This window comes from Pseudorhodoplanes sp., assembly GCF_059499825.1.
Genome location: NZ_JCABZI010000021.1, coordinates 112,770 through 169,058, shown reverse-complemented (window position 1 = coordinate 169,058; position 56,289 = coordinate 112,770). Strand labels below are relative to the sequence as shown.

The window sequence follows — 56,289 nt, the reverse complement described above, 5'->3', positions numbered from 1 at the left end:
TCATCAGGGAGTTGATCGATGATGTCACGCTTTGTGTGTTCCGTTCTCACGGCCGCCTGCGCCCTCGCGACCGTTGTGCTTCCGGCCGCCGCCGACAATTTTCCATCGCGCCCGGTGACCATCATCGCGCCGTGGCCTCCCGGCGCCGGCGTCGACACCATGGCGCGCATCCTGCAGCCAAAATTCTCCGAGGCGCTCGGTCAGCCGGTGGTGATCGAAAACCGGCCGGGCAGCGCTGGCAACAACGGTGCGGCCGCCGCCCTGCGCGCGGCGCCCGACGGCTACACGCTGCTGCTCAGCGTCAATGCCACGGTGGTGATGAACCCGTTCACCTACAAGAATTTCCCATTCGACCCGGCCAAGGACATGGTCGGCATCAGCCGGATGACCGAGACCTATATGGCGCTGGTGGTTCCGGCGTCGTCTCCGATCAAGTCGATCAGCGACCTCATTGCCGAAGCGAAGAAGCAGCCCGGCAAACTCAGCTACGGCAGCGCCGGGCATGGATCGGGGCATCACATCGCGGGCGAAACGCTGAACCGGAAGGCCGGCATCGAAGTCATGCACGTTCCGTTCGTGGGCACCGCGCCTGCGGTGACCAACGTGGTCGGCGGGCATATTACGATGACCTATGCGACGCTGCCGACGGTCGTCTCCTTTGTCGAGAATGGCCAGTTGCGGATCATCGGCATGGCCGAGGACAATCGCGTCAAGTCTCATCCGGAGGTGCAGACCATCGCCGAAGTGGTCCCGGGCGTGACCACCGCGACCTGGTACGGGCTGTTCGCACCGGCCGGAACGCCGCAGCCGGTGATCGACCGGCTCTACAAGGCGGTGCGGTTTGCGCTCGACGATCCGGATACGCAGAAGAAGCTGGAAAAGTCCGGCTTTTCGCTGGTCGGCTCGACGCCAGCCGAACTCGACGCGCGGGTGAAGCGGGATCTCGTCTATTGGCGCGATACCATTCGCGACGCCGGCATCGAACCGAAATAGCGTTTCGCCGAGTTAAAAGCCGGAACGCGAGGCGGTCAGATCATCATCTGGCCGCCATTCACATGGATCACCTGGCCCGAGACAAAGCCGCCGCCCTCACCGGCGAGGAACAGGCAAGCCTCGGCGATGTCGTCGGGCGTGCCAAGACGGCGCACCGGAATTTCCGCCGCCAACTTTTCCACATCGACATGCTTGTATTGCGACCAGTCGCGCGCGGTCTCGATCATGCCCGGCGCCACGGTGTTGGCGGTGATGCCATCCGGCCCGAATTCGCGGGCGATCGCCTTGCTCAGTCCGTGCACGCCGAATTTCGCCGAAACGCTGTGCGCGCGATGTGTGACATGCGCGAAGAATCCCGAGAAGCCGGAGATGTTGATGATCCGGCCGAATTTGCGCTCGCGCATCATCGGGATGACATGGCGCGCGAGATAAAACGCCGCCGACAGGTTGGTGCGGATCACATCGTCCCAATCCTGCGGGGTGATGTCGAGGAAGGCGGCATAGGGCCGCTTGCCGACATTGGAGACGGCGATGTCGACATGGCCGTAGGTGTCGCGGGCGAGCGCGACCATGCGCGCGATGTCCTCGTCTCGCGAGACGTCGGCGAGACAGGCGATGGCCTCACCGCCGCCGCGCCTGATCTCGTCCACCACCGCGTCGAGCGCGGCCTGGTCGCGATGGCCGTTGACCACGAGACGCGCGCCGGCTTGCGCGAAAGCGAGCGCGATGGCGCGCCCGATATTGCGGCCCGAACCGGTAACGATGGCAACACGGCCGGCGAGGGGCGGAGTTTTATCGGTCACGGCGCATGTCCAGGTTCAATGATGATGCGTGAAATCTCTAGCAGCCCCGGCTGACCCGTTGAAGCATTTCGGACTCCAATCCACGTTGGAAGTAGCTCGGTCGGCTGCAATCTAATAGTTAGCCAGACCGGAAAGTATTTCTTGACTGGCGCCAACTGCCGATTTAATACTTTCCGTAATGGCTAAGTATTCAACCGATCTCGACATGGCTTTTTCGGCGCTCGCCGATCCGATCAGGCGGGCGATCGTCAGTCGCTTGTGTGAGGGACCGAAATCCGTGAGCGAGCTTTCCGAGCCGTTTCGGATCGCCCTGCCTTCGTTGCTCAAGCATGTGCGCGTGCTCGAGCATAGCGGGCTCGTCAGTTCGGAGAAAATCGGACGCGTCCGAACCTGCCGGATCGAGGCTCACGCGCTGCAGGCGACGGAAGCGTGGATCCACCAGCATGTCGCTGCGTGGGAGAAGCGGCTCGATCGCCTGGAGGCGCATGTCGAACGCATGAAGAGAAAGAGATAGGACGATGAAAGAGTCATTCGAAAAGTCCGCTTCCCCCTGGCAGGACTGGCCTCTCGATCGGGAAATCGTCCTGAGCCGGGTCATCGACGCGCCGCGGAACCTCGTTTACGACGCGTGGACCGACCCGGATCAGATACAGGCATGGTTCGGGCCCGAAGGCATGGCGATCGAAACGAAGGAGATCGATCTTCGTCCCGGCGGTGTCTGGCGTTTCGACATGGTCGCCCCCGATGGCACGCGCTACACCAACCGTATGGTCTTCCTCCGCATGGAAGCTCCGGCCCGCATCGAGGTCGAGCATGGGTCGGATCAGGATAACGATCCCGGCCGCTTCAGGATGCTCGTCACCTTCGATGAACAGAGCGATGGCAAGACCGTTCTCACGCTCCGTCAGATGCATCCGTCCAGCGAACAGCGCAAACGGACGATCGGGTTCGGGGCGGTCGAATATGGCGGGCAAACGCTGTCGAAGCTCGCCGCGCATGTCGCGAAGATCCGGCGCCACTAGGCGCGAGCCCGCCGGACGTATCGCCTGGCCCGGATTGACCGCTTCCAGATTCGGGATGCCGGCTGCGCGACGCTACTGATGATATTGCGGCAGCCGATTAAGAATGTCGGCAATCGGGTCGGCCGTCCATGCCTGGGTGACATAGTCGCGGTGCGAATCCTCGGAATGTCCGGGGATGAATACGACGCTGCCTGGCGCAATATTGCCGTTGAGCGATCTCTGGATCGCGATGCCCTTGTCTGCGAGATCGCGCTGCAATTCGAGATTGCGTGCGCGGGTCGAGCCGAGATAGCCGCTGATAAAGAAGCCGTTCCGGTTCGACAGGATCCATTTTTCGAACTGTTCCAGTTCTCCGTAAAGCGAATCCATCAGCACGATGCCGCGCAGCCGGTCCTTGAAATGGCCGAGCCGCAGCGCCCATGCGGTCGGCACATAGCCGCCGCTATAGCTGACGAGAATGATCGGCATCTTGAAAAAGGTGCGCACGGTCTTCGGCTGGCCCAGCATCAGCGCGAATTGCTCGGCCGCCTCGCTCAGGAATTCATCAATGAAGCCGGGCTCCCAGAACGCGCCGGGCGAGGAATCCGCGGCATCGACGGCGAATTGCGGGGCGACCACCACCGCGTTCGCATCCGAGCGGGTGATCTGGGCGGCGACCTGCTGACGGTCGCGGACATCGCGGTCGATCCTGGCGCCATGGCCGTGGAAGAACACCACGATCACGGCAGGCTTGCGGATGTCGAAGCCCTTCGGGATATGCAGCAGCACTCGCGGATCGGTATAGGTGTCGTTCTCCCAATAAACCTGCCCGCGCGCGCCGCGCCGCCCGAACCGGCCCTCGTAGAAGACATTGAAGAACGGCTTACCGGTGACAGGATTTTTGCCGTCATAGGGGAACGGGGCGGATTCGAATTCCATCACCCGGGTGCTGCCCGGAAAAGCGCCAAGTCTGGGCCGGGGCAAGCGCATGACCGGGCGCGGGCGAGGCAGCGGGATGACTAGATTTTCGGCACTGGCCTGCGCGGTCGCGATGATGCCGTGATCGGACGGCAGGATGCATGCGATCGCTGCGATCGCGATCACTAATCCTGTCAATGCGTTCAGGCCCATGCCGCTCGGGCACTTGGCTTTCGCGCATGGCTCCAAGGTTGCCATCGGGCTAGCGTCCGAGATGAGACTCTTTAAACTTTCAGGGCGTATCCGCTACGCTGGACGAATCGAAACAAACCGGGCACCGGCTAATATCGAATCACGACCGGAACATGGTCATGGGCGTCAATGATACCCCTGCCGCCAAGCCCGTGGGTTAACGCTTCTCCGGTCCGCATGTCGTTCCCGACCACAGGCATTCAATCACAATGGTCCACTTCCCGCGCTTTCTGACCCCGGCTCTCGCGGTCGTCCTCGTTGCGGCCGTGACTCCTGCCGCTCAGGCCCAGTTCTTCATCTTCGGCGATCAGCCGCAGCGCAAACCGCCGGTGCGCCAGGGACCAGCGCGCGAAGCGCCCGCGCGTGAAGCCCCGGCACCGCTGCCGGCGCAGGCCTTCGTGCCCGCCTCCTATGCCGAAAAGGCGAGTTTCAACGATACCGCCCGCTTCCTCGCCGGTCTCCCGCCGGTCGAAAGCGGAGCGCTGGATCAGGTCACGCGCGACCCATCGTGGCAAAACCACGCCGCCTCGTTCAACAAGTCCTGGGGCCAGCTTGAGTCGCAGCGGCTGTCGAAGATCCGCGCCTGGTCCGCGTCCCATATCAAGGACCGCGCTGGCATGCCGCTGTACTACATGTTCAGCGGCCCGGATTTTCTTTACGCCAATGCGTTCTACCCGGATGCCTCGACTTACATCCTGAGCGGCCTCGAGCCGGTCGGGCGCATCCCGGTGATCAACGACTATACCCGCCGTGCGCTCGGTAACCTGCGCTCGTCGATGGCGTCGTCGATCTCGCTCAGCTTCTTCATCACCAAGAACATGAAGCATCAGCTGCGCGAAACCGCCTTGTCGGGGACGCTGCCGATCCTGATGGTCTATATCGCGCGCGCCGGGAAGACGATCGACGACATCAACCTGGTGACGCTCAGCCCCGAGGGCACCGTCGCGCCGGTCGAAAGCGGTGCGCCGCAGCGCGGCGTGCAAGGCGTCCGGATTACGTTTCACAGCCCCGGAAAGCCGAAACAGACGCTGTATTACTTCTCGACCGATGTCTCGGATGGCGGCGTGAAGAATTCCGGCTTTCTGAAATTCGTCGACAGCTTCGGCAGGGGTGACGCGCTGTTCAAGGCGGCATCCTATCTGCCGCATAGCGGCGGCTTTTCGCAGGTGCGCGACTTCATCGTCGGCAAGGCCGATTACATCGTGCAGGACGATTCCGGAATCCCTGTCGTTTATCTGAAGCAGGATCAATGGGCCTTGCATCCCTTCGGCCGCTATCTCGGGCCGATCGCAATCTTCCCCGGTCGCCATCAGAACCAATTGGCTGAAATCTATCGGCGCGGTCCTTACAAGCCGATCGACTGGGGCATGGGCTATCGCTGGCGCACCAACGAATCCAACGTTCTGCTCGCGGTTCGCAAGGATATCGGCACCCAGGAGAAATTGCGTCCGGCGATTTCTGAAAGTCCGGTGCAGAAGCCGCAACCGGTCGAAGCTGCGACGCCGGCCGCTCCGGCGGAAGCGACTGCGCCTGCGACGACGGCGACCACGCCGGCAGCACCTGCTGCAAGGGCGGCAGAGCCCGTGAAGGCCGAGGCTTCGGCCCTGCCGGCGGGGACTTCGCCGACCCCTGCGACAGAGGTGCAGGCGAAGCCATCCATGCCGACGGACGCCGCGCAGCAACCGACGTCGTCGCAATAGACGAAACGACTAGACCCTGCGGCTTGGATCTCCGACGTCGGTCACATGATCGATCGGCGCAGGACGTCTCGCAAACTCCGACAATGCATCGACCGTGATGCGCGCCGGTGCGTTGACGACTGAGCGCGTCACGCACCGGCTATTGTCCAGGGTCGCGTTCGTCTGTGCGGGCCCCGGCTGGCGCCGCTGAGTAACCGCACGATGCTTGCGTCATTCTGCATCCAGTCTTTTTCCCGCAAGGTTCGGATGACTCGGCGTCGTGATCACCAACCACGCTGTCTGCTTGGTTTTCTTTGTGCGCTGCAGTGAAAAATTGTTGCGCTGCGTCGACGATATTTTCGTCCGGCAGTGCTCCAATATTTGTCGTTACGTCGACGTTATTATGAATAATTCTCTTTTCAAATTTGGTTTGATGTGCCTACCCTGTGCTTCTACGGGAGCTCGGCTGGCAGAAGCGAAGATGTCGCATGGATGCCGACCGAACTTGTGGCAACGCTATCGAAGCTGGCACAGACTGGCGCGATCTAATCGATGGGAGAGGAACGCCTATGAAAATTTCGAAAGCGCGTATTGCTGTTGGAGCACTTGCCGCGTTGACTGCCGGTAGCTTCGCGCTGCCGGCGAATGCAGCATGGGAGCCAACGCGCCCCGTGGAATTCATCATCCCGGCCGGTACCGGCGGCGGCGCCGATCAGATGGCGCGCGCGATCCAGGGGATCGTGACCAAGCATAATCTGATGAAGCAGCCGATGGTCGTGATCAACAAGGCTGGCGGCGCCGGTGGCGAAGGCTTCCTGGACGTGAAGTCGTCGGCGGGCAACCCGCACAAGATCATCATCACGCTGTCGAACCTGTTCACGACGCCGCTTGCGACCGGTATCCCGTTCAGCTGGAAGGATCTCACGCCGGTTGCGATGCTGGCGCTCGACGAGTTCGTGCTCTGGGTGAACGCCGACAAGCCCTACAAGAACGTCAAGGATTATGTCGACGCGTTGAAGAAGGCGCCTGCCGGCTCGATGAAAATGGGCGGTACCGGCTCCAAGCAGGAAGACCAGATCATCACGGTTGCGCTGGAGAAGGCGACCGGGACCAAGATGACCTACATTCCGTTCAAGGGCGGCGGCGAGGTCGCGGTCCAGCTGGTCGGCAATCACGTCGATTCGACCGTAAACAACCCGATCGAGGCGGTCGCCCAATGGCGCGGTGGCAAGCTGCGTCCGCTCTGCGTGTTCGACGGCAAGCCGCTCGAATACACGGAAAAGGTCACTGCGGACATGTCCTGGTCCGATATCCCGACCTGCAAGTCGCAGGGTATCGACATGGAATATCTGATGCTGCGCGGCATCTTCATGTCGCCCAAGGCCACCAAGGAGCAGGTCGACTTCTACGTCGAGCTGTTCAAGAAGGTCCGCGAGACCCCGGAATGGAAGTCCCTGATGAACAGCGGTGCGTTCAACACCACGTTCATGACCGGTGACGAATACGCCAAGTGGGTCGCGAAGGAAGAAGATCGCCACAAGGCGCTGATGAAAGACGCCGGCTTCCTCGCCGGAAACTGATCGAGACCAGGGCCGGCGTCCGATGGGACCGCCGGCCCCTTTTTTTCTCCCGCCCGAGGTTATTATGAATACACAAGAGTCACACGGTTCCGGTCCGTCGCACAAATCCGTCGAGGTCGGCGTGGCGCTGCTGGTCATCGCCTTCGGCGCCCTTGCGATCTTCGGCAGCATCAGCGCCGGGATCGGTTGGGGCGCAGAAGGGCCGAGAGCCGGGTTCTTCCCGTTCTATATCGGGATTGCGATCGTGATCTCGGGCGCGGTGAACCTGTGGAGCGCGGTTCGGCCGGATGCGCCGGGTGGGATCTTCGCCGAATGGAGCCAGCTTCGGCAGGTTCTGAGCGTCGTGATCCCGGCGACGATCTACGCCTTCGCCGTCGGATATATCGGCATCTACGTCTCCTCCGCCATCTTCATCGCGTGGTTCATGCGCTGGCTCGGCAAATATGGCTGGACCACCGTCGCATCGGTCGCGATCGGCATGCCGCTGATCGTCTATTTCGTTTTCGAGAAGTGGTTCCTGGTCGCGCTACCGAAGGGCCCGGTTGAGCAATGGCTCAATCTGTAACCATGCGCATGTCGTCTTAACGGGGTTGGTTCGGGGCAACGACGATGGAAGAACTCACAAATCTGTTTCACGGCTTCGCGGTGACGCTCCAGCCGTTCAACATCATGGTGATGGTGATCGGCATCGTGCTCGGCATCCTCATCGGGGTGTTGCCGGGACTGGGCGGCGCCAACGGCGTCGCCATCCTGTTGCCGCTGACCTTCAGCATGTCGCCGACTTCGGCCATCATCATGCTGACGTGTATCTACTGGGGCGCGCTGTTTGGCGGCGCCATCACCTCGATTCTATTCAACATACCGGGCGAACCATGGTCGGTCGCGACCACGTTCGACGGCCATCCGATGGCGCAGCAGGGTCAGGCCGGCGAGGCTTTGACCGCAGCCTTCACTTCGTCATTCGTCGGCGCCTTGTTCGCGGTCATCATGATCACGCTGGTCGCGCCGCTGGTCGCGAGTTTCGCCTTGCAATTCGGGCCGGCGGAGAAGTTCGCCGTTTATTTCCTCGCCTTTTGCAGCTTCGTCGGCCTGAGCAAGGAGCCGCCGTTCAAGACCATCGCCTCGATGATGATCGGCTTCGCGCTGGCCTCGGTCGGCCTCGATGCCATCACCGGGCAGCTGCGCCTCACCTTCGGCTTCACCGAACTCCTGAGTGGCTTCGACTTCCTGATCGCGGTGATCGGCCTGTTCGGTATCGGCGAAATCCTGCTGACCATGGAAGAGGGGCTGAACTTCCGCGGCGGCAAGGCGAAGATCGACATGAAGGTGGTGCTGCGCACCTGGGCCCAGCTGCCCAAATACTGGATGACCTCGCTGCGCTCCTGCATCATCGGCTGCTGGATGGGCATCACGCCCGCCGGAGCGACGCCGGCATCGTTCATGAGCTACGGCATCGCCAAACGCGTCTCCAAGAACGGACGCAATTTCGGCAAGGGTGAAATGGAAGGCGTGGTCGCGCCGGAAACCGCGGCGCATGCCGCCGGCACCGCGGCGCTGCTGCCGATGCTATCGCTCGGCGTGCCGGGTTCGCCCACTGCGGCGGTGCTGCTCGGTGGCTTGTTGATCTGGGGTCTGCAGCCCGGGCCGATGCTGTTCGTCGAACAGAAGGAATTCGTCTGGGGCCTGATCGCCTCGATGTATCTCGGCAACCTCGTCGGCCTCATCATCGTGCTGACCTGCGTGCCGGTGCTGGCGGCGATCCTGCGGATTCCGTTCAGCATCATCGCGCCGATCATCCTGGTGCTGTGTGCGATCGGTGCCTACACGGTGAACAACAATACCTTCGACGTCGTGATGATGATGGTGTTCGGCGTGCTCGGTTACGTCTTGAAGAAGTGCAATTACCCGTTGGCTCCGCTGGTGCTGGCGCTGGTACTCGGGAAGATGGCGGAGGAATCCTTCCGGCAGTCGCTGCTGGCGTCGCAGGGCGGCCTCGGGGTCTTCTTCTCCAACGGCCTGGTCTCGTCCATCATGATCCTCGGCCTCATCGCCTTGTTCTGGTCGGCGATCCAGGAGGGCTATACGCGGCTGCTGCGGCCCAAGGCGGCCTGACGGTCGATGACCCGCGTCCGGAGAGCCGGGTGCAGGACAGGCGAACCCATTGAACCGGGCTCTGGAATATTGTATTCCAGAGCCCGGAACACGGTGCAGGGATGAACTCGGACACGACAAAGACTGTGGGAACTTTGGCCAGCCGCCCGCGCGGGGCGGAGGGCGAGGCCCATCGGCTTGCGATCGAGCCGATCGACACCTCGTTCAGCTTCAAGAACAAGGCCTATGTCGCCCTCAAGAACGTGATCGTGGCGATGGACATCTATCGCAGCCGCAGCGACATCCGGCTCGACGAGCGCCAGCTGGCCCAGGATTTCGGCATCAGCCGCACCCCGGTCCGGGAAGCCATGGCCCAGCTTGAGCGCGAGGGCTTCGTGCGCTCGGTGCCGCGTCGCGGCGTCTACGTCGTGCGCAAGACCAAGAAGGAAGTGATCGAGCTGATCACCGCCTGGGCGGCGCTCGAAGGGATGGCGGCGCGCCTGATCACCCAGAACGCCAGCGCCGATGTGACCTCGCTGCGCGACATGTTCGCGACCTTCGTCGACGGCGAGCTGCGCGCCCATCTCGACGAATATTCCGAAGTGAATATCGAGTTTCATCAATCGATCATCCGCATGAGCGGAAACTCGGTGCTGATTGATCTCGCCGAAAATCTGTTCACCCATATGCGGATGATCCGCCGCAAGACCATCGTCGAACGCGATCGCGTCGACCGGTCGATCCGCGATCACATGAACATTATCGAGGCGCTGGAAGCGCGCGACACCGCGCGCGCTGAAGCTCTCGTGCGCGATCACGCGCTCGGCCTTGCCGAGCATGTCGCGCAATATGCCGATTATCTGGATTGAGTTTTCGAGGGGAGTTCAGTCATGGCCGAAGCCGCGGTCGCCAAGAAGCCGGAAGCCGAGCGGGAATTGACCGACGGATTCAATCTCATCATCGATGCGCTGAAGCTGAATGGTCTCGACACCATCTATGGGGTGCCGGGGATTCCGATCACCGACTTCGGCCGCATGGCGCAGGCCGAGGGCATCCGCGTCCTGTCGTTCCGGCATGAGCAGAATGCCGGCTATGCCGCCTCGATCGCCGGCTTCCTCACCAAGAAGCCGGGCGTCTGCCTCACGGTGTCGGCGCCGGGCTTCCTCAACGGCCTGACCGCGCTTGCGCATGCCACCACAAACTGTTTCCCGATGATCCTGATTTCCGGCTCGTCCGAGCGGGAGATCGTCGACCTGCAGCAGGGCGACTATGAGGAGATGGATCAGCTCGCGATCGCCAAGCCGCTCTGCAAGGCCGCCTACCGCATCCTGCATGCGCAGGACATCGGCATCGGACTGGCGCGTGCGATCCGCTCGGCGGTGTCGGGACGTCCGGGTGGCGTCTATCTCGATCTGCCGGCCAAGCTGTTCGGTCAGGTGATGGACGCCGAGGCCGGCCGCAAGTCGCTGGTCAAGGTGATCGATGCGGCGCCAGCGCAAATCCCCGGACCGGACGCGGTCAAGCGCGCTCTGGATGTGCTGAAATCCGCGAAGAAGCCGTTGATCATTCTCGGCAAGGGCGCGGCCTATGCCCAGGCCGACGACGCGATCCGTCAGTTCGTTGAAAAGAGCGGCGCACCGTTCCTGCCGATGAGCATGGGCAAGGGCCTGCTCCCGGACACGCATCCGCAATGCGCCGGTGCGGCGCGTTCGACCGTGCTGAAGGATTCCGACGTCGTCATGCTGATCGGCGCGCGACTGAACTGGCTGCTCTCGCACGGCAAGGGCAAAGCCTGGGGCGACGCGCCGAAGAAATTCATCCAGATCGACATCGAGCCGAAGGAGATGGATTCCAACGTCGAGATCGTGGCCCCGGTGGTCGGCGATATCGGCTCCTGCGTCTCCGCGATGCTCGACGGCATGGGCGCCAACTGGCCGGCGCCGCCGGCTGACTGGACCAACGCCGTCAGCAAGAAGCGCGAGGAAAACATCGCCAAGATGGCGCCGCGGCTGATGAACAACAACTCGCCGATGGATTACCACGGCGCGCTCGGCGTGCTGCGCAATATCATCAAGGAGCGGCCGGACGCGATCCTGGTCAACGAGGGCGCCAACACGCTCGACCTCGCCCGCGGCATCATCGACATGTATCAGCCGCGCAAGCGTATCGATGTCGGCACCTGGGGCATCATGGGCATCGGCATGGGCTATTCGATCGCCGCTGCGGTCGAGACTGGCAAGCCGGTGCTGGCGATCGAGGGTGACAGCGCGTTCGGCTTCTCTGGCATGGAGATCGAAACCATCTGCCGCTACAACCTGCCGGTCTGCGTGGTCGTGTTCAACAATGACGGTATCTATCGCGGCACCGACGTCAATCCCGCGGGGGACGATCCGGCGACGACCGTGTTCGTCAAGGGCGCCCGCTACGACAGGATGATCGAGGCGTTCGGCGGCGTCGGTGTCAACGCGACGTCACCCGACGAACTCAAGCGCGCCGTCAATGAGGCGATGGATTCCGGCAGGCCGACGCTGATCAACGCGGTGATCGATCCGGCAGCGGGCAGCGAATCCGGCCGTATCGGCAATCTCAATCCGCAGAGCGCGCTGAAGAAGAAGTGACGCGGCTGACCAATTTGAATGTGAAGGCAATGTGATCCGCTCGTCCCCGCGAAGACGGGGGCGCAGAGCAACCGAAGCGATGCTCCTGGATGTCCGCCTGCGCGGGCATGGGCGGGAAATGGAGAAAATGATGGCAAAGAAAGCGAAGTCGAAAGCCCGTAAACCGGCCAAGCCCGCCAAAGCGAGTGCCAAGTCGAGTGCCAAGTCCCGTGCGAAGCCCGCGGCGAAGAAGGGCGCGGCAAAGCGATCGACCAAGGCCTCCTCGTCGAAAGGCAAGATCCTGCGCACCGTTGCCGGTGGCCTCGCCACCGCTGCGCTGGCGGCAGGCGCGGCAGCTGCCGTGAAGGGCGCACGCGGCAAGGCTGCCAACGGCAAGGCGAAATCGGCCATGCCGGCCCCCTCGAAGAAGCCTTTCGGCGAGGCCGGCAAGGCCCTCGACGGTGTGCGCATTCTCGACTTCACGCACGTGCAGTCGGGCCCGACCTGCACCCAGTTGCTCGCTTGGTTCGGCGCCGACGTGATCAAGGTCGAACGCCCCGGCGTCGGCGACATCACCCGCGGCCAGCTGGTCGACGTGAAGGGCGCGGACTCGCTCTACTTCACCATGCTCAACCACAACAAGCGCTCGATCACGATCGATTCGAAGCATCCGCAGGGCAAGCGCGTGCTCAACGAATTGATCAAGAAGTGCGACGTGCTGGTCGAGAATTTTGCGCCCGGCGCACTCGATCGCATGGGGCTGACCTGGGAGCACATCCACAAGCTCAACCCGCGCATGATCGTCGCATCGGTGAAGGGGTTCGGCCCCGGACCGTATGAAGACTGCAAGGTCTACGAGAATGTCGCGCAATGCACCGGCGGTGCGGCCTCGACCACCGGTTTCCGCGATGGTCTGCCGCTGGTCACCGGCGCGCAGATCGGCGATTCCGGCACGGGCCTGCATCTGGCGCTCGGCATCGTCGCCGCGCTCTATCAGCGCAATCGCACCGGCCGCGGCCAGCGCGTGCTCGCCGCCATGCAGGACGGCGTGCTCAATCTCTGCCGCGTCAAGCTGCGCGACCAGCAGCGGCTCGCGCATGGTCCGCTCACTGAATACAGCCAGTATGGCGAGGGCGTGCCGTTCGGTGATGCGACGCCGCGCGCAGGCAACGATTCCGGCGGCGGTCAGCCCGGCCGCATTCTCAAGTGCAAGGGCTGGGAGCAGGATCCGAACGCCTACATCTATTTCATCACCCAGGCTCCGGTCTGGGGTGCGATCTGCGACGTGATCGGCGAGCCGACCTGGAAGACCGATCCGGAATACGCCTCGCCCAAGGCGCGTCTGCCGAAGCTCAACCAGATCTTCGAGCGCATCGAAGCCTGGACCATGGGCAAGACCAAGTTCGAGGCCATGGAAATCCTGAATGAGTTCGATATCCCGTGCGGCCCGATCCTGTCGATGAAGGAGATCGCGGAGGACGAGTCGCTGCGCAAGACCGGTACGGTGGTCGAGGTCGATCATCCGGTGCGCGGCAAGTATCTGACCGTCGGCAATCCGATCAAGATGTCGGACTCGATCTCGGACGTGAAGCGCTCGCCGCTGCTTGGCGAACACACCGACGAAGTCCTGACCAAGGTGCTGGGCTTCGACAAGAAGACCGTGGCCGAGATCAAGAATTCGGGCGCGCTGTCGGCGCCGGAAAAGGAAGGCAAGGCGGCGGCGTAATTCTTTTCTTCACCTCCCCCCTTGAGGGGGAGGTCGCTCGTCGGAGCACAGCGACGGCGAGCGGGTGGGGGGTACTGCAAATACATTGCTTGCTGTTGACCCCCCTCCCTAACCCTCCCCCGCAAGGGGGGAGGGGACGCACTGAGTTCGGGGAGGGATTGAGAGAATGCGTATCGTGGTTCACGGCCAGCAGGCCTTCGGCAAGGCCGTGCTGGAAGCACTGCTCAAGCGCGGCGAGAATGTCGTTGCGGTTTACGTCGCGCCGGAAAAGCCGGGTGCGAAAGCCGATCCGCTGAAGGAAGCCGCGCTTGCCGCGAAGCTCCCGGTCTATCAGCCGTCCTCCTATAAGGACGAGAATGTCTGGGAGGAGTTCAAGGCGCTGAAGCCCGACCTGCAGGTGATGGCGTTCGTGACGCTGTTCGTGCCGGAAGAATTCCTCAACATCCCGACCCATGGTTCGATCCAGTATCACCCGTCGCTGCTGCCGCTCTATCGCGGTGCGTCGGCGATCAACTGGCCGATCATCAAGGGCGAGAAAGAGACCGGCCTGTCGATCTTCTGGCCCGACAACGGCCTCGATACCGGTGACATCCTGGTCCAGAAGACCACGCCGATTTCCGACAAGGACACGCTGGGCACCGTCTATTTCGACCGGCTGTTCCCGATGGGCGTCGACGCGATGCTCGAGTCGGTCGATCTGGTGAAGGCCGGCAAGGCGCCGCGCATCAAGCAGGATCACGACAAGGCGACGTATGAAGGTATCTGCGGCCCCGGCAATGCGCATGTCGATTTCGGCAAGCCGTGGGAGCAGATCGACCGGTTGATCCGTGGCTGCAATCCGGCTCCGGGTGCGTGGGCCACGATCAACGGCGCCAAGCTGAAGATCTTCGACGCCACGCCGTTGCCCGCCCGCGATCCCAAGGGCATTGCCGGCAAGGTCGGCGAAGTCGTCGTTGTCGATGCCGACAGCGTCACGGTGGCCTGCGCCGACGGCCGCATCAAGCTCACCCGCGTGCAGGCCGATGGGCCAAAAGTGGGCGCAGGAGAATGGGCCGCATCCGCAAAAATCGAAAAGGGTGCACGCTTTTCGTGATTTCTTTTTCTCTCACACAGTGTCATTGCGATACGCAGCGCAATACCCGCGTTACGCGCCGTCGTGACCATTTCCTGGATCGATAAACATGCCCGCCTCACAGCATCAGAAGCCGCTCTCCGATATCGAAATCGCCCAGGCTGCGAAGCCGAAGCGCATCGCCGACATTGCCAAGGACAAGCTTGGCATCGCCATCGAAAATCTCGAGCCTTACGGCCACTACAAGGCCAAGGTGTCGATGGAATACATCAAGACGCTGAAGGACAGGAAAGACGGCAAGCTCATTCTCGTCACGGCGATCTCGCCGACGCCTGCGGGCGAAGGCAAGACCACGACCACGGTCGGGCTCACCGACGCGCTGAACTTCATCGGCAAGAAGGCGATGTGCGCGCTGCGCGAGCCGTCGCTCGGTCCGTGCTTCGGCGTGAAGGGCGGCGCCGCCGGCGGTGGTTATGCGCAGGTGATCCCGATGGAGGACATCAATCTCCATTTCACCGGCGACTTCCACGCCATTACCTCGGCGCATAACCTGCTGTCGGCGCTGATCGACAACCACATCTATTGGGGCAATCCGACCGGCATGGATTCCCGCCGCGTCGCCTGGCGCCGCGTCGTCGACATGAACGATCGCGCGCTGCGCGAAATCGTCTGCTCGCTCGGCGGCGTCGCCAACGGCTATCCGCGCGAAGCCGGCTTCGACATCACCGTGGCCTCCGAGGTGATGGCGATCTTCTGCCTCGCCAAGGATCTGGAGGACCTCAAGACCCGGCTCGGCAACATCATCGTCGGCTATACCCGCGACCGCAAGCCGATCCGCGCCAGCGAGATGAAGGCGCATGGTGCGATGACCGCGCTCCTGAAGGACGCGATCGCGCCGAACATGGTGCAGACGCTCGAAGGCACGCCCGCCTTCATCCATGGCGGCCCGTTCGCCAACATCGCCCATGGCTGCAACTCGGTGTCGGCGACGACCACCGCGCTGAAGCTTGCCGATTACGTCGTCACCGAAGCCGGCTTCGGCGCCGATCTCGGTGCCGAGAAGTTCCTCGACATCAAGTGCCGCAAGACCGGCCTGAAGCCCGACTGCGTCGTCATCGTCGCCACCATTCGCGCGCTGAAGATGCATGGCGGCGTCAAGAAGGAAGACCTCAAGAAGGAGGATCTGAAGGCGCTCGAAGCCGGCATGTCCAACCTTCAGCGTCATATCGAGAACATCAAGAAGTTCGGCCTGCCGGCGGTGGTCTCGATCAACCGCTTCTCGGCCGACACCGAAGCCGAAATCAAGCTGGTGAAGGAAAAGTGCGCGGCGCTCGGCGTCGAGGCGCTGATGGCCGATCACTGGGCGATGGGCGGCGAGGGCGCGGCCGATGTCGCCAAGGCGGTGGTCAAGGTCATCGACGAGGGCAAGGCCAACCTGAAGCTGCTCTATCCGGATGACATGCCGCTGTTCGAGAAGATCCGCACCATCGCCAAGGAAATCTACCGCGCCGATGACGCCACTGCCGACAAGTCGGTGAAGGATCAACTCAAGGCGTGGGAAGAGATGGGCTTCGGCCATCTGCCGGTCTGCATCGCCAAGACCCAGTATTCGTTCTCGACCAACCCGGATGCCAAGGGCGCGCCGACCGGCTTCAATATCCCGGTGCGCGAAGTGCGGCTGTCGGCGGGCGCGGAGTTCATCGTCGCGGTCTGCGGTGAGATAATGACCATGCCGGGCCTGCCCAAGGTGCCGTCGGCGGACACGATCGACGTCAATTCGGACGGCAAGATCGTCGGGCTGTTCTAGTCGTCAGAGATAATCTTCCGAAAACTCGAAACCCCTTCCGGCTCACGCCGGAAGGGGTTTTTCTTTTTTGACAGGGCACAATCTCTGATCCGTCACCCTGAGGTGCCCGCGCAAAGCGCGGGCCTCGAAGGGCGACGGCCCGAGCGATGGCCGTGCATCCTTCGAGGCTCGCACGCAGCCAAGTTTACGCTGGCAGCGTAAACTTGGCCGCGATGCTCGCACCTCAGGATGACGGTTCGATCTGTTGCGATCGATGAGCGAACTTACTTCGCCGGATTCGGCCCGACGCGCTCGCCGTGCTTCACCCGCTCCGGTGCCTTGTGCACCAGCGTGTAGGCGTAGTCGACGCCCATGCCGTAGGCGCCCGAATGTTCCTGCACCAGCGCGATGGTCGCGTCGTAGGTCTTCTTGCGCGCCCAGTCGCGCTGCCATTCCAGCAGCACCTGCTGCCAGGTGACCGGGATGACGCCGGCCTGCACCATGCGGTCCATCGCATATTTGTGCGCATCGGCCGAGGTGCCGCCGGAGGCATCGGCAACCATGTAGATCTCGTAGTCGCTGTCATTCATCGCCGAGAGCGCGAACATCAGGTTGCACACTTCGGTCCACAGACCCGACACCACGATCTTCTTGCGGCCGGTTGCAGCCAGCGCATCGCGCACATTCTGGTCGTCCCAGGAGTTCATCGATGTGCGCTCGAGAATCTTGTGCTCCGGATAGACCGCAAGCAATTCCGGATAGGTGTGGCCGGAGAAGCTTTCGGTTTCGACGGTGGTGATGGTGGTCGGGACGTTGAACACCTTGGCGGCCTTGGCCAGCGCGACGACGTTGTTCTTCAGCGTCTGCCGGTCGATCGACTGCACGCCGAAGGCCATCTGCGGCTGCTGGTCGATGAACAGGAGCTGGCTGTTCTCGGGCGTCAGAAGGTCAAGGAAGTTGGGTGTCGACTTGGTCATGGGGTCTCTCCGTTTGCGTCTGCTGGAGCCGCCATCGGCTCTTCGATTTGATGCAGAGACCTTATTCGGATGACATGATCGCAACAATCTGGTAAAATAAAAACATATTGGTTCCAAAAAGGACGCAATATGGACCGGCTGGACGCGATGCGAGCCTTCGTGCGGGTGGTGAACAGCGGCAGCTATGCCGAGGCGGCCCGCCAGCTGGGGCTGACCCGATCGGCGATCTCGAAGGCGGTGACCGAACTGGAGCACCATCTTGGTGCGCGGCTGCTCGATCGCACCACACGGCGCGTGACGCCGACCGAAGCGGGCCGCGCCTATCACCAACGCGTCGCCGGCATCCTGGCCGATGTCGACGAGACCGAATCCGCCATCTCACGCCTGCATGACGAGCCAAAGGGCCTGCTGCGGGTCAATGCGCCGATGTCGTTCGGCACGCTTTACCTCGCGCAGGCGATTGCCGATTTCATGCTGGCTTATCCCGATCTGCGGATCGAGGCGATCATGAACGACCGCTTCATCGATCCGCTGGAAGAGGGCGTCGATGTCACGGTGCGGATCGGCGTGCTGCAGGACTCAAGCCTGATCGCGCGCAAGCTCGCACCGGCGCGGCGCGTGCTGGTGGCATCGTCCGCTTATCTGAAAAGCCACGGAATTCCGGCGACGCCCGCCGATCTCGCGGATCATCGCGCGCTCAATTTCGGCCACGCCTCGGGACAGCAGCGCTGGCAATTGCAGGACGGGGACGAGGTGGTGAGCGTGCCGATCGACGCGGCGCTGTGCTCGAATAATGGCGATGTCCTGCGCGCTGCGGCGGTCAACGGCAACGGCATCACGTTATTGCCGACATTCATGGTCGGCCCGGATATCGCGGCCGGCCGGCTGTCGATCGTGTTGCCGGATCATCCGCCGGTCGGGCTCGGCATCTACGCGCTGTATGCGCCGAACCGTTACCTGGCCGCCAAGACCCGGGTGTTCGTCGATTTCCTGTCCGCGCGCTTCGGAGACCGGCCGGACTGGGACCGGTTTTGAGGGTGCCTCGCTGGCCGTCGGGGAGGGCTAAGGGGCATGCGACCCAGTCATGGCCAGACCCCTCACGCGGCTCGCATTTCGTGATACTCAAGGCGCGCCACGCGCGCCCATGACGCGCGATGACGGGAGATACAAATGCTCAAATTCTATTACAGCGGCGCGCCCAATCCGGTGAAGGTCGCGCTGTTCCTTGAAGAAGCCGGTATTCCCTACGAGGCGATCCCGGTCGATACCCGCAAGGGCGACCAGCACCAGCCGGACTTCCTGAAGATCAATCCGAATGCCAAGGTGCCGGTGATCGTCGATGGCGATGTCACGGTGTTCGACTCCAACGCCATTCTGCTTTATCTCGCCGACAAGACCGGCAAGTTCCTGCCGCCGGCATCCGACAAGAACCGCGGCGAATTGCTGTCCTGGCTGATGTTCGTCGCCTCGGGCGTGGGCCCGTTCTCCGGCCAGTCGGTGCATTTCCGCCATTATGCGCCGAAGGACGGTTCCGATTACGCGGTGAACCGCTATGTCTACGAAGCCCAGCGGCATTACGGCGTGGTCGATGCCCGCCTTGCCACCCGCAAATACATGGTCGCCGACACTTACACGATCGTCGACATGGCATTGTGGGGATGGGCGCGGATGGCTCCGTTCGTCGCGGGTGACGATACCTGGACGAAATTCCCGAACCTGAAGCGGCTGGTCGACGAGATCGGCGCGCGTCCGGCGGCGAAGATTGCCAATGACCTGAAGAATCGCCACGCCTTCAAGACCGATTTCGACGATGAGGCGCGCAAGGTCATGTTCCGCCACACCGAAGTGAAGGTGGCGTAGCGTTCTTCCCTCTCCCCACTTTAGTGGGGAGAGGGTGCCTCGCGAGCGCCGCAGATAAGTCTACGCAATCTGCGCAAGCTTGTTGCGCCGAGCGAGGCGGGTGAGGGGCATCTATCGAGATTGCAACAGCCCCTCACCCGGCTCGGTCCTGCGGACCTCGCCACCCTCTCCCCGTTTCACGGGAAGAGAGAAGAGCCGCGCGCGGGGAGAAGGAAGAGCCTAAGCCTCCGCCATCTCCTTCGCGACGCGCTTGCCCTCGGTTACCAGCGCCGCGGTGAGCGGCGTCATCGGCTCGCGTGCCGGCACCACCAGCCCGATCGTATGCATCGCCTCCGGTTCGACGATCGGGATCGCGCGGATGGTATCGGTGAGGCCAAGCGTCTCGGCGAGCTTCGCGGGCATCACCGTCGCCCAGCGGCCGGTGCGCACATGGGCGAACAGCACGACCACCGAATTTGATTCCAGCGTCGGCTGCGGGTTGCCGCCTGCCGAGCGCAGCAGCTGATCGATGATGCGCCGGTTCTGCATGTCGGGCGTGAGCAGGCAGAGCGGCACGCGTGCGACCTCGGCCCACGTCACGCGGTCGCGATCGCCCAGCGGCGCGTCGGGCGCGGTGAGAAGCTGGTAGCGCTCCTGATAGAGCGGCACCGTGTTCACGCGGCCGAGTGGCTCGTTGTCGAGATAGGTGATGCCGGCATCGATCTCGAGATTTTCCAATTGCGTCAGGATCTGGATCGATGTCTGCGACAGGATGGTGAAACGGACATCGGGATGCCGCGCCCGGAACGGCGTGGTGATCGCGGCCACCATGGCGAGCGCGGTCGGGATCGCTGCGATCTTCAGCCGTCCGGTCAGGCCCTTCTTGAGCGCGGTGATTTCCTGCCGCATCGCGCGGCTGTCGCTGACGATGCGGCGCGCCCAGTCGAGCGTGCGCTGGCCTTCCGGCGTAAAGCCGATGAAGCGCGAGCCGCGCCGCACCAGCATCACCCCGAGTTGTTCTTCGAGCTGCTTGATGCCGGCCGACAGGGTCGGCTGCGTCACGCCGCAGGAATCCGCCGCGCGCCCGAAATGCTCTTCCCGCGACAGCGCCATCAGGTATTCGAGCTTGTCCAGCATGCTGCGAAAACTAGCGTGTTTTCAGCCGCTTGGAAACAACGATAGAAAAATCCTATCGTTGCATCGGTAGTTGGGGATTGTTCTAATCAGGCGCCTTGGCGATGCTGCGTCATGAATCCGACAGACACGCTAACTCGTTCCAAGCCCTTGAGTTTTGACGGTTCCGGAGGTCGCGGCCGCAGAGCCCGCAAGACCCCCAAGGGCCGGCAGATCGACACCACGGCGCTCGAGGAAATCCAGGGCCTGCTCACCGACCGGCCGCGCCGCCGCGACCTGCTGATCGAGCACCTGCATCTCATCCAGGACAAGTACGGCCACCTGTCCGCCGCGCATCTCGCCGCACTGGCGTTCGAGATGAAGATGGCGCTGGCGGAAGTGTACGAGGTCGCGACCTTCTACGCGCATTTCGATGTCGTGAAGGAAGGCGAAACGCCGCCGCCGGCCCTGACGGTTCGCGTGTGTGACTCCCTGTCCTGCGCCATGGCGGGATCGGAAAGGTTGCTGAGCGACCTGCAGGCAAAATACGGAAGCGACGTACGCGTCATCCGCGCGCCCTGCATGGGGGCGTGCGAGCGCGCACCGGTCGCCGCGGTCGGTCACGTGCAGACCTTCAATGCCAGTGTCGACAGCGTCGAGGCCGCGGTGAAGCATGGTGCGCACGCGCATGCGGCGACGCCGGATGCCGATTTCGATGCCTATTGCAAGGCGGGTGGCTATACGCTGCTCAAGGACTGCCTCGACGGCAAGCGCACGCGCGACGAGATCATCAAGATCGTCAGCGATGCCGGCCTGCGCGGCCTTGGCGGCGCGGGATTTCCCACCGGCCGCAAATGGTCGCTGGTCCGTGCCGAACCGGCGCCGCGCCTGATGGCGGTGAATGGCGACGAGGGCGAGCCCGGCACTTTCAAGGATCGTCATTATCTGTCGCACGATCCCCATCGCTTCATCGAAGGCATGCTGCTCGGCGCCTGGGTGGTCGAAGCGCCGGATGTCTATTTCTATTTGCGCGACGAATATCCGGAAGTCCGCCTGCTGATCCTGCAGGAGATGGAGAAGGTCGAAGCGGCGGGCCTGGTGCGGCACACGCGCTTCCACATGCGCCGTGGCGCCGGCGCTTATATCTGCGGCGAAGAAAGCGCGATGATCGAATCGATCGAGGGCAAGCGCGGGCTGCCGCGCCATCGTCCGCCTTACGTCGCGCAGGTCGGCCTGTTCGGCCGGCCGACTCTCGAACAGAATGTCGAGACGCTCTACTGGGTTCGCGACATTGTCGAGAAGGGCGTCGACTGGTTTACGTCCTTCGGCCGCCAGGAGCGCAAGGGTTTCCGATCGTTCTCGGTGTCAGGCCGCGTCAAGAATCCGGGCGTGAAGGTCGCGCCCGCCGGCATCACCATGCGCGAACTGATCGACGAGTATTGCGGCGGCATGCAGGATGGCCACACGTTCAAGGGCTATCTGCCCGGTGGTGCATCCGGCGGCGTTCTGCCCGCGAGCATGGCCGATATCCCGCTCGATTTCGGAACTCTTGAGAAATTCGGCTCGTTCGTCGGCTCGCATGCAGTAGTGATCCTGTCGGATCAGGACGACATGAAAGCGGTCGCGCTCAACCTGATGAAATTTTTCGAGGACGAGAGTTGCGGCCAATGCACGCCCTGCCGCGTTGGGACCGAGAAAGCGGTGAGGCTGATGGAGCAGGGGCCCTGGAACGAGACCCTGCTGAACGATCTGTCGACCGCGATGCGTGATGCGTCGATCTGCGGGCTCGGGCAGGCAGCGCCGAACCCGCTGCAGAGCGTGATGAAACATTTTCCAGAGGATCTGAAAAAGCCTCTGAAGGGTTGGTGAGATCATGAGCGATAGCAAGCAGCCCCTGGGTTACGGTCACGACAAGAAGGGCGCCGCGGTCGGCGAAGCCAAGAACGAGGGGCGGCCCGCCGTAAGCCACAAGGGTCCGATCGACGCTGTCGATGGCCAGGGTCACGGCGCCAAAGCGATTACCTTCCTGCTGGACGGCAGGGAAGTGCGCGCGTCCGAAGGCGAGACCATCTGGCAGGTGGCTAAGCGCGAAGGCGTCGAGATCCCGCATCTTTGCTACTCGCCGGAGCCCGGCTATCGCGCCGACGGCAATTGCCGCGCCTGCATGGTCGAGATCGAGGGCGAGCGCGTGCTGGCGGCGAGCTGCATCCGCACGCCGACCGAGGGCATGAAGGTCAACGCCTCGAACCATCGCGCCGAGACCGCGCGCAAGATGATCTTCGATCTGCTGGTCTCCAATCAGCCGCAGCGCGAAACCTCGCCTGATCCCATCTCGAAGTTCTGGTCCTGGGCCGACAAGATGGGTATCGAGACCGGCCGTTTCCCCGAGCGCGAGACGATGCCCGCGCCGGACCGCAGCCATGTGGCGATGGCGGTCAATCTCGACGCCTGCATTCAGTGCAATCTCTGCGTTCGCGCCTGCCGCGAAGTGCAGGTCAACGACGTGATCGGCATGGCCGGCCGCGGCCATCACGAGAAGATCGTGTTCGACTTCGACGACCCCATGGGCGCCTCGACCTGCGTGGCCTGCGGCGAATGCGTGCAGGCCTGTCCGACCGGCGCGCTGATGCCGTCGTCCGTCGTCAATGCGGACAACGTGCGCACCGAATATGCCGATCGCCAGGTGGATTCGGTTTGTCCTTATTGCGGCGTCGGCTGCCAGCTCACCTACAACATCAAGGACGACAAGCTCCTTTACGTCACCGGCAAGGAGGGGCCTGCAAACGAAAACCGCCTTTGCGTGAAAGGCCGCTTCGGCTTCGACTACGTCCACAATCCGCAGCGGATCCTCAAGCCGATGATCCGCAAGGAGGGCGTGCCGAAAATTCCGCATGAATTCATCGACCCGGCCAATCCGTGGACGCATTTCCGCGAAGCCACCTGGGAGGAAGCACTCGACAAGGCCGCGCAGGGCTTCCTGAAGATTCGCGAGCAGCAGGGGCCGAAGGGTCTCGCCGGCTTCGGCTCGGCGAAGTGTTCCAACGAGGAAGCCTATCTGTTCCAGAAGCTTATTCGCACCGGCTTCGGCACCAACAATGTCGACCATTGCACGCGCCTTTGCCACGCGTCGTCGGTCGCGGCACTGCTGGAAGGCGTCGGCTCCGCCGCGGTGTCGGCGACCTTCAACGAGGTGAAGAATTCCGACGTCATCGTGGTGATCGGCGCCAATCCGACCGAAAACCATCCCGTTGCCGCGACCTATTTCAAGCAGGCGGCCAAGCGCGGCGCCAAGCTGGTGGTGATGGATCCGCGCGGGCAGGCGCTGAAGCGTCACGCCTGGCGCATGATGCAGTTCAAGAACGGCGCCGACGTCGCCATGCTCAACGCAATGCTGAACGTCATCGTCACCGAAAATCTGTACGACAAGCAATATGTGCAGACCTACACCGAAGGCTTCGAGGCCTTCGCCGAGCACGTCAAGGACTTCACGCCGGAGGAAATGGCGCCGATCTGCGGCATCGATGCCGACACCTTGCGTGAAGTCGCACGAACTTACGCGCGCGCCGAGAGCGCCATCATCTTCTGGGGCATGGGCGTCTCGCAGCACACGCACGGAACCGACAATGCGCGCTGCCTGATCGCGCTGTCGCTGATCACCGGCCAGATCGGCCGTCCCGGCACCGGGCTGCATCCGCTGCGCGGCCAGAACAACGTGCAGGGCGCCTCCGATGCAGGCCTGATCCCGATGTTCTTCCCCGATTACAGGTCGGTGGAGAATCCCGAGATTCGCGCCGATGCCGAAAAGAAATGGGGCGTGCAACTCGATCCCAAGCGCGGGCTGACCGTGGTCGAGATCATGAACGCGATCCATGCCGACACCATCAAGGGCATGTACATCATGGGTGAAAACCCCGCGATGTCGGACCCGGACCTCAATCACGCCCGCGAGGCGCTGGCGCATCTCGAGCATCTGGTGGTGCAGGACATCTTCCTCACCGAGACCGCGGTCTATGCCGATGTGGTTCTGCCATCGTCAGCCTGGCCGGAAAAGGATGGCACTGTCACCAACACCAATCGTCAGGTGCAGATGGGCCGCAAGGCGCTGCCGCTGCCGGGCGACGCGCGCGAGGACTGGTGGATCACCATCGAGCTTGCAAAGCGCATGGGCCTGAACTGGACCTATACGCATCCGCGCGACGTCTATCCGGAGATGGCGTCGATGATGCCGGCGCTGAACAATATTTCGTGGGAGCGGGTCGAGCGCGAGGATGCGGTCACCTATCCGTCCGACGCGCCGGACAAGCCGGGTCGCGACGTGGTGTTCGACAAGGGCTTCCCGCGTCCGGGCGGTTTCGGCAAGCTGGTGGCGGCGAAACTCACTCCACCCGACGAGACGCCGGACCACGATTACCCGTTCATCCTCACCACGGGACGCCAGCTCGAACACTGGCATACCGGCTCGATGACGCGGCGCGCGACCGTGCTCGATGCGCTCGAGCCGACCGCGATTGCACAGCTCTCGCGCGGCACCATCGCCAAGCTTGGCATCCGTCCGGGCGACATGGTGCGCGTCTCGACACGGCGCGGCACCGTCGATCTGCAATCGCGCCAGGACGACGCGGTGCCGGATGGCGTGGTCTTCATCCCCTTCGCCTATGTCGAGGCGGCGGCGAACCTCCTCACCAATCCGGCGCTCGATCCGTTCGGGAAAATTCCCGAATTCAAGTATTGCGCGGCCAAGGTCGAGGCGATCCCGATGCGCGAGGCGGCGGAATAGCCGCCCGCGTTACACAATGCGGCGGCCAGAAGGCCGCCTGGTGGCGGAACAGGTTTGAACCGCTCCAGCCTTGCCGTCGGAATGTAAAGTTTCCGGTGCGGCGCTTGTGTTCGCCCAGCCTTGCGGCTAGCTGTCTGTCCTCCTCAAGGACGCAGCATGCAGCCCGCATCGACCGGCCACATCCGCTTCTTTCAGCGAAGCGGGCCGCACCGCTTGGCCGACATCGCAAACGCAGCGGGCGGCGCCGTGGCGTCGGGCCATGAGCGCGTGTTCGAGGGCATCGCGCCGTTGCAGACCGCCGGGCCCGGACAGATCAGCTTCCTGGATAACCGGCGCTATGCATCGCTTCTGGACGTCACGCGCGCCGGTGCGGTGATCGTGCATCCGGACATGCAATCGCGGGTGCCGGACGGCGCCGTGGCGATCGTGACCTCCGAGCCGTATACGGGCTGGGCCCGGGTCGCAAAGATGTTTCACCCCGCGCCCGTGGCGTCTCCCGGCATTCATCCATCGGCGGTGATCGACGACACCGCTGTCATCGATCCGTCGGCGGATATCGGCCCGCTCTGCGTGATCGAGGCCGGCGCCGAAATCGGCCCCGGATGTCGCATCGGAGCGGCCGCGGTGATCGGCGCCGGTGTGGTGCTCGGCCGCGACTGCCGGATCGGCTCGCATGCCAGCGTCAGCCACGCCCTGCTCGGCGAGCGGGTTTATGTCTATCCGGGTGCGCGGATCGGCCAGGAGGGGTTCGGCTTCGCCGTTACCGCGCGCGGGTTCGAGACCGTGCCGCAACTCGGGCGCGTGCTGCTGCACGACGATGTCGAAGTCGGCGCCAATTCCACGGTGGATCGCGGTTCGGCCGGGGATACCGTGATCGGTACCGGCTCGCGGCTCGATAACCTCGTGCAGATCGGGCACAACGTTGTGCTCGGGCGCTGCTGTATCATCGTCGCGCAGGTCGGCATTTCCGGTTCGACCATGCTCGGCGATTTCGTCCAGGTCGGCGGACAGGCGGCGATGGCTGGTCACCTGCAGATCGGTTCCGGCGCCCAGATCGGTGCCCAGGCTGGCGTCATCTCCGATGTCGAGCCGGGCGCGAAGATGCTGGGCAGCCCGGCACAGCCGAGCCGCGATTTCTTCCGTCAGATTGCAGTCCTGAAGAAGCTGCTGCCGAAGCGAAACGCCGGCTGAGATTGAGATCGTCTCCGCTTCGCGAGATAAGTCGAAGCGCCAGCGCGCGGCGGTTCCGGATCGACGCGCCGCGCGTCATGCTATCCTTCATCCGTTGCCGCAATGTCCGTGAGCCTCATGCCATGACCGATCCATCCGGCAGGTCCGCGAGCCTTCCACCTTCGTCCGGCTCCCAAGCCGACCAGATCGGTCTGGTTGCGGCGGTGTCGATCGGCATCGGCGGCATGGTCGGCGCCGGGATCTTCTCGATCCTCGGCGTCGTCGCGCAGGCCACCGGCAACATGATGTGGCTCGCCTTCATGATCGGTGGCGTGGTCGCGCTGCTCGCGACCTATTCCTATGCAAAGCTCGGTGCGGTGTTTCCGTCCGCCGGCGGGGCGGTCCATTTCCTGGTGAAGGGATATGGCGACGGCGTCTTGTCCGGCGGGCTCAATCTGTTCATGTGGGCGGGCTACATCATCTCGCTCGCACTCTACGCCACGGCATTCGGCAGCTATGCCGCGACGTTCATCACCACGCAGCCCGAGCCGCTGCTGGTGAAGTTCCTCGCGGTGGGATCGGTGCTCGCGCTGACGCTGCTCAATGCGTTCGGCGCGCGCATCATGGGACGCAGCGAGACGCTGATCGTTGCGATCAAGGTGTCTATCCTTGTCTTGTTCGCAGCCGCCGGCTTGTTCTTCATCGAGCCGGCGCGCTTCTCTCCGTCGCTGTCGCCCGAAGCCGCGTTCGTCCTGGTCGGCGCCGGCATCCTGTTCATCGGCTATGAAGGATTCGGCCTGATCGCCAATGCCGCGTCCGACATGAAAAATCCGCGGGTGATGCTGCCGCGCGCGCTCTATACCGCCGTGATCTTCGTGATCGTGTTGTATCTCGTGGTCTCGGTCACGGTGACCGGCAATCTGTCGAGCGCGCAGATCGAGCGGGCGAAGGACTATGCGCTCGCCGAGGCCGCACGGCCGTTCCTCGGCGAAGCCGGATTCCGGCTGATCGCGATCGCTGCGTTGTTCTCGACGGCGTCGGCGATCAACGCCACGCTCTTCGGCTCCGCCAATGTCTGCTACATGATCGCTCGCGATGGCGAATTGCCGGACGGCCTGTCGCGCACCGAATGGCGGCAGGCGACCGGCGGCCTTTTCCTGACCGCCGCGCTGGTCATTTTGATCACGCTCTTTTTCGATCTGTCCGGCATCGCGATGATGGGCAGCGCCGCGTTCCTGCTCATCTATGGTGCGGTGAATGGCGGCCATCTGCGCGTTCTGAAAGACACCGGCGCCAACGCCATCCTGGTCTGGCTTTCGCTGCTGACCTGCCTCGCGATGTTCGCGATCCTGTCGGTCTATACGTGGCGGGAGCAACCCGCGGCGATCACGGCGCTGGTCGCCATCGCCGCCGCATCCTTCGCGGCGGAATGGCTCTATCGCCGCTGGACCGGCCGCAGGATCAGGACGCAGACGCTGCCCTAGCCGGCCCGATGGAAAGGGCGGCCGCCCGGCATGATCCAGATCAAGGACATCGCCGTGATGAGCGAGTAGCGTTTGTTATGGAGATTGCCATGCCCGAGGCCGACCGGAATTTTGAGCGCGCGCGATCCGCATTTCGCAATGCCGCTGCGGCCAAGTCGATTGCCGCGATGCGTCTGCAGGTGGAAATGGGTCTCGCTTTCCTGGAGCGGGCGGACGCCTTGTCCGCGGTCGTGGAGCTGACGCCGTCGGCGCGCCCGCGCTCCACCCCCGAAACGAAAAGTCGATAATGAAGCGCGATAGCGAGCGGCTCCTCGACCTCGCGCGCAAATGTTTCGAAGATGCGGCCGAGTGCGGCGACCCGGCCCAGATGAAAGTCCATGCCGAGATGGGCCGGCGTTACCTCGAACAGGCCGAAGCCGCGGCAAGGCAGGACGCCACCAGGACCAACGGTGACCAAGGTTAGGCCTGACAGGCGCTGGATCGCGGCATTTGGCAGGATGCAGGCGCCCGCCCGGCGGACTGAGCCGGCGCTATGCCTGGTCCTTGAAATAGGGCTCGACATTGCCCTTCAGCTTGATCGTCAGTGGCTTGCCGAACCGATCCTTGGCGTTGCCGGCCGCGACCCTGATCCAGCCCTCGCTGATGCAATATTCCTCGACATTGGTCTTTTCCTTGCCGTCGAAACGGATGCCGATATCGCGCGACAGCAATTCCTCGTTGTAGTGAGGATTGTCGGGATCGACGCTCAGGCGGTCGGGGAAGGTGTCGGTCATTGCAGCTCGTCTTGTGGCTTGGTCAGGCCGCCGTCCTAAGCGGTTGCGGCGGCCAAGGCAATCGGGATGCGGCCTAATCCAGCGTAAAGGCCTCGTGCACCGCGCTCTGGATCGAGCCGCCCATCACCGGCCCGCCGCCAGCCACATGGATATATCCGCCGATCGCGACGGCGCCGAGGCCGTGCCGCGGCGTCGGCATCGGGGCATAGGATTCCCAGATGTCCTTCTCGATGTCGTAGCCTTCGTTCTGGCCATAGACGCGGTTGGTGCCTTCTCCGCCCATCACGAAAATCCTGCCGTCGAGAAATACGGCGCCGTGCCCGGACCGCGCGGTCGGCAACGGCGCGCGGGGTTCCCATTTGTCGGCCTTCGGATCGTAGACGTGATGCAGGTTCGAGTTGGTGTGGAACGAATCCACCCGGCCGCCGATCACGTGGATCTTGCCGTTCACCGCCAGCGTCCCGGTATGGTCGCGGCCGGTCGGCATCGGCGCACGCGCCGCCCATTGATCAATGCGCGGATCGTAGACCAGATGCCAGTCGACGGATTTCTTGGTCGGAAACGTATCGCCGACGGCGCCGCCGATCGCATGCAGGTTGCCGTTGATCGCCGCGCAGCCGATCGCCGCAAACGGTTTCGGCAACGGCGCGATGCCGCGCCAGTTTTCGCCATCGAGCACGAAGCAGAGATTGTCCGGCTTGCGGTTCTGCTCGATGAATCCGCCGATGGCGTAGAGCTTGCCGTTCACCACCGCGACCCCGACATGATTGGCGCCGCGCGGCAGGAACGGCGCGTCGAGCCATTTGTCCGACGCCTGGTCATAGACATGGTGATAGGGGCGGTCGACGCGCTGCTCGCCATAGCCGCCCAGGACATGCATGCGGTCGTTGAGCGTGGTGGCCCAGGCCATCTCGCTGCGCGGCAGCGGCAGTGGCGCCTTCGTCACCCAGCGCCCCTGTTTGGCGGCGAGCGGCGCAGGCGAGTCGAAGACATGCTGCAGCTTCATGGTGTCGAGCGGCGGTGTCTTGATCTTCGGATCGGTGAGATGCGAATAGACCGGATCGTGCCCGGCATGGTGTTGCGCAAAAGCCGGCGCGGCCACGCTCGCGCCAAGGCCCGCCAGTATCGTCCGCCGTGAAAACATCCCCATTCCCCGTACGCTGTACCTGCCGGCCCTGTTCCACCGGCTATCTTGGCTTGGCGGCGGCACTATGACATGAAGCCACAGGACATGAAGAGAAGGGCGTGACGAGCGCCGGCCTGGGACCTCCCGATGACCCTTGGAACCTACGAAAAAGCTGCGTTTACGGGCGCGTTTGGCGCGGTCCGGCACGACTGGACCCGGAGCGAGATCCGCGACCTGTTTGCCCTTCCGTTCCCCGACCTGATGTTCCAGGCGCAGTCGGCGCACCGGGCCAATTTCGATCCGGCCGAGGTGCAGGTCTCGACGCTGCTGTCGATCAAGACCGGCGGCTGCCCGGAGGATTGCGCCTATTGCCCGCAGAGCGCGAAATACGACACCGGCGTGAAGGCCGAAAAGCTGATGAGCCTCGACAAGGTTCTGGCCGAGGCGCAGGCCGCCAAGGATGCCGGCGCCAGCCGTTTCTGCATGGGCGCCGCCTGGCGCGAACCCAAGGACCGCGATCTCGACAAGGTCTGCGCGATGATCGAGGGCGTGCGCGCGATGGGCCTGGAAACTTGCGTCACGCTGGGCATGCTGACCGGTGCGCAGGCGACGCGGCTGAAGGCCTCCGGCCTCGACTATTACAACCACAATCTCGATACCTCGCCGGAATTCTACGGCGAGATCATCACCACGCGCACCTGGCAGGAACGGCTCGATACGCTGGAGCATGTGCGTGACGCCGGCATCCATGTCTGCTGCGGCGGCATCGTCGGCATGGGGGAGGGCGCGGAGGATCGCGTCGGCATGATCCATGCGCTGGCGACGCTGCCGGTTCATCCCGAAAGCGTGCCGATCAACATGCTGGTTCAGGTCGAGGGCACGCCGCTGGCTAATCACGCAGCAGACGAAAAAAGCGCGGCGATCGACGCGCTCGACTTCGTGCGCACCATTGCGGTCGCGCGCATCACCATGCCGCGCTCGATGGTGCGCCTCTCGGCCGGCCGCGAGGACATGACCGACGAGACGCAGGCGCTGTGCTTTCTCGCTGGCGCCAATTCGATCTTCTATGGCCCGAAGCTGTTGACCACGGCGAACCCCGCCGCCGACCGCGACCGGCAATTGATGGATCGTCTCGGCCTGCGGGCCATGCTGGTGTGACTCTTCTCTTTTCCTCCCCCTGAATGGGGGAGGTCGATTGCCTTCGCTTGCGAAGGCAATCGGGTGGGGGTCCATGGCTCTGACTGGAATGGACCCCCACCCCAACCCTCCCCCTTTCAGGGGGAGGGAGTGCAGTGGGTCCGCGGCTACAGTGCTGCGAAGAGCCCAAGACGGGAAGGTTTTTTGCCATGCTCGACAAGCGTGACTGGCTCCGCACCGGCCTCGACCACATCTGGCTGCCCTATGCCCAGATGAAAACCGCGCCTGCGCCGCTGCCGGTGGTGCGCACGGAAGGCACCCGCATTCATCTCGCCGATGGCCGCGAACTGGTCGACGGCATCGCCTCGTGGTGGACCGCCTGTCATGGCTATAACCACCCGCATATCCGGCAGGCGGTGCAGCGCCAGCTCGACGTCATGCCGCATGTGATGTTCGGCGGGCTGGTGCATGAGCAGCCGCTGACGCTGGCGCGCCGGCTCACGGAAATCCTGCCGGGCGACCTGACCCGCGTGTTCTTCACCGATTCCGGTTCGGTCTCGGTCGAGGTCGCGATGAAGATGGCGATCCAGTACTGGCTTAATCTCGGCGAGACCAGGCGCGACACCTTCATCTGTTTTCGCGGCGGCTATCACGGCGATACGCTCGGCACCATGGCGATCTCGGATTTCGAGACCGGCATCCATCAGAAGTTCGGCACCATCCTGAAAGCGCATCTCTGCGCACCTTTGCCGGAAACCCCCGAGACCGATGCGGCGCTGGTTGCGCTGATCGGACAGCATGCCGACCGGATTGCCGGGATCATTGTCGAGCCGCTGGTGCAGGGCGCAGGCGGCATGCGCTTTCACGATCCGTCGGTGCTGTGGCGGCTGCGCGAGATTGCGGATTCCTACGGCGCGCTGCTGATCTTCGACGAGATTTTCACCGGCTTCGGTCGCACCGGCACGATGTTCGCGTGCGAGGCGGCGGGCGTCGTGCCGGATATCGTGACGCTGTCCAAGGCGCTGACCGGCGGCACGTTGCCGCTCGCGGCGACCGTGGCGCGGCGGCGTGTCTTCGACAGCTTCTGGTCGGACGACCCGATGGCCGCGCTGATGCACGGGCCGACCTATATGGCCAATGCACTCGCCTGCGCCGGGGCCAATGCCTCGCTCGATCTGTTCGAGGATGGCGAGCGGCTGCGTCAGGTGGCGCGGATCGGGCAGTGGCTTGCTTCAGGGCTCGCGCCATGCCGCGATCTGCCGGGCGTCGTCGACGTGCGCACCCGCGGCGCCATCGGCGTGGTCGAACTCGAGCGCATCGACGATCTGAATGCGCTGCGCAGCGCGTTCGTTGCGAAGGGCGCGTTCATCCGGCCGATCGGCAATGCGATCTATCTCGCGCCGGCGCTGACCATCGGCGAGGAAGATGTGGCGTTGCTCACGCGGGTGATCGGCGAGGTGCTGCGGGAGCGCGCGACAAGCTGAGCTCTCGTGTCCCGGATGCGGCGCAGCATGCAGCGAAGCGGAATGGTGCGCCGCTGATCCGGGACCCAATACTTCGTTGCATCGCGCATAGGTCCCGGTTCTGCAGCGCAACGTTACACGCTGCGCTGCGCCCGGGACACGCAAGCCGCTACACCAGCCCGCAGCTTTTCGCGATCTGCGCGAAGGCCGGATGATCGGCACCCGGCTCGAGCCGCGGCAGCGCGATGACTTCGACCGACGGCAGGAAGCGCGCGATCGTCGCCACCGTCTCGTAAAGCGGCACATGGCTGCCCGCGCTCTCGCTCACCACGATGGTTTGCAGGTCGCAATCTTCCTGGTCCAGCACCTCGGCCGCGGTCAGCGTGTGGCTGATGCTGCCGAGATAGCTGCCGGCGACCAGGATGACCGGCAGTTCGAGCTCTGCAATCCAGTCGAGCACGGTGTTGTCCTGATCGATCGGCACCATGACTCCACCGACGCCTTCGATCAGGAGCGAGCCATCGGTTTCCTTGATCGCGGTGTCGCAGAACGAGACCAGCTGATCGAAGTCGATCTCCTTGCCTTCGTGGCGCGCGGCCATGTCCGGGGAGAATGCGGCAGCGAAGCGCCAGGGCGAGATGTCCTCGATCTCCTCGTCGGTGAGTGGCAGGCCGAGCGCGCGCAGCAGCACGCCGGAATCGCTCTCGCCCGCTCGTGCCGGATCGAATCCGCTGATGATCGGCTTCACGGCGTCGATTGGTTCGCCCTGCGCGCGCAGATAGCGGATCAGACCCGCGGCGAGGAAGGTCTTGCCGACATCGGTGCCGCTTGCGGTGATGAAGATGGATGCCATGTCTGATGTCCCGGTTGCGGAGGCCAGTGTCGCCGCGGTGGCGCGCTTTCACAAGCGCCGGAACCACGGGGATACGGCTCAAAGTCAGTCTGTGCGGCTTTGGATGTGACGTCCTAGCACGGTCTGCGCACGAATGGTGGCAGGATCGTCAAAATCGCGGCCGGCATTCAACTTAAAATGCGGTTGCGGATGAGACCGGCCAGCCGTTCGATCGCCTCGTCGGGCTGTGCCGCATTGAAGGTCACGCGCAGCCTTGCGGTTCCCTCCGGCACGGTCGGCGGACGGATGGCGATGACCAGGAACCCTTCGTCTTCCAGCAGCGCCGACGCGCGAAGCGCAGCATCGGCATCGCCGATCGTCACCGGCACGATCGCGCTGTCCGCGGCCGGCAGATTGGCGGCGCGGGTGAAGGCCCGCGCCTTTTGTAATGGGAGCGCCGCAAGACCGGGATCGCTCTCGATGATATCGAGGGCCGCAATCGCCGCACCCAATGCGGCCGGCGGCAGCCCGGTCGAATAAACGAGCGTGCGCGCGCGGTTGTGCATCAGGTCGATCACCGCGCGCGAGCCGCAGAGATAGCCGCCATAGCTGCCGATCGCCTTCGACAGCGTGCCCATCTGCAACGGGATCTCGGCAGGAGGATTGGTGGCATAGGCCGAGCCGCGGCCCTGTCCGAGCACGCCGATGCCATGGGCGTCGTCGCTCATCAGCCAGGCGACGGTGCGGCTTGCGATGTCGGACAATTCCGGCAGCGGCGCGAGATCGCCGTCCATCGAGAACACGCCTTCGGTCATGATCAGCGCGTGACGAAAGCGCGCGCGTTCGGCATCGAGCAGCGCGCGCAGATGCGCGGTGTCGTTGTGACGGAACGCCATGATCGCGGCGCCGCTCAGTCGCGCGCCGGTATGCATGGAGGAGTGCGCGAGCTCGTCGATCAGGATGAGATCGCCGGGTCCGACCAATGCCGGGACGATCCCGGCATTGGCGAGATAGCCCGAGCCGAACACGCAGGCGGCCTCCGCGCCCTTCAGCTTTGCGAGCCGCGATTCCAGTTCGGCATAGAGCGGATGACTGCCGGTGACGAGCCGTGAGGCGCCGGCTCCCGCGCCGTAGGTTTCCGCCGCCGCGGCCGCGGCACGCTTCACTGCCGGATGCTGGCTGAGATTGAGGTAGTCGTTGCTGCAGAAGGACAGAAGCGCGCGGCCGTTGCGCACGACATGTACGCCGTCGCCCGATTCCGTTTCCACGATGCTGCGGCGCAGGTTGTCACGCTCGCGCTCGGCGAGCTTGTCGCGGGCGAACAGGTCGAGGGATCGCATGGCGGCGGGACCATGGCCGGGACCTCGGTTGGACGCAACCGCAAAGTCGGCGATAAGGGCGAGGACGGGAAGGCAGAAGAATCCCGACCATTGCAGAAGGTCTGGCCGACGATGGGCTACGTATTGGTGTTTCTGGGGGGCGGGATCGGTGCGATGCTCCGCCACGGGATCAATATGGTGACGCCGCGGCTGTTGGGGAGCGGGTTTCCCTGGTCCACTTTTCTCATCAATATCAGCGGCTCCTTTGTCATGGGTCTGGTGGCCGGCTGGTTCGCCTTCAGGGGTGACGCGCCCCAGCATTTGCGGCTGTTTTTCACCACCGGCATCCTCGGCGGATACACCACCTTCTCGGCCTTTTCGCTCGATACGGCACTGCTTTACGAACGCGGTGATGTCGGGCTGGCGGCGGCCTATGTCGCCGGCTCGGTGGCTCTGTCCATCGCCGGATTGTTTGCCGGACTGTGGATCGTCCGCTCGCTGATGTGATGAAAGCCGGAGCAGAATTGCCGCTGTTTTCGGCAGCAACGAGCAATCCCAACGCTGCTTCGTCACGTGATGCATCCGCCTTCGCGATGTGAATCAATGGCTTAGCCGGCCGCAAACGCCGCAAATCTTTTGCATACAATAGCGGGAACTTGGCCCCGAACTTGCGTAGCTCCTCCTGCCGGGCTTCGTGGAGCGATGCTGTGCCAGTCAGGATCGAGGCCGAACCTTATCCGCTTCAGATCGACATCAGCCGGTCTGCACTCGTCATCATCGACATGCAGCGCGACTTCCTGGAGCCGGGCGGCTTCGGCGCCGCACTCGGCAATGACGTCTCGCTGCTGAAGGCGGCGGTCGAACCGATCGGCAATGTGCTCAAGGCCGCGCGCGAAACCGGCATGCTGGTCATCCATACCCGCGAAGGCCACCGGCCCGACTTGGCCGACGCACCGCCGCTGAAGGTCGAGCGCGGCGACCCGAACACCCGCATCGGCGCACCCGGCCCGATGGGGCGCATTCTGGTCCGCGGCGAGCCCGGCCACGACATCATCCCCGAGCTTTATCCGGTCGCCGGCGAGCCCGTGATCGACAAGCCGGGCAAGGGCGCCTTCTACCAGACCGATCTCGAACTGATGCTGAAGAACCGCGGCATTGAAACGCTGCTGGTGTGCGGCGTTACCACGGAGGTCTGCGTCAACACCACGATCCGCGAAGCGAATGATCGCGGCTTCCGCTGCATCGCGCTGTCGGATGGCTGCGCCTCCTATTTCCCGGACTTCCACTTGGCCGGCCTCGCCATGATCAAGGCGCAGGGCGGCATCTTCGGATGGGTGTCGGATTCCGAGAAAGCGATTGCCGCGATCGCAGCGCATGGCGCGCGCGCAGCGAAAATTTCGTTTGGGATTATTGAAGGGGGAGTGCGATGACCGGTCTTGCCGATACCAGTGCTGAAAAATTCCGCCCCGCCTTGTGGACGCCGGGCGACTGGAACGCCTTTTTCGGCTTCGGCACCAACATCCTGGTCAACATGCTGGTGCTGACCGGGCTGCTGCGCTTCGTGCTGAAAATGCCGGACTCGATCGTGTTCGGCCGCATCCTGCCCGCAATGGGCCTGATGATGTTCCTGTCGACGATGTACTACGCGTGGCTCGCCTACAAGCTCGCGCTCAAGACCGGCCGCTCCGATGTCTGCGCGCTCCCGTCCGGCATCAGCGTGCCGCATATGTTCGTGGTCACTTTCGTGATCATGCTGCCGATCTCGCTCAAGACCAACGATCCGATCAAGGGCTGGGAAGCGGGCCTGGTCTGGGTGTTCTTCCAGAGCTTCATCCTGATGATCGGCGCTTTCATCGCGCCCTATATCCGCAAGATCACGCCGCGCGCTGCTCTGCTCGGTACGCTGGCCGGTGTGTCGATCACCTTCATCGCCATGCGCCCGGCGCTGGAAATGTTCCTGACGCCGCAGATCGGGCTTATCTGCTTCGCCATCATTCTCGTGGCCTGGTTCGGCGGCGTGAGATACCCCAAGGGCATTCCCGCCGGGCTGATCGCGATCGCGGCCGGCATGCTGATCGCATGGGGCTCGACGCTGTTCGGCTACAATCTCGGCGGCATGAGCCTGGACAAGGTGACCGGCGCCTTCAGCCATTTCGGCTTCTCGGTGCCGATCCCGGCGATCGGCCATGTCTTCTCGGGCTTTGAATTCCTCGGCATCATCCTCGTGACCGCGATCCCGTTTGGCATCTACGATCTGGTCGAGGCCATGGACAACGTGGAGAGCGCGGAAGCGGCCGGCGACCATTACCCGACCACGCAGGTGCTGACGGCGGACGGTGCGGTCAGCCTCATCGGTTGCCTGATGGGTAACCCCTTCATCAACGCGGTCTATATCGGTCATCCCGGCTGGAAGGCGATGGGCGGCGGGATCGGCTATTCGGCCGCGACCGGGCTCATGGTGATCGTGCTGTCCTGGTTCGGCATCATCTCGCTGATGCTGGCTTTGATCCCGCTGGTCGCGATCTCGCCGATCCTGCTCTACATCGGCATGCTGATCGGCGCGCAGGCCTTCCAGACCACGCCGACGCATCATGCGCCCGCCATCGCGCTGGCGCTGACGCCGCATCTCGCGGCCTGGGCCAAGACCCTGATCGACGGGGCGCTGGGTGCTGCCGGCACCACTGCCGCCGCGGTCGGCTTCGACAAGATGGCGATGCAGGGCGTGGTCTATCACGGCCTCGAAGTGATGGGCGGCGGCGCGATCCTGTCGGGGCTGGTGCTTGGCGCCATAGGCGTGTTCATCGTCGACCGGGAATTCGTGAAGGCCTCGGCCTTTGCGCTGGCTGGTGCCGTGCTGACCTTCTTCGGCTTCATGCATGGCGAAGCGGTGGGATTCGCGGTCACGCCCTCGGTGGCGCTCGCCTATGCCATGGTGGCGGCCTTCCTGTACGGGATGAGCCGCCAAAATCTGGGCCTCACGGTGCCGGCACCGGCGCCCAAGCCGGTCGCCACACCGGCTGAGTAAATGCGAAATGCAGCCCGGCCATCCCGGGTTGCGACTTGAACGAAACGCGCTTCACGGGCATGTCTTGCGCCATGCCCGACGCATTCGAAACCGCAGACCTCCTCAGCCGGGCACCGGTCATCCCGGTGCTGACCATCGACGATCACGATATCGCCGTGCCGCTGGCGCGTGCGCTATGCGACGGTGGGCTTCCGGTCATCGAGGTCACATTGCGGACCCGGGCCGCTCTGGGCGCGATTGCAGCCATCGCGGTCGAGGTGCCGGAATGCATCGTCGGCGCCGGTACGGTGGTAAGGCATGTCGATGCGGCGTTTGCGATTGATGCCGGCGCGAAATTCCTGGTGAGCCCCGGCACCGACTCCGTTCTCGCCGAGACCTTCACCGAGATCGAGATTCCGGTTCTGCCGGGATGTGCCACCGTGACCGAAGCCATGGCGCTGTCCGACCTTGGCTTCGAGATTCTGAAATTCTTTCCAGCCGAGGCATCGGGCGGCGCCGCCTGGCTGAAGGCGGTCGCGGCGCCGCTGCCGCACATCCGGTTCTGCCCGACCGGCGGCATCGATATGCGCAATGCGCGCGACTATCTCGCGCTGCCGAATGTGGTTTCGGTCGGCGGCTCGTGGGTGGTGCCGCAGGATGCGCTTGCCGCGAAGGACTTCGCGCGGATCAAGGCGCTGGCGCGCGAGGCCGCGGGCCTGCGCGGCTGATGCAATCCGAGCCGCTACCGCCGCCCCGCCGCAAACGACGCGCCTTCGATTGGCCGACCGCCATCCTCATCACCATCGTGGTGAGCGCGGCGGCCTACGTCTATTGGCGTGATGGCGGGGCACGCTTTCTGGATGTGATCTGGTCCGATGCCGATCTGTTCGCGTGGATGCTGCCGAGTGTCCTGGCCGGCTGCCTGATCGCGGCGCTGGTCACGATCCTCTTGCCGCGCGAAACCGTCATCCGTTGGGTCGGCCGTGATGCCGGCTTCAAAGGCATTCTGATTTCGGCCGGCGCCGGCATCATCGTGCCGGGCGGTCCTTTCACCATCTATCCGATTGCTGCGGCCTTCATCGGCATGGGCGCGGATGCAGCCGCCGTGGTGACCCTCATCACAAGCTGGACCACCATCGGGCTCAGCCGTTCGCTGGTCTGGGAGTTGCCGTTTCTCGGCTTCGATTTCGTCCTGTGGCGCTGGCTTGCGGCGTTGCCGCTTGCCGTTCTCGCCGGCCTGATCGTGCGTGCGATCGAGCGCTACTGGCGGGTGAAGGCCAACGCGAAGGCCAAGACGTGATCGAACTCATTGTCATCGGCGCGCTCTGGATCATCGTTCTGGCGCTTGCGCTGGGCGTTGCCAAGCGCAGCCGGCCGTTGCTGCGCGAAAGCCTGCGCAACGGCGCCACCGAGTTTGTCTATCTCGTGCCGCGGATGGCGATCGGCGTTCTGGGCTCGGGCTTCATCGCTGCGGCCCTGCCGCAGGATTTTGTGGTGGCGTGGCTGGGCTCATCGTCAGGCGTGCTGGGCATTGCGCTTGCCGGGATTGCGGGCGCGATGACGCCGGGCGGGCCGGTGGTCGGCTTCGCCGTCGCCGCTGCCGCGCTGAAAGGCGGCGCCGGTGCGCCGCAGGTGATCGCCTATTCGACCGCCTGGGCGCTGTATGCCTTTCCGCGCCTGCTCACCTACGAATTGCCGATCATGCCGGCACGCGTGGTGTGGCTGCGCGTGGTCGCGAGCCTGCCGCTGCCGTTCATCGCGGCATGGGTCGCGATGCTGATCGGCAAGCCGTGAGTGAGGCCTAGACGGTCGCTCAATGCACCGCCTGCGCGGACCGCGGCATGATCGCGCCGCGATGGCGGATCACTTCGGATGCAAGCTTGTGGCCGGCGAGTGCCGCATCGCCCGGATTTTCGTCGGCAAGCCGCGCCGCCATGTAGCCGGCATTGAAGCTGTCGCCGGCGGCAGTGGTGTCGACCGGCACCACCACATCCGGCACCGGCACGAACTCCTTGTGCCCGCCCGATGCGACCAGCGCGGAATTCGGTCCGTTCTTGATCGCGATCTCGGCAATGCCGAAGGCCTGCAGCCGTTCGATCGTCGCATCCGGTGACGGGTCGCCCCACAGCAGCGCTTCGTCGTCATAGGTCGGCAGCGCGATGTCGACGCGCTTCAGCGCTTCCATGAACACGGTGCGGGTCCGCTGCACGTCGCCCTTCCAGGCGCGCGGGCGGTAATTGCCGTCGAACACGATCTTGGCGCCGGCCTTGCGTGCGAGTTCCAGCAGCGCGAGGAACCGTCCCAGCCCCTGATTGGAATAGATCGACAGGGTGATGCCGGAAAAATACACGATGCGGGCGCCGACGATGCTTTCGGCAATACGGCCCCAGTCCGGCAATTCGAACAGCTCGCGGGCCGGTGCATTGTCGCGCCAATAGCTGAAGCTGCGCTCGCCCTTGTTGTCGGTTTCGATCAGATACAGGCCGGGCAGGCGGCCCGGCACCCGCACCACCAGGTCGGTTGAGATGCCCTCGGCCTTGGCGAGGGAGACGATCCGATCGGAATAGATGTCGTCGCCGAGCGCAGTGGCGTAGGCGACCGGCAGGCCCCGGCGCGCGAGATAGACTGCGGTGTTGAAGGTGTCGCCGCCGCAGGCTTGGCTGAAACGGCCATCCTGGCCGCGCGTCATCTCGATCATGACTTCACCGATCGAAACGATGCGTTTGGTCTGGTCGGACATGGTTGCAGCCGGATTTTGAGGGGTGCTGGGCCACCATGGCCCGGTCAGAGACCATTTGGCAACGAAACCGAAGACAATTTTCTCCGATTTGCCGGTGTTGGCCTTGAGGTGCCGGTCCGGCCCTTGGCATCCCGAAACGTTATACTATAACAACCAGCGGAGGCCGAAACCGCCTATGACCGAGCACCACCACCACCATCATCTGCCGGGGCATACGCACCCGCCGGCCGCGATCGGGCCGTCGATCCTGCGTTTGTCGATGTTGCAGCGACTGGCCTTCGCGGTGGTGCTGACGGTCATCGTATGGGTGGCGGTGATCTGGGCGATGCGCTGATGACAATCCATGTCCAGACGCCGCAGGTGGAGTTCCGCGACCTGACGCTCGGTTATGACCGCCATCCGGCGGTTCACCACCTCACCGGCGGCGTCGCACCGGGCGCGCTGCTGGCGGTGGTCGGCCCCAATGGGGCGGGCAAGTCCACGCTTTTCAAGGGGATCGTGGGGGCGCTGAAGCCGCTCGCGGGCCGCGTCGATCTCAACGGCCTGTCCGCGCGCGATGTCGCTTATCTGCCGCAGGCGGCGGAGATCGATCGCAGCTTTCCGATCAGCGTCTACGATCTTGTCGCGATGGGGCTCTGGCGCCGCACCGGCGCCTGGGGCGGATTCGCGAAAGCCGATCATGCGAAAATCCGCGAGGCGATCGCGGCTGTTGGCCTCACCGGGTTCGAGCGCCGCGCCATCGGCACGCTGTCGGGTGGCCAGATGCAGCGCATGCTGTTTGCGCGGCTGCTGTTGCAGGATGCACGGCTGGTCGTACTCGATGAGCCATTCAACGCCATCGATGCCAAGACCTCGGCCGATCTGGTGGCGCTGGTTCAGCGCTGGCACAGCGAGGGTCGTACCATCCTCGCCGCGCTGCATGACATGGATCTGGTGCGCACGACCTTTCCGCAGACGCTGCTGCTCGCGCGCGAGCAGGTGGCCTGGGGCGATACCGCGTCCGTGCTGACCGCCGACAACATGCAGAAGGCGCGGCACATGTGCGAAGCCTTCGACGAGCAGGCACACGCATGCGCGGCATGACCGGAGAGTAGAGTGCTCTACGACACCCTCATCGGCCCCTTTGCGGAATTCGACTTCATGCGCCGCGCCCTGGTAGGCGTCATGGCGCTTGCGCTCGGCGCCGGTCCGATCGGCGTGTTCCTGATGCTGCGGCGGATGTCGCTCGTTGGCGACGCCATGGCGCATGCCGTGCTCCCCGGAGCGGCCATCGGCTTTCTGGTGTCCGGGCTCAACATTTTCGCCATGACCGCGGGCGGGCTGATTGCCGGCTTCACCGTCGCGCTTCTTGCGGGGGTCGTCGCGCGGTCGACCGAACTGAAGGAAGACGCCTCGCTTGCGGTGTTCTTCCTGATCTCGCTTGCGGTCGGCGTCACCATCATCTCGGTGCGCGGCACCAATATCGACCTGCTGCATTTCCTGTTCGGCTCGGTGCTCGCGCTCGACGATCCGACGCTGATCCTGATCGCCATCAACGCCACCGTGACGCTGCTCGGGCTGGCGCTGATCTACCGGCCGCTGGTGCTGGAATGCGTCGATCCGCTTTTTCTGCGCTCGGTCAGCAAGGCCGGCGGCCCCGCGCATCTGATCTTTCTGGCGCTGCTGGTGATCAATCTGGTCTCCGGCTTCCATGCGCTCGGCACGCTGCTCGCCGTCGGCATCATGATGGTGCCGGCCGCGATCGGCCGCTTCTGGGCGCGTGACATCACCGCGATGATCGTGATCGCGGTGCTGGCGGGGATGCTATCCGGCTATGCCGGATTGCTGCTGTCGTTTCATACCGCAGCGCCCGCCGGACCGGCCGTCATTCTGGTTGCCGGCATTCTCTACGCGGTCTCGCTTTTGTTCGGGACCGTGGGCGGACTCGTTCGCCAGCTCTTTCCGGGGCGTCACCTCGAAGCCTGACTTGATGGAGGTCATCATGCTGACGAGACGTATCGTCATTGCCGCGGCGTTTGCCGCTTTCGCGTCGTCCGCGCAGGCGCAGCAAACGAAGCTGCCGGTGGTCGCGACATTCTCGATCCTCGGCGACATCGTCTCCAATGTCGGCGGCGATCGCGTGGAGGTGAAAAGCCTGGTCGGACCGAATGGCGACGCCCATGTGTATTCGCCGTCGCCCGCCGATGCCAAAACGCTCGCCGACGCGAAGGTGATCGTGACCAACGGCCTCGGCTTCGAAGGCTGGCTGGCGCGTCTGATCAAGTCGTCCAACACCAAGGCGCCGAATGTCGTCGCGAGCAAGGGGATCAAGCCGCGCAAGCTCGCGGGCGGCCACTCGCATGGACACAGCCACGGACACAGCCATGCCGACGGTGATCCGCATGCCTGGCAGTCGGTGGCCAATGTGAAAATCTATGTCGCCAATATCCGCGATGGCCTCACCAAGGCGGATCCCGGCGGCAAGGCGGTCTATGCGGCCAACGCCGACGCCTATCTTGCCAAACTCGATGCGCTCGAAAGCGAGGTCAAGGACGCCGTGTCGAAAATCCCGCCGGAGCGCAGGAAGATCATCACCACCCACGATGCCTTCGGCTATTTCAAGGATGCCTATGGCGTCGAGTTCATCGCGCCGCAGGGGGTGTCGACCGATTCGGAGGCTTCGGCCCGCGATGTCGCGCGCATCATCACCCAGATCAAGAAACAGAAAATCCCGGCCGTGTTCATGGAGAACATCAGCGATACGCGGCTGCTGACGCAAATCGCCAGCGAAACCGGCGCCAAGCTGGGCGGGACGCTCTATTCCGACGCCCTGACCGACGAAAAAGGGCCGGCCCCCACTTACATCGATCTCATCCGGCACAATATAAGGACGCTCAGCGCGGCGCTTCAGTCCTAGCCCGCGCTCCGCCCGCCCGGGCGGCCCCGGAAAATCGGCTGGAGCGTTCATGTCCGACAAGACCCCCGTCACGGTGCTGACCGGCTATCTCGGCGCCGGCAAGACCACGCTGCTCAACCGCATCCTCTCGGAACCCCACGGCAAGAAATACGCCGTGATCGTCAACGAATTCGGCGAGATCGGGATCGACAACGACCTGATCGTCAATGCCGACGAGGAAGTGTTCGAGATGAACAACGGCTGCATCTGCTGCACCGTGCGCGGCGACCTGATCCGCATCATCGAAGGCCTGATGCGGCGCAAGGGCAAGTTCGACGCCATCATCGTGGAGACCACGGGGTTAGCCGACCCGGCGCCGGTAGCGCAGACCTTCTTTGTCGACGAGGAAGTCGGCAAGAAGACACGGCTCGATGCGGTGGTGACGGTCGCCGACGCCAAATGGCTGAAGGATCGCCTCAAGGACGCGCCCGAAGCCAAGAACCAGATCGCCTTCGCGGATGTGATCCTGCTCAACAAGACCGACCTCGTCGACGAGGCCGGTCTGCAGGAGGTCGAGGCCCGCATCCGCGGCATCAACCCGTATGCGAAGCTGCATCGCACGCAGCGCTCGGAGATCGCCCTCGACGAGGTGCTGGACCGCAAGGCGTTCGACCTCGACCGCATCCTCGATATCGAGCCGGATTTCCTGCATGGCGGGGAACATGATCACGATCATGATCACGACCACGCGCATGGTCATGATCATCATCACGACCATGATCATCACCACGAGCATGGTCACGCCCATCACCATCACGGCAAGGGCGTGAAGCATTATCACGACGAGGAGATGCAATCGATTTCGATTGCGACCGACAAGCCGCTCAATCCCGACAAGTTCTTTCCGTGGATCCAGAATCTGGTTGCGGAGGACGGCCCGGCGATCCTGCGCTCCAAGGGCATTCTCGCCTTCAAGGACGACCCGGACCGCTTCGTGTTCCAGGGCGTGCACATGATCCTGGACGGCGACCATCAGCGTCCGTGGAAAGAAGACGAAAAGCGCGAGAGCCGGCTCGTCTTCATCGGCCGGCATCTGCCGGAGGAAAAAATCCGCAAGGGCTTTGAAACCTGCATCGCGTGACCGCTCCGTCGTCGTCCCGGCCGGGCGTATGCGAGGGCCGGGAACCCCAGTCCCCCTGAGGGTTGTTCACGCCGACCTTTCCTGATTGAACGTTTGGTGGCGATGGGTCCCGGGCAGCCTTCGCCTTGCTCAGGCTTCCGGGACGACCGAGATTGATGATGTCCGATACCCGCTCCCCCACCAACACCCCGTCCGTCGTCGATCGCACCCAACCGGTCGCGACCGGCGGCACTGTGATCGCCGTGCATTTCCTCGGCGGCCGGGCCGCATTCGTGCTGGCCGAAGAGGCCGCGCTTCTCGCCGGCCGTGATGGCAAGACCGAACGCGTCGCGCTTCATGACGGCGGCATTCTCGCGTCTGCCGGCGACGGCACGCGTCTTGTCACCGGCGGTGACGACGGCAAGGTGATGGAGATCGCAACGGATGGTACGACGCGCGAACTGTTCGCCGAACCGAAGCGGAAGTGGATCGACCACGTCGCACTCGGGCCCGAGGGCGCGACCGCATGGTCGGCAGGAAAGGCCGTCAGCGTCCTGGGCAGCAAGGGCGAGGTCAAATCGCTCGACCTGCCATCGACGGCCGGCGGCCTTGCTTTTCTGCCGAAAGGCTTCCGCCTCGCCATCGCGCATTACAACGGCGCCTCTCTGTGGTTTCCGAATGCGCAGGTGAAACCCGAGGCGCTGGAATGGAAAGGTTCGCATCTCGGCGTGACCGTCAGTCCCGACGGACGGTTTCTTGTGACCACCATGCAGGAGCCGATGCTGCATGGCTGGCGCCTCATGGACAGCAAGCATATGCGGATGTCCGGTTACGCCGCGCGGGTGCGCTCGATGAGCTGGACCGCAGATGGAGCGTTCCTCGCGACCGGCGGTTCGGACCAGCTCATCCTGTGGCCGTTCTCGGGCAAGGACGGGCCGATGGGCAAGCAGCCGACGCTGCTTGCGCCCCATGCCAAAAAGGTTTCGGTGGTGGCCTGCCATCCCAAACAGCCGGTAGTGGCCGTGGGTTACGAGGACGGTCTGATCCTGCTGGTGCGGCTCGATGACGGCGCCGAGGTGCTGGCGCATTCGTCCGATCTCGATACGCCGGTCACCGCGCTGGCCTGGAGCGGTGATGGTCTGCAGCTTGCATTTGCCTGCGAGGACCGTGCCGCCGGTGTTGTAGATTTGGCCTGAGTTAGACTTGGCCTGAGTTAGACTTGGCCTGAGTTAGACTTGGCCTGACGGTAGACTTCGTCCGACGGTAGACTTGGCCCGATGTGGCGGTAGACTTGGCCTGACGCAAATGTCGGAGGGCGCCTGCCATGATTCGGCGATGCCGTGATTTTCTGCTCGCATTCGCAATCCTCGGTGGCCTTGTCGCCCCCGCATTCGCCTTGCCAAAGACCGTCATCATCCTGCGCCACGGCGAGAAGGAAAACGATTTCGCCCTGTGCAGGATCGGCGTCGAGCGCTCGCTGGCGCTGGCTGCGCAATATCTCGGCCAGGGGGCGAAGCAATCCCTGTTTGCGGCGGGTGAGCGGCCCGCGGCCTTCTTCGCCATCACCCTGCACACACTCGAACTGGCGTCGCCCGCAGCCGCGACATGGGAAATGCCGGTGGTGACGTTCTCGTCGGTGCCGCTGCCGGGTGTCGATCTCACGCCGCAATTCAACCTGCGGACCCAGCAGGCGGTCGGCGCGCTGATGGACGACCCGCGCTATGACGGCAAGACCGTCGTGATCGTGTGGGAGCATCATCACATCGCCGACCGGAAACTGGAGCTTCAGTTCCCGGACCAGAAAGTGACGCTGCGCCAGCTGCTCAATCTCGACAAGCTGGCGGATGTGCCGGACACGTGGCCGGGCCAGACTTATGACTATTTCTGGATCGTGGAATTCGGCACCAGCGGGTCGCGCGTGCCGACAGGCTTCCGCACGCAGCGCCAGCAATTCGCGGCGCCGTTCGACAAGGTGCCGTCGAACGAATGGGGCAAACGCGCCAAGCTGCCGATGGGGAGCAAGTGTTTGCCTTAACTTAACCCTCCCCCTTGTGGGGAGGGTCGATCATCGAAGCGTAGCGAAGATGATCGGGGTGGGGTGGCTGCGATCGATCATGAATCATCAGCCGCGCAAACCCATTTCTTCCAGCCCCACCCCGACCGCTTTCGCTAACGCTCAAGCGGTCGACCCTACCCACAAGGGGGAGGGCAAGAAAGCGGTGGGGAGGATAAGCGCTACCGCACCAGCACGTTCCTGAACTGCCAGGGATCGCTCTCGTCGATGTCCTCCGGGAACAACCCCGGACGGTTCTCCAAAGGCGTCCAGTCGGTGTAATAGCCCTTCACCGGACCGAGATACGGCAATTGGATGTCGAGGCAGCGCTTGTAATCCATCTCGTCGGCCTCGACGATGCCTTCGTTCGGATTTTCCAGAGCCCAGACCATGCCGGCGAGGATCGCCGACGTCACCTGCAGACCCGTCGCGTTCTGGTAAGGCGCAAGCTCGCGCGTTTCTTCCAGCGAGAGCTGCGAGCCGTACCAATAGGCATTCTTGGCGTGGCCGTAGAGCAGCACGCCGAGTTCGTCGATGCCGTCGGTCAGTTCGTCCTCGTCGAGCACGTGGGTCTTGTCTTGAATCTTGCCGGCATTGCCGAACAGCTCGAACCACGACAGCACCGCATCGTCGGCCGGATGATAGGCGTAGTGGCAGGTCGGGCGGTACACCGCCTTGCCGTCCTCCATCACGGTGAAATAATCGGCGATCGAGATCGACTCGTTATGCGTGACCAGGAAGCCGTATTGCGGCCCCGGCGTCGGGCACCACGTGCGCACGCGGGTGTCCGCGCCCGGCCGCATCAGGTAGATCGCGGGCGCGTTCGGGTCGGGATGCCGGCGCGCAAAGTCGGGCATCCATTTCTCATGCGTGCCCCAGCCGAGTTCTGCCGGCTGCAGGCCTTCGGATACGAAGCCTTCCACCGACCAAGTGTTAAGGAACACGTTGCGCGGCTTCGGCGACTTAGTGCGCTGGGTGTCCCGTTCGGCGATATGGATGCCTTTGACACCGGTCTGCCGCAACAGGCTGGCCCATTCCTCGCGCGTCGTCGGATCGGGGACGTTGAGGTTGAGGTCGCGCGCCAGATTGAGCGCCGCCTGCTTGACGAAGAACGACACCATGCCGGGATTGGCGCCGCAGGTGGACACCGCCGTCGGGCCGCCCGGATTCTTGCGCTTGGCGGCCAGCGTCATCTCGCGCAGCGCGTAGTTCGAGCGCTCGGCCGGGCCTTTCGACTTGTCGAAATAGAATCCGAGCCACGGCTCGTTGACGGTGTCGATATAAAGCGCGCCAAGCGAACGGCACAATTCCATGATGTCGACCGAAGAGGTGTCGACGGAGAGATTGACGCAGAAGCCCTGGCCGCCGCCCTTGGTCAGCAGCGGGGTCAACAGCTCCTTGTAGTTCTCGCGGGTCACATGCTTCTGGATAAACGGGATGCCGCGCTCGTCCGCGATCCACTTGTTGAGCGGATCCGGATCGATGATCACCATGCGGGACTTGTCATACTCGAAATGGCGTTCGATCAGCGGCAGCGTGCCGCGTCCGATCGAGCCGAAGCCGATGATCACAATGGGACCGTCGATCTTGCCGTATACGGGCCAGTCGGTCATGTCGCGTTACTCCAGTCTCAGGCGGCGCAAAGTCGAAAAATGAATGGGCGGGCATCGCGGCCTCTGCGATACCCGCCCAAGGAGATGCGTGCAAATCTACGCTGCGTGTGATGTCGGGCTTTTGACAGCCCGGCGGGAAGCCGTCGCGGCCAGAGCGCCCAGTCCGGGCTTCGGTGCGAAGCGGCCGGTGGCGCCGATCGTGCCGCTGGCGCCGTCGAGCGCGCCGGCCTGCAGTTCGAGGCCGAGCAGGCGGTCCTGCTGATACGCACCGGGCATCGCTAGCGAGGCGGTCTTCTCCGCCGAGAAGCCGAACCGGCCGTAATAGGGCGCGTCGCCGACCAGAAGGATCGCGCCATGCCCGCGCATGCGGGCGGTGGCGATCGCCTGCTTCATCAGCTTGCCGCCGATGCCCTTGCTCTGGTGCTCCGGCGAGACCGCGAGCGGGCCGAGCAGGAGCGCGCGGCGGCCCGAACCGGCCGACACGTCCCACAGCCGCACCGAACCCACGATGGCGCCGCCATCCGTCGCGACGAAGGACAGCCCCTGAGCCGGCAGGCGGTCCTCCCGCAGGCGCGCGGAGCACTTGGTGAAACGGGCCGGGCCGTAGGCGCGGTCGAGCAGAAGCTCGCGCGCCGACGCATCGGTTTTCCGTTCCTGGCGAATGGCGATCATGGCCAAACTCCTTCCAAGGCTCCGCGCGCCGCGGAACCGCTGCAGTCCTGAATGTGAGGGAAGGGGAGCCGGCCTTACCGGCCGGCTCCCGCGGTGTCTCTTGATCGCGGAGCGATCAGATGTGGCCCGATCGCGGAGCGATCAGATATGGATCGTCTTCAGCGGCGGGAAGCCGTTGAAGGCCACGGCCGAGTAGGTCGACGTGTAGGCGCCGGTGCCTTCGATCAGCAGCTTGTCGCCGATCTCGAGCGAGACCGGCAACGGATAAGGCTGCTTCTCGTACAGCACGTCGGCCGAGTCGCAGGTCGGGCCTGCGAGAATGCACGGCGCCAGAGCGCCACCGTCCCGCGGCGTGCGGATCGGATAGCGGATCGCCTCGTCCATCGTCTCGGCGAGACCGCCGAACTTGCCGATGTCGAGATAGACCCAGCGCACGTCCTCCTCCTCGCTCTTCTTGGAGACGAGGACGACTTCGGTCTCGATCACGCCGGCATTGCCGACCATGCCGCGACCCGGCTCGATGATGGTTTCCGGGATGCGGTTGCCGAAATGCTTGCGTAGCGCACGGAAGATCGCCGAGCCGTAGGTGCGAACCGTCGGCACGTTCTTCAGGTACTTGGTCGGGAAGCCGCCGCCGAGATTGACCATCGACAGGTTGATCCCGCGATCGCCGCATTCCCGGAACACGGCGGCCGCCTGCGCCAGCGCGCGGTCCCAGGCATGCTGGTTGCGCTGCTGCGAACCGACATGGAACGAGATGCCGTAGGCTTCGAGGCCCAGCCGGTGACCGTGCTCAAGCACGTCCGCGGCCATGGCGGGCTCGCAGCCGAACTTGCGCGAGAGCGGCCATTCGGCGCCCGCGCCATCGCACAGGATGCGGCAGAAAACCTTCGAGCCGGGCGCCACGCGGGCGACCTTCTCGACCTCGGCCTTGCAGTCGACAGCGAACAGGCGAACGCCCAGCGCGAAGGCGCGTGCGATGTCGCGCTCCTTCTTGATGGTGTTGCCATAGGAGATGCGGTCCGCCGACGCACCGGCCGCGAGCGCCATCTCGATCTCGGCGACCGAGGCGGTGTCGAAGCAGGAGCCCAGCGAGGCGAGCAGCGACAGCACCTCCGGCGCCGGGTTCGCCTTGACGGCATAGAACACGCGGCTGTCCGGCAGCGCTTTCGCGAAGGTGTTGTAGTTGTCGCGCACGACGTCGAGATCGACCACCAGCACGGGGCCGTCGTCGGTACGGTTACGAAGGAATTCGCGGATGCGGTCGGTCATGGTCGTCCCCAAAACAGCTGATGGACGCGCGAAAACGCGCATCCGAGTGAGTGTCTGACGACGATCCCGCGCGGTCGTGCGATGGAGGACACGACGAGCGCAAAGCTCGACACCAGACAGTGCTGCCGTGGATTGGAGGGGAGACCCCGCCGCACACCTGGCAATGATGGACAAGCCTCTTCGGTAACCTGACCGGCTTATGGACAGCCGGCGATAGCCAAAAAAGCCCGCTCCGTCGTTGCTTTAAGTCGCGTCCTCAGTGGAGAACTGAGTTCGCCGGTTTCGCCTCCGGCTGCCGGTCAGAGTTCTTGGAGAGACTCTCCTTAGAGAGCTTTGTCTCCCCAGGCGGCTGGCGGGCCTCTTGTCCCGCTACCTACCGACCGACACGCGACCACAGGCACGTGCGAAATTGGGCAAGGCCGGACATAATCCATTCACGCTGAGTGTCAAGCATTATGCGCGCCTCAGCGCCAAAAAACTCCAGACCTTACAGAGATGTTAACATCACAACGCGCGCGGCTGGCGCGAAGAAGGCTAGGCATGACGCAAGCGTGGCGCTGCGGTGGCGATCAAAGCTGCGCGCGCCGCATTTGGCCGTATCGCGCCTAAGCGCATGCGCGAGAGACCTCGCTGACGCCGCGTGCGAGCGATCACTTCGGCCGGCGAACGGCTCGCAGCTTGCTGCTGTTGCCGCCGCCGCAAAAGAATCGGCCGCTGCCATCGGCCTCCAGTCCTGAAACCGCCGTGCCGGCGGGCATTTCGAGCCGCTCCCGTACGGCGCCGTTCGCTGGATCGATGCGCCGCAATTCGCACTCATCGCCTTCCCAGGTGCCGTGCCAGAGTTCGCCGTCGGTCCAGGTGACGCCGGTGACGAAGCGGTTCGATTCGATGGTGCGCAGAATCGCTCCGGTCTCCGGATCGATCTGGTGGATCTTCCGCTCGCGGTACTGGCCGACCCAGAGCGATCCCTCCGCCCAGGCCATGCCGGAATCGCCGCCGTCGCCTGGCGCCGGAATCGTCGCCAGCACCTGGCCAGTCTGCGGATCGATCTTCTGGATGCTTTTCTCGGCGATCTGGAACAGATGACGGCCGTCGAATGCGGTGCCGGCATGTCCCGCGATGTCGAGCGTGCGCACGATGCTGCCGCTGTCCGGATCGAGGGCGCAGATCCGGTCGCCGGCGGCGAACCAGACGTGCTGGCCGTCAAACGTCACGCCGGCCACTTGCCGCACGTCTGGAAAGGGGCCGTATTCACGAAGGATTTCCGCCTTCTGCTCGGTGACTGCCATTGAATGCTCCAAAGCCTTGTTCCGCGCTGTTGTGAGCGGACACTAATCGCCCGGCAGCGGACCGGAGAGTAACAAGACTGACGTGAAACCGGGCAGCGGCGGCGTCATCCAGCGCCGCGCCCGCGCATGTCCGATCCACTGCACCTTGCCCGACGCCGCCAGTTCATCGAGCGCGCGCTGCACACTGCGCTGACTGGTGCCCAGCGCCAGCGCCAGCGCGGAACTCGACCACGATTCACCGTCGGCAAGGCAGGCCAGCACCTCGGCGTGCTTCTCGTCGACGGGCCGGGCCAGCACCGCGACCCGGCCGGCGTGATGCGGAGTCAGTGCGAAGCCCCGCTTGGTCGCATTGATGTCGGCGAGCGCTCGCAGGACCCGCCGCAACCGTCCGATCTCGACTCGCAGACGTGCGCGGTGCGACTCGTCTGCATGCCTGGCCCGGAACGCCCGCGCGACCAGTGTGTCGCGCGACACATCGTTCGGCCAGGCTTCCGCAAGCACGCGCACCAGCGTGAACAGAACCGGCCGCCGCGCGAGCGATGTTGTTGCCTGCTGGCGACGGACCGCGGAGCGGCACGCATCGACGACCAGCACCCGGGATTCGAATAGCGCTTCGACCTCGTCGAGCAGCAGCGGCCGCTCCGAGCCGCCTTCGATCAGACGCGCCGCGGGTGTGTCGAGGATGCGGAACGCATTGTCCACTTCGGCGGACAGGGCAGGGATGGCCGCCCCGCGCGCCGCCTGTCGTGCCGCCTCGAGCGCGGTCCGCGCCGTTTTCGTTCGGACCCGGCGCATCGCGAGGCCAGCCGCGACCAGTTCGTGCGCGGTCCGCAACGCCGGCGGCAGCGACGCCGGATCGAGCCCGGCGAGGGCATTCTCGGCTTCGTCGAGGCTTCCGACCAGCAACATGCGGCGAATGGCGAGATGCTGTGCGAGTGAGGCATTGGTCCGGTCGCCATGGGCCTCAAGAACTACCCGCGCCGCTTCGAGCGCTTGCGCAGGCCAGCCGAGGTCGCGCGAAGCCAATGCCACTTCGGCTTCGGCAACGACGCATCTCGCACGCGCGATTGTTTCTCGCGGACTGAAGGCGCGGGCGGCACGTCGCAGCAAGGCCTTGGCCTTGATGAAGTCGCCGAGTTGCGCCATCGCGATACCTCGCAGCGCCAGCGCTGGCGCATCGTCGCGCAGCGCAATGCGCTGCAGCGCGCCCAGCGGATCGCCGGCGGCCAATGCGCGTCCGGCGGAGGTGATCAGCGAGTCCATCGCGTGCCTGCGAACCGAAATCCCGTCACATTTGTCACTCTCGCTGCCCGATAGCGAGCCCTAAGTCTGTCTCGCGGGCTGCATGAGGCCGCTCGACGCCTGAGCCTCGAACAGCAAGGGAACCCTATCGATGAAGATGCCTCTAATCGTATCGCCGCAGGAATGGGATGCCGCGCGCGCGCGGATGCTGGTCAAGGAAAAAGCCGCGACCCGTGCTCATGACGCACTGGCAGCGGAACGTCGGCGGATGCCGTGGATGTCTGTGGAGACGGACTATGTGTTCGATGGCCCGGCCGGCAAGGTCAGCCTGCTCGATCTGTTCGAGGGGCGCCGCCAGCTGATCGTCTACCGCGCCTTCTTCGAACCGGGCGTGCATGGCTGGCCGGACCATGGCTGCATCGGCTGCTCGATGGTCGCCGATCAGGTCGGTCATCTGTCCCATCTCAACGCACGCGATACCACGCTCGCCTATGTCTCGCGTGCGCCGCAGCCTGACATCACGCGGCTGAAGGCGCGCATGGGATGGACGATCCCCTGGTACACGATCACGGATTCCTTCGACGCCGATTTCAGTGTCGATCAATGGCACGGCCACAATGCCTTCATCCGTGACGGCGATCGGGTGTTCCGCACCTACTTCATCAACAGCCGCGGCGACGAGGCGCTGGGAACGGTCTGGAGCTTTCTCGACATGACCGCGCTCGGCCGTCAGGAAGAGTGGGAGGATTCGCCGGAAGGCTATCCGCAGAGCCGGCCATACAAGTGGTGGAACTGGCACGACGCTTACGTTGCGGATGCTGCGCCCGACCCGAAATGGGTCCAGGTGTCGGACGCGGGCGAGGCAGCCATGCGCAAGGAAGCGGACGCAAGCCGATGACCGGGACCTGTCAAGCCAGCGCTGCCGATGATGTCCGCGTGGAGGGCAGGCGTGCCAGCTTCATCGGTGGCGCGGCACGCGGATTGCATTTCGCGGCGGCGCCGACCTTCGCGGCCATGGCGTTGCTGACCGCGTTCGCCGGCAATGGTGCTGAGGATCTTCTCTGCGCGACCGCGCAGCACGGGTCACCGCTGACGGGGATGGTGTCGATGTACGTCCTGATGAGTGCGTTTCACGCGGCGCCGTGGCTGAGGCTGATGGAGCAGGCGTGATCCGCCTGCGCGCGACGTGGCGCTACTTGGTGCTGTATTTGTCCTGCATCCCGGCCCAGCCCGGCTCGCCGACCACGTCGAGATAATCGCGGAAGCTCATCGCCTCGTCGCGTCGTGCAAACTTGCCGGATATCACGTCGCCGATCGCTGCCTGCATCGCCGCGGCGGCGTGCAGGATCAGCGTGATGCCGTACGGGATCACGGTGAAGCCAAGTTCGGCGAATTCGGCGGGCGAGAGCAGCGGTGTCTTGCCGCCCTCCAGTGGATTGGCGACCAGCGGCACGCCTGCGAAGGCGCGCCCGACACGACGCAGTTCGCCGACCGATTCCGGCGCTTCGATGAACAGGCCTTCGGCGCCAGCGCGGAGATAGCGTTCGGCGCGGCGCATCGCATCGTCGAGACCGTGAACGGCGCGCGCATCGGTGCGCGCGAAGATGAAGGTCGCAGGATCAATGCGCTCGCCGACCGCGGCGCGGACCTTCGCTTCCATGACCTCGATCGGCACGACAGTCTTGCCGGCGAGGTGACCGCAGCGCTTCGGCCAGGTCTGGTCTTCCAGCATCATGGCGGCGACGCCCATGCGCTCGTAGCCCTGCACGGTCTGGATCACGTTCTTCACGTCGCCATAGCCGTCATCGATGTCGACGAAGGCAGGCAGGTCACAGGCGTTGACGATGTCGCGCGCAGCCGCCGCGATGTCGGCATAGGCGCGCAAGCCCACGTCGGGAACGCCGTAGCGCGCGCCGACGATCGAGAAGCCGCCGATGAACAGGCTCTTGCCGCCGGCCTGCGCGATCAGCCGCGCGCCGAGCGCGTCATAGGCGCCGATCAGGACGAGCGGCTTTTCGGACTTGAGAAGGTCGCGGAAGATCTGGCCTTTTGAGGCGCGGCCGCTCATCGAAGCCCGGCCTTCGTCCGCTTAGCGCGAGAACGGCTCGACCGTGCGCGCAAAGCGCACGAACTTGTACATGATGTAGGCACCGACCGCGAGGAAGGCGACGTCCAGCACGCGTCCGACGGTTTCGCCCAGCCCGAACAGATTTGTCATCGCCCAGCTGGCGGCGAAGGCCGCGCCGAACACCTCGGCCCCGATCAGGATTGCCGCGCTGATCACCGTCATGACGTTCAGCCAAAGGATGCGGTTGCCGCCTGCGGGAGGCGCGGTCTTGGCGGTCGCTGGAGCGTTCATGCGTCGGTCCGGTTCGATGGCGGCGCAATGTCGTCGAAACGGGGCCCGCGATCAAGGCTGGAATTGGGACTGCAGCGACCCCATCTCGAGTCCCGTTGCCGAGCCTTCAGCCCGAGCCAATTTTCGCAAAAAGTCGAGATATTTCAACGCATGACCGTTATAGCCGCGACCGATCGCCCGTCCGATTCGACCGATAATCCGCTGCTGGCCCCCTGGGTCGGGCCGTTCGAGGTGCCCCGATTTGCGGAACTCGACCCCGCGCATTTCGTGCCGGCCTTCGAACGGGCGATGGCCGAGCATAATGCCGAGATCGCCGCGATTGTCGGAAATCCGGGGCCGCCGACCTTCGAGAACACCATCGCCGCGCTGGAGGATACGGAGCGGTCGCTGTCGCGCGTCTCGGATGTGTTCTACGTGCTGGCCGGCGCTCATACCAACGACGCGATCCAGGCGGTGGAGCGCGAAATGTCGCCGCGCCTGTCGGCGCATCATAGTGCCATCCGGCTGAACGGCGACCTGTTCCGCCGCGTCGATCAGGTCATGCAGACCGCTTCATCTGCCAAACTCACGGCCGAGCAGGCGCGGGTGCTGGAGCGCTATCACACCGGCTTCCGGCGCGCTGGCGCGCATCTCGATCAGGCGGCAAAGGACCGGCTCGCCGCGATCGGTCAGCGGCTCGCGACGCTGGGCACCGCCTTCAGCCAGAATGTGCTGGCGGACGAGCGCGACACCATCATCGAACTCGATGGCGAGGTAGATCTCGCAGGGCTGCCGGACTATGTGCGCTCCGCCGCGCGCCAGGCCGCGGAAGCGCGCGGTCTCGCCGGCCGTTCGGTGATCACGCTGTCGCGCTCGAGCGTCGAGCCGTTCCTGCAATATTCGACCCGCCGCGATCTGCGCGAGAAGGCGTTCCGCGCCTGGATGGCGCGCGGCGACATGGGCGGTGCGACCGACAACAAGGCGATCATTGCCGAGACCGTGGCGCTGCGCGCCGAACGGGCCAAACTGCTTGGCTATCCGACCTACGCCGATTATCGCCTCGACGATTCCATGGCCAAGACTCCGCGCGCGGTGCGCGATCTGCTCGGCGAAGTCTGGACCCGCGCGCGCAAGCGCGCGTTGGCCGACCGCGATGCCTTGCAGGCGCTGGCGCAGGCCGAGGGCGGCAATTTCAAGATCGCGCCCTGGGACTGGCGCTTCTACGCCGAGAAGCTGCGCAAGAAGCTGCACGACGTCGATGAAGCCTCGATCAAGCAATATCTGCAGCTCGATAAGATCATCGAAGCCTCCTTCGACACCGCGACACGGCTGTTCGGCCTGCGCTTCAAGGAAGTGAGCGGCATCAAGGCCTGGCATCCCGACGTCCGCACCTGGGAGGTGACCGACGCCGCGGGCAAGCACGTTGCGCTGTTCTTCGGCGATTATTTCGCGCGGCCCTCCAAGCATAGCGGCGCCTGGATGACGTCGCTGCGCGATCAGGAAAAGCTCAACGGCGACATCCGCCCGCTGATCGTCAATGTGATGAACTTCAACAAGGGTGCC

At 64.1% G+C, this 56,289-nt stretch carries 54 protein-coding genes (1 of these 54 cut by a window edge); 38 read left to right on the top strand and 16 right to left on the bottom strand.

Features of this window, described 5'->3' with window-relative positions; all coding sequences use genetic code 11:
• The first annotated feature begins 18 nt into the window (after window positions 1-18).
• Complete coding sequence (locus AC5I5I_RS25810; RefSeq protein WP_495978016.1) at window positions 19-993, top strand: Bug family tripartite tricarboxylate transporter substrate binding protein; 975 nt, start codon at window positions 19-21, stop codon at window positions 991-993.
• Window positions 994-1,028: 35 nt separating this feature from the next.
• Here AC5I5I_RS25810 and AC5I5I_RS25805 read toward each other — a convergent pair whose 3' ends face one another.
• A complete protein-coding gene (locus AC5I5I_RS25805) occupies window positions 1,029-1,796 on the bottom strand; it encodes an SDR family NAD(P)-dependent oxidoreductase (protein ID WP_495978015.1) in 768 nt (255 codons plus the stop codon).
• A gap of 178 nt (window positions 1,797-1,974) precedes the next feature.
• Here AC5I5I_RS25805 and AC5I5I_RS25800 point away from each other — a divergent pair, with 178 nt between their 5' ends.
• Together AC5I5I_RS25800 and AC5I5I_RS25795 are read left to right on the top strand one after the other, a co-directional pair.
• The gene (locus AC5I5I_RS25800) at window positions 1,975-2,310 is read left to right on the top strand and encodes an ArsR/SmtB family transcription factor (protein WP_495978013.1); all 336 of its coding nucleotides are present in this window, start codon (window positions 1,975-1,977) and stop codon (window positions 2,308-2,310) included.
• A gap of 4 nt (window positions 2,311-2,314) precedes the next feature.
• Complete coding sequence (locus AC5I5I_RS25795; protein WP_495978011.1) at window positions 2,315-2,818, top strand: SRPBCC family protein; 504 nt, start codon at window positions 2,315-2,317, stop codon at window positions 2,816-2,818.
• Between the two features lie 72 nt (window positions 2,819-2,890).
• On the opposite strand, the gene AC5I5I_RS25790 is transcribed toward AC5I5I_RS25795, so the two are convergent.
• Window positions 2,891-3,901 (bottom strand): alpha/beta hydrolase, encoded by a 1,011-nt coding sequence (locus AC5I5I_RS25790; protein WP_495978009.1) that lies wholly within the window; start codon window positions 3,899-3,901, stop codon window positions 2,891-2,893.
• 275 nt (window positions 3,902-4,176) lie between these two features.
• Here AC5I5I_RS25790 and AC5I5I_RS25785 point away from each other — a divergent pair, with 275 nt between their 5' ends.
• From AC5I5I_RS25785 to AC5I5I_RS25745, 9 genes are all read left to right on the top strand, one after another.
• Window positions 4,177-5,667: a hypothetical protein gene (locus tag AC5I5I_RS25785; protein WP_495978007.1), complete on the top strand. Its 1,491-nt coding sequence runs from the start codon at window positions 4,177-4,179 to the stop codon at window positions 5,665-5,667.
• 548 nt (window positions 5,668-6,215) lie between these two features.
• The gene (locus tag AC5I5I_RS25780) at window positions 6,216-7,226 is read left to right on the top strand and encodes a Bug family tripartite tricarboxylate transporter substrate binding protein (protein ID WP_495978005.1); all 1,011 of its coding nucleotides are present in this window, start codon (window positions 6,216-6,218) and stop codon (window positions 7,224-7,226) included.
• Window positions 7,227-7,290: 64 nt separating this feature from the next.
• Window positions 7,291-7,791, top strand: a complete 501-nt coding sequence (locus AC5I5I_RS25775; RefSeq protein WP_495978003.1) for a tripartite tricarboxylate transporter TctB family protein — start codon at window positions 7,291-7,293, stop codon at window positions 7,789-7,791.
• 44 nt (window positions 7,792-7,835) lie between these two features.
• On the top strand, window positions 7,836-9,338 hold the full coding sequence (locus AC5I5I_RS25770) for a tripartite tricarboxylate transporter permease (protein WP_495978001.1): 1,503 nt from the start codon (window positions 7,836-7,838) through the stop codon (window positions 9,336-9,338).
• Between the two features lie 134 nt (window positions 9,339-9,472).
• Window positions 9,473-10,186 carry a GntR family transcriptional regulator gene (locus AC5I5I_RS25765; RefSeq protein ID WP_495977999.1) on the top strand — a complete coding sequence of 238 codons (714 nt, stop codon included), beginning with the start codon at window positions 9,473-9,475 and terminating at the stop codon, window positions 10,184-10,186.
• 21 nt (window positions 10,187-10,207) lie between these two features.
• Window positions 10,208-11,935 (top strand): oxalyl-CoA decarboxylase, encoded by a 1,728-nt coding sequence (gene oxc, locus AC5I5I_RS25760; RefSeq protein ID WP_495977998.1) that lies wholly within the window; start codon window positions 10,208-10,210, stop codon window positions 11,933-11,935.
• A gap of 388 nt (window positions 11,936-12,323) precedes the next feature.
• On the top strand, window positions 12,324-13,640 hold the full coding sequence (frc, locus tag AC5I5I_RS25755; RefSeq protein WP_495978065.1) for a formyl-CoA transferase: 1,317 nt from the start codon (window positions 12,324-12,326) through the stop codon (window positions 13,638-13,640).
• Window positions 13,641-13,806: 166 nt separating this feature from the next.
• Window positions 13,807-14,733, top strand: a complete 927-nt coding sequence (locus AC5I5I_RS25750; protein ID WP_495977996.1) for a methionyl-tRNA formyltransferase — start codon at window positions 13,807-13,809, stop codon at window positions 14,731-14,733.
• Between the two features lie 88 nt (window positions 14,734-14,821).
• Window positions 14,822-16,519 carry a formate--tetrahydrofolate ligase gene (locus AC5I5I_RS25745; RefSeq protein ID WP_495977994.1) on the top strand — a complete coding sequence of 566 codons (1,698 nt, stop codon included), beginning with the start codon at window positions 14,822-14,824 and terminating at the stop codon, window positions 16,517-16,519.
• Window positions 16,520-16,782: 263 nt separating this feature from the next.
• Here the strand turns inward: AC5I5I_RS25745 and AC5I5I_RS25740 are convergent, their stop codons facing one another.
• Window positions 16,783-17,475 carry a hydrolase gene (locus tag AC5I5I_RS25740; RefSeq protein WP_495977992.1) on the bottom strand — a complete coding sequence of 231 codons (693 nt, stop codon included), beginning with the start codon at window positions 17,473-17,475 and terminating at the stop codon, window positions 16,783-16,785.
• Between the two features lie 129 nt (window positions 17,476-17,604).
• On the opposite strand from AC5I5I_RS25740, the gene AC5I5I_RS25735 reads away from it, so the two are divergent.
• Window positions 17,605-18,510 (top strand): LysR family transcriptional regulator, encoded by a 906-nt coding sequence (locus tag AC5I5I_RS25735; protein ID WP_495977990.1) that lies wholly within the window; start codon window positions 17,605-17,607, stop codon window positions 18,508-18,510.
• A 135-nt stretch (window positions 18,511-18,645) separates the two neighbouring features.
• Window positions 18,646-19,335, top strand: coding sequence for a glutathione S-transferase family protein (locus AC5I5I_RS25730; RefSeq protein ID WP_495977988.1), 690 nt, complete (start codon window positions 18,646-18,648; stop codon window positions 19,333-19,335).
• 219 nt (window positions 19,336-19,554) lie between these two features.
• On the opposite strand, the gene AC5I5I_RS25725 is transcribed toward AC5I5I_RS25730, so the two are convergent.
• Window positions 19,555-20,451, bottom strand: coding sequence for a LysR family transcriptional regulator (locus tag AC5I5I_RS25725; protein ID WP_495977986.1), 897 nt, complete (start codon window positions 20,449-20,451; stop codon window positions 19,555-19,557).
• Window positions 20,452-20,562: 111 nt separating this feature from the next.
• Between AC5I5I_RS25725 and AC5I5I_RS25720 the strand changes: the two genes are divergently transcribed.
• From AC5I5I_RS25720 to AC5I5I_RS25695, 6 genes are all read left to right on the top strand, one after another.
• Window positions 20,563-22,296: an NAD(P)H-dependent oxidoreductase subunit E gene (locus tag AC5I5I_RS25720; RefSeq protein ID WP_495977984.1), complete on the top strand. Its 1,734-nt coding sequence runs from the start codon at window positions 20,563-20,565 to the stop codon at window positions 22,294-22,296.
• A gap of 4 nt (window positions 22,297-22,300) precedes the next feature.
• A complete protein-coding gene (gene fdhF / locus AC5I5I_RS25715) occupies window positions 22,301-25,204 on the top strand; it encodes a formate dehydrogenase subunit alpha (protein WP_495977982.1) in 2,904 nt (967 codons plus the stop codon).
• Window positions 25,205-25,360: 156 nt separating this feature from the next.
• On the top strand, window positions 25,361-26,395 hold the full coding sequence (gene lpxD, locus AC5I5I_RS25710; protein ID WP_495977980.1) for a UDP-3-O-(3-hydroxymyristoyl)glucosamine N-acyltransferase: 1,035 nt from the start codon (window positions 25,361-25,363) through the stop codon (window positions 26,393-26,395).
• A gap of 122 nt (window positions 26,396-26,517) precedes the next feature.
• Window positions 26,518-27,858, top strand: a complete 1,341-nt coding sequence (locus tag AC5I5I_RS25705; protein ID WP_495977978.1) for an APC family permease — start codon at window positions 26,518-26,520, stop codon at window positions 27,856-27,858.
• A gap of 89 nt (window positions 27,859-27,947) precedes the next feature.
• A complete protein-coding gene (locus AC5I5I_RS25700; RefSeq protein WP_495977976.1) occupies window positions 27,948-28,145 on the top strand; it encodes a hypothetical protein in 198 nt (65 codons plus the stop codon).
• Entirely contained in the window at window positions 28,145-28,321 is a 177-nt protein-coding gene (locus AC5I5I_RS25695; protein ID WP_495977974.1) for a hypothetical protein, read from the top strand. Before AC5I5I_RS25700 ends, AC5I5I_RS25695 begins: the two co-directional genes overlap by 1 nt.
• 67 nt (window positions 28,322-28,388) lie before the next feature.
• Here AC5I5I_RS25695 and AC5I5I_RS25690 read toward each other — a convergent pair whose 3' ends face one another.
• Together AC5I5I_RS25690 and AC5I5I_RS25685 are read right to left on the bottom strand one after the other, a co-directional pair.
• On the bottom strand, window positions 28,389-28,631 hold the full coding sequence (locus tag AC5I5I_RS25690; protein ID WP_495977972.1) for a DUF3297 family protein: 243 nt from the start codon (window positions 28,629-28,631) through the stop codon (window positions 28,389-28,391).
• Between the two features lie 73 nt (window positions 28,632-28,704).
• Complete coding sequence (locus AC5I5I_RS25685; RefSeq protein WP_495977971.1) at window positions 28,705-29,775, bottom strand: Kelch repeat-containing protein; 1,071 nt, start codon at window positions 29,773-29,775, stop codon at window positions 28,705-28,707.
• 129 nt (window positions 29,776-29,904) lie between these two features.
• On the opposite strand from AC5I5I_RS25685, the gene bioB reads away from it, so the two are divergent.
• Complete coding sequence (bioB, locus tag AC5I5I_RS25680; RefSeq protein WP_495977969.1) at window positions 29,905-30,915, top strand: biotin synthase BioB; 1,011 nt, start codon at window positions 29,905-29,907, stop codon at window positions 30,913-30,915.
• Window positions 30,916-31,103: 188 nt separating this feature from the next.
• A complete protein-coding gene (locus tag AC5I5I_RS25675) occupies window positions 31,104-32,378 on the top strand; it encodes an adenosylmethionine--8-amino-7-oxononanoate transaminase (protein ID WP_495977967.1) in 1,275 nt (424 codons plus the stop codon).
• Window positions 32,379-32,526: 148 nt separating this feature from the next.
• On the opposite strand, the gene bioD is transcribed toward AC5I5I_RS25675, so the two are convergent.
• Complete coding sequence (bioD, locus tag AC5I5I_RS25670) at window positions 32,527-33,210, bottom strand: dethiobiotin synthase (protein ID WP_495977965.1); 684 nt, start codon at window positions 33,208-33,210, stop codon at window positions 32,527-32,529.
• A 167-nt stretch (window positions 33,211-33,377) separates the two neighbouring features.
• Entirely contained in the window at window positions 33,378-34,529 is a 1,152-nt protein-coding gene (bioF, locus tag AC5I5I_RS25665; protein WP_495977964.1) for an 8-amino-7-oxononanoate synthase, read from the bottom strand.
• 111 nt (window positions 34,530-34,640) lie between these two features.
• Between bioF and crcB the strand changes: the two genes are divergently transcribed.
• The 6 genes from crcB (at window position 34,641) to AC5I5I_RS25635 (ending at window position 39,306) form a co-directional block, all read left to right on the top strand.
• Window positions 34,641-35,015, top strand: coding sequence for a fluoride efflux transporter CrcB (gene crcB, locus AC5I5I_RS25660; protein ID WP_495978063.1), 375 nt, complete (start codon window positions 34,641-34,643; stop codon window positions 35,013-35,015).
• A 200-nt stretch (window positions 35,016-35,215) separates the two neighbouring features.
• On the top strand, window positions 35,216-35,938 hold the full coding sequence (locus tag AC5I5I_RS25655; RefSeq protein ID WP_495977962.1) for a cysteine hydrolase family protein: 723 nt from the start codon (window positions 35,216-35,218) through the stop codon (window positions 35,936-35,938).
• Window positions 35,935-37,533 carry a regulator gene (locus tag AC5I5I_RS25650; RefSeq protein WP_495977960.1) on the top strand — a complete coding sequence of 533 codons (1,599 nt, stop codon included), beginning with the start codon at window positions 35,935-35,937 and terminating at the stop codon, window positions 37,531-37,533. The genes AC5I5I_RS25655 and AC5I5I_RS25650 overlap by 4 nt, the downstream gene beginning before the upstream one ends.
• A 71-nt stretch (window positions 37,534-37,604) precedes the next feature.
• On the top strand, window positions 37,605-38,240 hold the full coding sequence (eda, locus tag AC5I5I_RS25645; protein WP_495977958.1) for a bifunctional 4-hydroxy-2-oxoglutarate aldolase/2-dehydro-3-deoxy-phosphogluconate aldolase: 636 nt from the start codon (window positions 37,605-37,607) through the stop codon (window positions 38,238-38,240).
• Window positions 38,240-38,812 carry a permease gene (locus AC5I5I_RS25640; RefSeq protein ID WP_495977957.1) on the top strand — a complete coding sequence of 191 codons (573 nt, stop codon included), beginning with the start codon at window positions 38,240-38,242 and terminating at the stop codon, window positions 38,810-38,812. Before eda ends, AC5I5I_RS25640 begins: the two co-directional genes overlap by 1 nt.
• Window positions 38,809-39,306: a hypothetical protein gene (locus AC5I5I_RS25635; RefSeq protein WP_495977955.1), complete on the top strand. Its 498-nt coding sequence runs from the start codon at window positions 38,809-38,811 to the stop codon at window positions 39,304-39,306. Before AC5I5I_RS25640 ends, AC5I5I_RS25635 begins: the two co-directional genes overlap by 4 nt.
• A gap of 19 nt (window positions 39,307-39,325) precedes the next feature.
• On the opposite strand, the gene AC5I5I_RS25630 is transcribed toward AC5I5I_RS25635, so the two are convergent.
• Window positions 39,326-40,252, bottom strand: a complete 927-nt coding sequence (locus AC5I5I_RS25630) for a sugar kinase (protein WP_495977953.1) — start codon at window positions 40,250-40,252, stop codon at window positions 39,326-39,328.
• 175 nt (window positions 40,253-40,427) lie between these two features.
• Between AC5I5I_RS25630 and AC5I5I_RS25625 the strand changes: the two genes are divergently transcribed.
• The 7 genes from AC5I5I_RS25625 to AC5I5I_RS25595 all read left to right on the top strand — a co-directional run bounded on the left by AC5I5I_RS25625 (window position 40,428) and on the right by AC5I5I_RS25595 (window position 46,282).
• A complete protein-coding gene (locus tag AC5I5I_RS25625) occupies window positions 40,428-40,586 on the top strand; it encodes a hypothetical protein (RefSeq protein ID WP_495977951.1) in 159 nt (52 codons plus the stop codon).
• Window positions 40,586-41,335, top strand: a complete 750-nt coding sequence (gene aztA / locus AC5I5I_RS25620; protein ID WP_495977950.1) for a zinc ABC transporter ATP-binding protein AztA — start codon at window positions 40,586-40,588, stop codon at window positions 41,333-41,335. The genes AC5I5I_RS25625 and aztA overlap by 1 nt, the downstream gene beginning before the upstream one ends.
• Window positions 41,336-41,347: 12 nt before the next feature.
• Window positions 41,348-42,217, top strand: a complete 870-nt coding sequence (locus AC5I5I_RS25615) for a metal ABC transporter permease (RefSeq protein ID WP_495977948.1) — start codon at window positions 41,348-41,350, stop codon at window positions 42,215-42,217.
• Window positions 42,218-42,233: 16 nt separating this feature from the next.
• On the top strand, window positions 42,234-43,148 hold the full coding sequence (locus AC5I5I_RS25610; RefSeq protein ID WP_495977946.1) for a metal ABC transporter substrate-binding protein: 915 nt from the start codon (window positions 42,234-42,236) through the stop codon (window positions 43,146-43,148).
• A gap of 49 nt (window positions 43,149-43,197) precedes the next feature.
• Complete coding sequence (locus tag AC5I5I_RS25605; RefSeq protein WP_495977944.1) at window positions 43,198-44,268, top strand: CobW family GTP-binding protein; 1,071 nt, start codon at window positions 43,198-43,200, stop codon at window positions 44,266-44,268.
• 158 nt (window positions 44,269-44,426) lie between these two features.
• Entirely contained in the window at window positions 44,427-45,443 is a 1,017-nt protein-coding gene (locus AC5I5I_RS25600; RefSeq protein ID WP_495977942.1) for a WD40 repeat domain-containing protein, read from the top strand.
• Between the two features lie 128 nt (window positions 45,444-45,571).
• Window positions 45,572-46,282, top strand: coding sequence for a histidine phosphatase family protein (locus AC5I5I_RS25595; RefSeq protein WP_495977940.1), 711 nt, complete (start codon window positions 45,572-45,574; stop codon window positions 46,280-46,282).
• A 200-nt stretch (window positions 46,283-46,482) separates the two neighbouring features.
• On the opposite strand, the gene AC5I5I_RS25590 is transcribed toward AC5I5I_RS25595, so the two are convergent.
• The 5 genes from AC5I5I_RS25590 to AC5I5I_RS25570 form a co-directional block, all read right to left on the bottom strand.
• Entirely contained in the window at window positions 46,483-47,913 is a 1,431-nt protein-coding gene (locus AC5I5I_RS25590; protein WP_495977938.1) for a homospermidine synthase, read from the bottom strand.
• Window positions 47,914-48,009: 96 nt separating this feature from the next.
• Window positions 48,010-48,585 carry a GNAT family N-acetyltransferase gene (locus tag AC5I5I_RS25585; protein WP_495977936.1) on the bottom strand — a complete coding sequence of 192 codons (576 nt, stop codon included), beginning with the start codon at window positions 48,583-48,585 and terminating at the stop codon, window positions 48,010-48,012.
• A gap of 141 nt (window positions 48,586-48,726) precedes the next feature.
• Entirely contained in the window at window positions 48,727-49,857 is a 1,131-nt protein-coding gene (locus AC5I5I_RS25580) for a type III PLP-dependent enzyme (RefSeq protein ID WP_495977935.1), read from the bottom strand.
• A 650-nt stretch (window positions 49,858-50,507) separates the two neighbouring features.
• Window positions 50,508-51,146, bottom strand: coding sequence for a Vgb family protein (locus AC5I5I_RS25575; protein WP_495977933.1), 639 nt, complete (start codon window positions 51,144-51,146; stop codon window positions 50,508-50,510).
• Between the two features lie 42 nt (window positions 51,147-51,188).
• On the bottom strand, window positions 51,189-52,409 hold the full coding sequence (locus AC5I5I_RS25570) for a helix-turn-helix domain-containing protein (RefSeq protein ID WP_495977931.1): 1,221 nt from the start codon (window positions 52,407-52,409) through the stop codon (window positions 51,189-51,191).
• Between the two features lie 130 nt (window positions 52,410-52,539).
• Between AC5I5I_RS25570 and AC5I5I_RS25565 the strand changes: the two genes are divergently transcribed.
• Entirely contained in the window at window positions 52,540-53,286 is a 747-nt protein-coding gene (locus AC5I5I_RS25565; protein ID WP_495977929.1) for a DUF899 domain-containing protein, read from the top strand.
• Window positions 53,283-53,558 (top strand): hypothetical protein, encoded by a 276-nt coding sequence (locus AC5I5I_RS25560; RefSeq protein WP_495977927.1) that lies wholly within the window; start codon window positions 53,283-53,285, stop codon window positions 53,556-53,558. The genes AC5I5I_RS25565 and AC5I5I_RS25560 overlap by 4 nt, the downstream gene beginning before the upstream one ends.
• 22 nt (window positions 53,559-53,580) lie before the next feature.
• Here the strand turns inward: AC5I5I_RS25560 and AC5I5I_RS25555 are convergent, their stop codons facing one another.
• Window positions 53,581-54,456 carry an isocitrate lyase/PEP mutase family protein gene (locus AC5I5I_RS25555; RefSeq protein WP_495977925.1) on the bottom strand — a complete coding sequence of 292 codons (876 nt, stop codon included), beginning with the start codon at window positions 54,454-54,456 and terminating at the stop codon, window positions 53,581-53,583.
• A gap of 21 nt (window positions 54,457-54,477) precedes the next feature.
• Complete coding sequence (locus AC5I5I_RS25550) at window positions 54,478-54,747, bottom strand: hypothetical protein (protein ID WP_495977923.1); 270 nt, start codon at window positions 54,745-54,747, stop codon at window positions 54,478-54,480.
• Window positions 54,748-54,897: 150 nt separating this feature from the next.
• Here AC5I5I_RS25550 and AC5I5I_RS25545 point away from each other — a divergent pair, with 150 nt between their 5' ends.
• A protein-coding gene (locus AC5I5I_RS25545; protein ID WP_495977921.1) for a M3 family metallopeptidase crosses the window boundary here: on the top strand, window positions 54,898-56,289 show its 5' portion. It continues 708 nt past the right edge of the window; only the first 1,392 of its 2,100 coding nucleotides appear in the window; the start codon lies at window positions 54,898-54,900; the stop codon falls past the right edge of the window.

Bases quoted from the DNA above. Each gene is read 5' to 3' on its own strand.
- AC5I5I_RS25810 (WP_495978016.1), top strand. From the start codon at position 19: ATGATGTCACGCTTTGTGTGTTCCGTTCTCACGGCCGCCTGCGCCCTC.
- AC5I5I_RS25800 (WP_495978013.1), top strand. From the start codon at position 1,975: ATGGCTAAGTATTCAACCGATCTCGACATGGCTTTTTCGGCGCTCGCC.
- AC5I5I_RS25795 (WP_495978011.1), top strand. From the start codon at position 2,315: ATGAAAGAGTCATTCGAAAAGTCCGCTTCCCCCTGGCAGGACTGGCCT.
- AC5I5I_RS25785 (WP_495978007.1), top strand. From the start codon at position 4,177: ATGGTCCACTTCCCGCGCTTTCTGACCCCGGCTCTCGCGGTCGTCCTC.
- AC5I5I_RS25780 (WP_495978005.1), top strand. From the start codon at position 6,216: ATGAAAATTTCGAAAGCGCGTATTGCTGTTGGAGCACTTGCCGCGTTG.
- AC5I5I_RS25775 (WP_495978003.1), top strand. From the start codon at position 7,291: ATGAATACACAAGAGTCACACGGTTCCGGTCCGTCGCACAAATCCGTC.
- AC5I5I_RS25770 (WP_495978001.1), top strand. From the start codon at position 7,836: ATGGAAGAACTCACAAATCTGTTTCACGGCTTCGCGGTGACGCTCCAG.
- oxc (WP_495977998.1), top strand. From the start codon at position 10,208: ATGGCCGAAGCCGCGGTCGCCAAGAAGCCGGAAGCCGAGCGGGAATTG.
- frc (WP_495978065.1), top strand. From the start codon at position 12,324: ATGCCGGCCCCCTCGAAGAAGCCTTTCGGCGAGGCCGGCAAGGCCCTC.
- AC5I5I_RS25750 (WP_495977996.1), top strand. From the start codon at position 13,807: ATGCGTATCGTGGTTCACGGCCAGCAGGCCTTCGGCAAGGCCGTGCTG.
- AC5I5I_RS25745 (WP_495977994.1), top strand. From the start codon at position 14,822: ATGCCCGCCTCACAGCATCAGAAGCCGCTCTCCGATATCGAAATCGCC.
- AC5I5I_RS25740 (WP_495977992.1), bottom strand. From the start codon at position 17,475: ATGACCAAGTCGACACCCAACTTCCTTGACCTTCTGACGCCCGAGAAC.
- AC5I5I_RS25735 (WP_495977990.1), top strand. From the start codon at position 17,605: ATGGACCGGCTGGACGCGATGCGAGCCTTCGTGCGGGTGGTGAACAGC.
- AC5I5I_RS25730 (WP_495977988.1), top strand. From the start codon at position 18,646: ATGCTCAAATTCTATTACAGCGGCGCGCCCAATCCGGTGAAGGTCGCG.
- AC5I5I_RS25725 (WP_495977986.1), bottom strand. From the start codon at position 20,451: ATGCTGGACAAGCTCGAATACCTGATGGCGCTGTCGCGGGAAGAGCAT.
- AC5I5I_RS25720 (WP_495977984.1), top strand. From the start codon at position 20,563: ATGAATCCGACAGACACGCTAACTCGTTCCAAGCCCTTGAGTTTTGAC.
- fdhF (WP_495977982.1), top strand. From the start codon at position 22,301: ATGAGCGATAGCAAGCAGCCCCTGGGTTACGGTCACGACAAGAAGGGC.
- lpxD (WP_495977980.1), top strand. From the start codon at position 25,361: ATGCAGCCCGCATCGACCGGCCACATCCGCTTCTTTCAGCGAAGCGGG.
- AC5I5I_RS25705 (WP_495977978.1), top strand. From the start codon at position 26,518: ATGACCGATCCATCCGGCAGGTCCGCGAGCCTTCCACCTTCGTCCGGC.
- AC5I5I_RS25700 (WP_495977976.1), top strand. From the start codon at position 27,948: ATGCCCGAGGCCGACCGGAATTTTGAGCGCGCGCGATCCGCATTTCGC.
- AC5I5I_RS25695 (WP_495977974.1), top strand. From the start codon at position 28,145: ATGAAGCGCGATAGCGAGCGGCTCCTCGACCTCGCGCGCAAATGTTTC.
- AC5I5I_RS25690 (WP_495977972.1), bottom strand. From the start codon at position 28,631: ATGACCGACACCTTCCCCGACCGCCTGAGCGTCGATCCCGACAATCCT.
- AC5I5I_RS25685 (WP_495977971.1), bottom strand. From the start codon at position 29,775: ATGTTTTCACGGCGGACGATACTGGCGGGCCTTGGCGCGAGCGTGGCC.
- bioB (WP_495977969.1), top strand. From the start codon at position 29,905: ATGACCCTTGGAACCTACGAAAAAGCTGCGTTTACGGGCGCGTTTGGC.
- AC5I5I_RS25675 (WP_495977967.1), top strand. From the start codon at position 31,104: ATGCTCGACAAGCGTGACTGGCTCCGCACCGGCCTCGACCACATCTGG.
- bioD (WP_495977965.1), bottom strand. From the start codon at position 33,210: ATGGCATCCATCTTCATCACCGCAAGCGGCACCGATGTCGGCAAGACC.
- bioF (WP_495977964.1), bottom strand. From the start codon at position 34,529: ATGCGATCCCTCGACCTGTTCGCCCGCGACAAGCTCGCCGAGCGCGAG.
- crcB (WP_495978063.1), top strand. From the start codon at position 34,641: ATGGGCTACGTATTGGTGTTTCTGGGGGGCGGGATCGGTGCGATGCTC.
- AC5I5I_RS25650 (WP_495977960.1), top strand. From the start codon at position 35,935: ATGACCGGTCTTGCCGATACCAGTGCTGAAAAATTCCGCCCCGCCTTG.
- eda (WP_495977958.1), top strand. From the start codon at position 37,605: ATGCCCGACGCATTCGAAACCGCAGACCTCCTCAGCCGGGCACCGGTC.
- AC5I5I_RS25640 (WP_495977957.1), top strand. From the start codon at position 38,240: ATGCAATCCGAGCCGCTACCGCCGCCCCGCCGCAAACGACGCGCCTTC.
- AC5I5I_RS25630 (WP_495977953.1), bottom strand. From the start codon at position 40,252: ATGTCCGACCAGACCAAACGCATCGTTTCGATCGGTGAAGTCATGATC.
- AC5I5I_RS25625 (WP_495977951.1), top strand. From the start codon at position 40,428: ATGACCGAGCACCACCACCACCATCATCTGCCGGGGCATACGCACCCG.
- aztA (WP_495977950.1), top strand. From the start codon at position 40,586: ATGACAATCCATGTCCAGACGCCGCAGGTGGAGTTCCGCGACCTGACG.
- AC5I5I_RS25610 (WP_495977946.1), top strand. From the start codon at position 42,234: ATGCTGACGAGACGTATCGTCATTGCCGCGGCGTTTGCCGCTTTCGCG.
- AC5I5I_RS25605 (WP_495977944.1), top strand. From the start codon at position 43,198: ATGTCCGACAAGACCCCCGTCACGGTGCTGACCGGCTATCTCGGCGCC.
- AC5I5I_RS25600 (WP_495977942.1), top strand. From the start codon at position 44,427: ATGTCCGATACCCGCTCCCCCACCAACACCCCGTCCGTCGTCGATCGC.
- AC5I5I_RS25595 (WP_495977940.1), top strand. From the start codon at position 45,572: ATGATTCGGCGATGCCGTGATTTTCTGCTCGCATTCGCAATCCTCGGT.
- AC5I5I_RS25590 (WP_495977938.1), bottom strand. From the start codon at position 47,913: ATGACCGACTGGCCCGTATACGGCAAGATCGACGGTCCCATTGTGATC.
- AC5I5I_RS25585 (WP_495977936.1), bottom strand. From the start codon at position 48,585: ATGATCGCCATTCGCCAGGAACGGAAAACCGATGCGTCGGCGCGCGAG.
- AC5I5I_RS25580 (WP_495977935.1), bottom strand. From the start codon at position 49,857: ATGACCGACCGCATCCGCGAATTCCTTCGTAACCGTACCGACGACGGC.
- AC5I5I_RS25575 (WP_495977933.1), bottom strand. From the start codon at position 51,146: ATGGCAGTCACCGAGCAGAAGGCGGAAATCCTTCGTGAATACGGCCCC.
- AC5I5I_RS25570 (WP_495977931.1), bottom strand. From the start codon at position 52,409: ATGGACTCGCTGATCACCTCCGCCGGACGCGCATTGGCCGCCGGCGAT.
- AC5I5I_RS25565 (WP_495977929.1), top strand. From the start codon at position 52,540: ATGAAGATGCCTCTAATCGTATCGCCGCAGGAATGGGATGCCGCGCGC.
- AC5I5I_RS25560 (WP_495977927.1), top strand. From the start codon at position 53,283: ATGACCGGGACCTGTCAAGCCAGCGCTGCCGATGATGTCCGCGTGGAG.
- AC5I5I_RS25555 (WP_495977925.1), bottom strand. From the start codon at position 54,456: ATGAGCGGCCGCGCCTCAAAAGGCCAGATCTTCCGCGACCTTCTCAAG.
- AC5I5I_RS25550 (WP_495977923.1), bottom strand. From the start codon at position 54,747: ATGAACGCTCCAGCGACCGCCAAGACCGCGCCTCCCGCAGGCGGCAAC.